We start from the raw sequence: 57,671 nt of genomic DNA on the forward strand, positions 1-57,671 counted from the left end.
CCTGACCTTTGTAAATCAATTGGTGTAATCCACCTGAAGATTTGACGAAAACGGCTTCAAATGTTGTCCCCGTAATGCGGTACCCCATATCATCCTCCGCTACGTCCAAGGGTTTTCCCACAGATTTCAAGGGTTTCATCACGTTACCCAAGTCCCGCCATCGCACCTGCGATGAGGAGATTACAAAGCCTTTAGGCGCCCAGAGCTCGTCATCCTTTAAACGGAACTGCAGATCCAATTGATATTCCTTTTCTGCCTTCGTTTTCACAGGAATATAGGAAAGCAAGTCCATTTCTGTGGAGTCGCCTGCAGCCAGATCGATATAAGGTAGTTCGACTTCGCGCACCACTTCCCCATTTTCTCTAATCAACATGACAGGTTGATAGTGATTGAGATTACGTTCCACCGCTCGATTCTTTATCCTAACCCGTGCCGTTTTTCTTTCCAACAAGGTAATCTCTGCCGCCTGATAAATCCGCTTATTGTCATACATCGCGGCCTTTGGACGGTTCCATGGATCCACAATGCCATTTAAGTTAAAGGCTCCGTTATGAATCTTTTCTCCAAAATCCCCGCCATAGGCCAAGACTTTACCGTACACGGAGTCTTGGCGTATCAGTCCCTGATCTTTATAATCCCAAATAAAACCGCCAATTAGGCGCGGATGCGTCCGGAAGACATCCCAGAAATCTTTCATGTTTCCGGTTGAATTTCCCATAGAATGAGAATATTCTACAAATAGAATTGGGCGGTTATCTCCGTTATCCTGTTTCAACAATAACTCTGGCGTAAAAATGCCCGGATAAAACCTTGACACCATATCGACGTAATACTGGTCCCGCACGTTCTGCAACCGATAAGCATGTGCATTCGATTTGGGATAACGTGGGTCGGAAGGGTCTATATAGCCCGGCAGTTGGTGACTCCCCATCGCCGGCTCATAATGCAGTGGTCGTGTGATATCGAAATCATGTACCCACGCCGCCATCGCTGCTGTCGTTGGCCCTCTACCCGATTCATTTCCTAATGACCAGATGACGACTGACGGATGATTTTTATCACGCTCGACCATTCGGGTAATACGTTCCATATGCGCCGCTAACCAAGCTGGATCGTTCATCAGCTTTCCACCTAAGCCATGCGATTCCATGTTTGCCTCATCCATAACCATGATGCCATATCGATCGCACAGCTCATAAATGTAGGGGTCGTTTGGATAGTGCGACGTGCGTATCGCATTAAAGTTAAACTGTTTAATCTGCCGAATATCGGCCTCCATATCCGCCCGTGTCAATGCTTTTCCGCGTTCGGGATGGTGATCATGCCGGTTAACGCCATAGAGCTTCGTCAATTTGCCGTTGACTAAAAAGGCACCCGTTTCCCTGGAAATTTCGATACTTCGAAAGCCTACGTTACAGCTCTTCGCTTCCAACAATTGACCTTGTTTATCATATAAAGTAATAACTAATCGATATAAGTTGGGATCTTCTGCCGACCATTTTTTTGGATTGGGGATATGAGTCTCTAACAGTCCGAATTTTACATTGTCCAATCGAGGGTAAATCTCATCAAAGATCTCTCCTGCATCTCGTTGCATCTCTTTCGACAGGATGGGATTATTACGCTCGTCATATAATTGTGCCTTTACAATGAACCCGTTGATGCTATCTCCTGAAAAGTTGTCGATCTTTGGTCTCAACGAGAACTTAGCATCTTGATAAGCGGAGTCAAGCGTGGCTTGCCAATGGAAATCTGCAAGACGTACCGTTGGTTCGGCCATTAAGAACACATCGCGATGTATGCCACTCAGTCGCCAGTGATCCTGATCCTCTAGGTAGGATGCATCGCTCCAACGAATGACCTGTACCGAAATACGGTTCTTGCCAGGCTGTAAATAAGGTGTTGCGTTAAACTCTGAGGGTAAATGAGAATCTTCCGCATATCCCACGTATTGGTCATTTATCCAGAGGTGATAAGCTGACGAAACTGCACCAAAATGCAAAGTGACATTCATACCGTCCCAATCGGCTGGCAAGTCGAATGTTCGCTGATAAGAACCGACGGCATTATAGTCCTTCGGGATACGTGGCGGGTCAATCGGTAGAAACGGATATACAGCGGAACGATAAATGGGGATATCATATCCCTTCATCTCCCAGTTAGACGGTACTTCTATCTTGTCCCAGCCTGTTACTTCCTTTAAATGAAAATCCTTAGGCGCATCAGCCGGCTTTATAGCAAACTTAAAATTCCACTCACCATTTAGGAATAAAAGGCGGTCATTTGTCTCGCGATCGTTTTTAAGCGCTTCTTCTACGGATGAATAGGAATAAGCCGTGGCTCTGGCAGGTTCTCGATTGATCGATGTTATGGCTGGATCTTCCCATGCGGAGGCGATCTTACCATCCGGGATCGGCGGAATGACGGCAGGCTTCCCATCTACTGTCTGCCCCTGTACCGACAAAGAAGACAGCAATAACAACACACCAAAAACAGACCTGCATTTTTTCACCATCATATTTTCCTTACCCTGCATATTCCACTTCATAGTCGATTCCCTTTTCCAATTCCAGTGTGTAGGTATCTTCAGACACCTTCTTTACTTTACCATGGTTTGTACGCGGCAAAGATTTACTGGTTATCGTTAACGTTCCTTTTCCGATCGGAGACTTTACGTTAATTCTATTTTTAGACACGAAAAGTTCAATTTCTCCTCCTGGCGTCGGAACTTTCCCTTCCATCCACTTTTGTGACGCCAAATAAGGCTCGATAGTGTATGTTTCATATCCCGCAGACGTCGGTTCTACACCTAAATAATATTTACCTAACAAATAGATCGGACTAGCGCCCCAAGAGTGACAAAGGCTCTTACCAAATTCTCGCCCATACATGGTGTAGTGCTCTGCACCTTCTTTTTCCGGATTATATTCTTCCCAGAATGTTGTTGCTCCTAGGTCGAGCATCCCACCCCAATAGCTTTTTATCTCGTCCATCACATAATCTTTCTCCCCTAATGCACAAAGCGCTTCCAATTCGTAATAACGCATGTAGGGCGTCACGATCTTTTTAATATTATCGTTCAACAAAACGTTCTTTTTGACTCCATGTTGTTGCTCGGCTGATAAGTAGTCGAAAAAGATCGCAAACATATTCGTGTAGCGCGTTACCTCTTCCGTCTGTTTTCCGTCCACACGGCTATGGACAAATGCGGTTTTCTGGTCATTCCAATAATAGTCGAAAAATTTACCCTTGAGTGCAGCGGCTTCTTTTGCATAGAAATTTTTATCTTCTTCTATTTGTAGCAAATCCGCGCACAACGCCATCGTTTCCAAACTACGGCACAACAACAACTGCTCAAAACTAACTTCTCCTTTTTTGCTCAAGCCTTCCGCCCAATCGATAAATACCCAATCCCCAGACAAACCCTCCATCAAACCATCTTGATTCCTTCTACTTAGACAAAACTCCAGCAGGGTTTGCATTCTCGGATATACAGATTCAATAAATTCTTTGTCACCGGTATAATGGTAGTAATCGTAGATACTCAGAAACCAGTAGAACGTGTAGTCCATAATGGTATTTATATGCGTGATGGTGGGCTCTTTACCACGCAACGCCAAGATGGTGCGCTTTACCGTTTCGGAGTCAAAACCGAGATAATAATTCATCGCGTATGACTGATAAGCGTCACCGCTCCATATCCAACGGTCGCGCTTGATACCATCAATATAAAACTCTCGGGATGTCAATTCCATTGTATATTTCGCGACTTCCCATATTTTATTCAATTCTTCGTCAGAGCTCCGGAATGTACCTCTGTCTTCCACAGGCAAGTACTCGTACTGCATAGAAACCTGATCAAACTGTACATTTCCTTGCGGTTCGATATAGACGTACCGGAATGCTTTAGAAAGATCTAATGTGCTATCTTGGGCCGTCGACAGTGCTACGTCTAATATATCAAGCGTTTCGCAGGTCGTTGTCGCCAAGGCTTCCTCTTTCGATTCACCATAATAAATGACTACATTTCCTTCTCCCTGGAGCTTGTGCAGCGTTAGGAAACCAAACGTATTTTTGCCGAAATCTATCAAGAAACCGTTATCATGGGCAGTTTTACTCACCGCTTGCTCGGGTCGCGTAGGCAGTTTAAATTGAGATGGCTTTTCCGCGGGATCGTCCATATTCCAATAGCCTGCTTTGACATAAGTTGTCCCGGATTGGTCAGATGCCTTTCCTGTTTCATCAATCCACTCCTTGTCTTCAAATGTCACCAGCCATTCTTTGTCCGTACGGACATGCTTACCAGCAACATACAGTGCAGGTACATGGGCCTGATTGTATACTTTGATATTAATCTGTTGCTTTCCTTTTTCCAACTTTACTTTGGAAGGCATTCCGGGCAACATCTTGCCGTTCACTTTTACATTGTATTTTCCTTCTGTATAAATCGATATCTCATCTGCCTCCGGCAAATCAAACTCTTTATTAAACTCAACCAATACATAATGACTGTCCATCTTCCAAAAGGGTGGAAAGAACGTACCCCGCTCTGTTCGGCGGTTTTGCATATCATTACTGAGCCAAACCTCAAAATCTCCTGGGTACCAAATCCAGGTACTTGCATGTTGCGCAAACGATGCGGTTGCGAACGCTAAGCACCCCAGGAATAAAATAATTTTTTTCATCCGTACATAATTATAGTTGCCTGCATATCGCAGGCAGACACTCCATTAAACTTAAAAGGGTTCGAGTTAAAAAACACCAATTACAAACATACTTTAAAAGTAAGTGGCGACTTTATGATATTTTCTCCAGCTATTATATTATGTTGCCCACCCCGCTATAGACGCACAGGTTTATATCCTTTTTGTGCAAACCATAGAATAATGAGGTAGCAGACGAAAGGTACAACATACCCAAATTGCGTATTGTCACCAGCGATATCAATAATGCCTCCTGTAATGTAAGGAAAGATCGCTCCTCCGACAATCGCCATTATCAACCAAGAGGAAGCCTGCTTGGTATCTTTACCTAATCCTACAATTCCTAGCGAAAAAATAGTAGGAAACATGATAGACATAAAGAATCCTAAGCCTCCCAGTGCATATAGCACAACCATACCAGAGCCCAAAACCGCGACCCCAGCCAATACGGCACATACGAAGGCGTACAATGCTAACAAGCGATTCGCCGTCGTATAACGCAGCAGGAATGTCCCTACGAATCTTCCCGCCATAAAGAGCAATCCGTATACACCTAGATAATAGCCTGCAGTTTTCTCATCGACGCCTGCGCCTTGTTGCGCCATACGAATAAAAAAACTGGTCACACAAACTTGCGCACCAACATAAAAAAATTGCGCGATGACCGCAAAAGCCAAATGTTTATGCCTCAATACAGAGAAAAGACCGATTTTAGTTACTTCTTCGGAATTTGTTTCTTCCTCCTTAATCTCCGGCAGTTTCACAAAAATAAACACCACCGCTACAAGTAACAGAATCAGTCCTAATACCAGATAAGGTGCTTTCACGGTGGATGCCTCCTCCATAAGATATGCCGTCCGCTCCACCTCAGCCATGGCGTTCAGTTCTGACTCGGAAAAGCTTTTGCCGGACAGAATAAATGTCGTTCCAAGGATCGGAGCAACCATTGCCGCCAGTCCATTAAATGACGCTGCAAGGTTAAGCCGATGTGTCGCCGCTTCCGGTTTCCCCAAGATGGCGGCATAAGGATTAGCCGCAGTCTCCAGCACCGCCAGACCACATCCGATGATAAACAGTGCCAACAGAAATAGCTCGTACATGCGGTGGTCTGCTGCAGGTATAAATAAGAATGCTCCTATAGAAAAAGCAATCAACCCTAAGATGATAGACAATTTATATCCCCACCGTCGAAGCAGATACCCAGCTGGCAATGCCATGATAAAATAGGCTAGAAAAATAGAAGTATCTACTAATGCAGATTGACTATTGTCCAACTGACAGGCTTTTTTCAAATGCGGGATCAACACGCCATTTAAATTATGCGCCATCCCCCATAAAAAAAACAAACTGACAATCAGAATAAAAGGGAACAGATAGCCTTTAGATCCGTTGGCTAACGTTATATTTTTTTTTGTACCGAGTTCCATGAAGTGAATAAGTTAGGTAGTGGTTTCTTTACGTTTAGCAAGTAAAATATGGTCTGCTACCAAAACCACTTCACCGTGTTGGTTGATGATCTCTACATGCTCTACGACCGTTCCAAATTCCGGCTTTTTGGCATCGGATTTTTCGGAAATCGTTACTTCTGCATGTATTGTATCGCCAATAAAGACAGGTTTCACAAAACGTAGGCGGTCGTACCCCTTGGAAAACGCCTCCGGGTTAATAACGGAAGCCGTAAGACCGATTCCGATAGCGAAAATCATGGTGCCATGAGCAATGCGCTGGCCGAACGGCTGTGTCTTGCACCACTCGGCATCCATATGGTGCGGAAAGAAATCTCCGGTGTGTCCGGCATGTACGACAAAATCCGTTTCTGTGATCGTACGACCCAATGTCGTTCGTTTATCTTCTAATGTATAATCTTCGAAAAAAATAGATTCAAAATGCATATCTTAAGAAATGAGTGATGAGTTATGAGTTATTTATCCTTGTTTCCTGTAATCGATGGGTTGTCCTCCGGCTTCGCTACTCTGATAAGCTGCTTCAACCACGCCCATGGTGTCGATAACATCCTCCACAGCGGCAGGCAAAATATCTATCTCGCCCAGCTTATACCGCATGAGGCTGCCCATACTGCCGATGAACGCATCGGGGAACCAGGTGCCTTCAATTGGGTATTTAACCCACTCTGGCGTGCGGCCATCTTCCGGTTTAATACAGTATTCAAATACATCGGGCACGCCATGTGGGTAATCCTGTAACAATCCCATGGTCGCCTTTATTGCGCCTTTGGTTCCTTCCCATTTAATATAGCTTTCCTGATGCCTCGGGCCAAAATCGTGGTCATGATTCGTGTTCACAACCGCATGTAACGTATCGCCATAATCAAATAAGAGTGTCGTCCTACTCGATGACAAGTCCTTCGTCGGATGTTTCAATGTTTTGGCATATACTGATTGTGGGTTTCCCAAAAACGAGCGGATCAAATCAATATAATGTACACTATGATAAAGGATCTCCAAGCGAGGATGTACCATCACATGGGGAAACAGCTGCCAAGGCGTATGCACGTTCACACGCACTTCCATATCATAAAGCTCACCCATATGCCCCTGTTCGATTAGCCAACGCGCTGCGTTCACAAAAGGTGCCTGCCTAAGCTGGCAATTGATCGCTGCGACTAAACCCTTACGTTGGCAAACTTCCAAAATGGCTTTACTTTCGGGATAATAATCCCCCATGGGCTTCTGAATCAATACCGCAGCGCCATCAGGCAACGCTTCCAATGTTTCGATGAACTTATTGGGCATAATGGTGATATCGTATATCGTTTCTGCAGGCGCGTTCAACACCGCATCCTCAACCGTATCGTACACATGAGGGATATCAAACTCCTGAGCCAGCATTTCTGCTTTGGACTTCGTACGGTTCACAATGCCATGTACGTTAAAGCCCGCCTTGCGGTATGCCGGCAGGTGTGCATCTTTCACAATGCCCCCCGCGCCAATGATAACGATGGGCAAAGAGGTTTTGGGCAATATGGTTTTATATTGAATGTCTATCATATCCATGCATTTATTTTTTGTTGCGCCTTTGCAAGCAGCGATAAACTATCTTCTTCCGTTTTAATCGCTGTCGAGACCGCTTCATCTATAATATGGGCAATTTGCGTCCAATTAGCTAACCTGGGGAGTGTACGAGCTGTTTCATGCAGTTCGCCAAGCTTACTATAAAATGGTATAGAGGCATTAATGTCTGCGTCGTGCCAAGTCGAATACCGACACCCTACCCCGCCTTCTAATGTCAGCCTTTTATCGTTTATCTTGTTCACGGCGAAACGGATAAAATCGTAAGCCAATGCTTTATGGCGGCTACCTTCCGGGATAGCGTATAACCAGTACACGTTCAGTGAGGGAGAGAACTCCTCCTTGGATGACGGGATTGCCGCAATATCCACTTTTCCCTGTACAGCAGAAGCATCGTCGATTTGTGCCCAAGAGGCGAATCCAAACCAATTGACCATCATCGCCACCTCGCCACGGGCAAACGCCGCACCGGCCTGAACGGACTCATAGGCGGTCGATTTTGGATGTAAGCCCGTAGGCTCTTGAAACAAACGCCGATAAAAATCCAAGGCCTCTACAGCAAGTGGCTGATCGAGCTGGACTGGACACCCATCTTGGGATAGGTCCCCTCCCCGGGACCAAAGCTGAATGCAGAAATCAAACACGGCGTTGTGTCCATCGGGGTAGCCGGCAAACACCGTGCCGTACAAATTATCATCCGGTCGGGTAAAAAATGCAGCAATGTCCAAAAAGTCGTCCCAAGTTTTCGGTGGTGCCAGGACCTTACCATAACGCTCTCTAAAGCGCGTCTGCTCGTCTTTATCTTCGAACAAATCTTTCCGCACCACCAAACATTCTGGCCCGTCGTGAAAAGGGAGTCCATAGGTACGTCCATCAAAAAGTTGCAAATTTCTCAAGCTGTCCGGCCAAGCGTCTACAGCATTTTCAGGTGGATTTCGGGCGAGCAAATCATCCAGCGCAAACAAGCCCTTCGTTTCATAAGCGCGTGTCATCCAATCAGTATTAATATGCACAATATCCCAATCACCGTTATAAAGCCCTTTATTGTCAAAAAAAGCCTCCGTCAACTCTTCCAAATCCAGCGGCACAAATTCTATCGCCATCTCCGAAGGATACTGAGTTTGATAGGCTGTCCAACATTGTTCCATCGCCCGCTCAAAAGGGTCAAATTTTCGAACGGCAAAACGTAACTTAGCCATATAACTCCTCCAATATTTTTTTCGTATGCTCTCCTAATTTCGGTGAGCCTTTTGTAGATGTTAATAATTCCCCGTCTATGCGGATAGGACAGCGTGTAGTTTCGTAGCGGAAGTCATCTCCCATGGACACTTCCTGCATCATATTTAATACCTTAAAACCATCGTGCTCCGTGAGGCGACGCCAGTCTAACACATCAGCGCACCATATATCGGCTGCTTCGAGAATCGCCAACCAGTGCGCCGTTGACCTAGCGGCCAGGTGTTTCGCTAAAATGGCTTTAATGGTATCTCGCTCTAGGAACGCCTGTTCGCCATCCGTAAAAAATTCCAGTTCGGCACAATCCAACAACTTCCCCAAGAAGGGGATCGACCCCATTGCCAAAGCCAAAAAGCCATCGTCTGTACGATACACACCGTAGGGTGCCGCCAAATAAGCATGCGCGTTGTTCACTGCACTCCGCTGCGGCAATAACTTTCCGTCTCTAAAATAGGTGGTTACTGTTTCGAACTGTATATCTACAGCCGAATCAAGCATGCTTACGTGTACGTGCGCGCCAATCTCTTGTACAGCACGACGGTATAAACAAGCTAGTATTCCACTACAAAGATTTGATCCAGCAAACATGTCTACAATAGAAAGTCCCATCGGGACCGGTCCATTCTGGGCATTCCCATTAAGCCATGTCATCCCCGTAAGGGATTGTAACAGCAAATCCTGTCCCGGTTTCGTCACCCAAGGCCCTGTTTTTCCGTAACCTGAAATCTCACCGTAAATAACCGTCGGATTGATTTCACGAACTGCTGCATAATCGAAGCCTAGACGCTCCATTACCCCCGGACGAAAATTATGCATTACCACGTCTGCTCTGCTCAACAAGTCCCATATCACCTGTCTATCAGCATCCTTTTTGATATCCAACACCACACTTTCCTTATTTCGGTTGATCGCATGAAAGACGGTGGACGTACCATTTAAAACGGTATCCGAAGTATACAACTGTCGGCAGATATCGCCCGTCTCGGGCTTTTCTATTTTGATTACCCGCGCCCCAAGATCGGCTAAGCGAAGACTGGCTAACGGTCCTGAAAGAAATTGGCTAAAATCTATAACGGTATAACCTGCTAATGGTAACATATTTAATCTACTAAGTAATCGTTCACAATTTTTTCATTATCCTGCCCTACTTTGGGTGCCGGTCTATCGGCATATAACGGCGCTCCATCGATATAATAAACGCTACGAGTAGTTTTTAACTTCGTTCCATCTTGCAAAGCAACCTCCTGCGTCATACCTGCGCGCAGAAAACCCTCTTCTTGAAAAAAGCGGTGATAATCGTTTACTGGTCCGCACCAGATCCCGGCTGCTTCCAGAATTCCCGTCCATTCGTTGGTTGTTTTCTGAAGCAAGGCGTCGTTAAATTCCTGTAGTATTTGATCACGCTTTGAAAACCAAGCGGATGCATCGCGATATCGTTCGCTTGGTAACCCTACAATCTCTGCTATTTTTTGGACGTTCCCCATGGCCAACGCCAAATAGCCGTCTGAGGTTTTATATACGCCATAAGGGGCACTTAAATAGGCATGTGCACCACCACGAACGGCGGATCGTTTCGGTAATTTTCGACCATCATTGAAATGCGTGGTCAGCACTTCGAATTGCATATCCAGTACCGACTCCAAAAGACTTACTTCCACCAATACACTTTGCTTCGTACGCGAACGCTTCAACAAGGCGGCTAAGATGCCTTGTGTCAGATGCGTTGCGCAATACATATCTACAACAGCCAAACCAAACGGTACCGGTCCGTCTTGATCGCTTCCCGAAAGCCAGGCAAGGCCGGATAAAGACTGTACTAACAAGTCTTGCCCAGGCTTTTTGGCCCAAGGTCCTTCGTTTCCGTAGCCGGTTACCGTCGCATAGATAATCTTTGAATTAAGCGATTTTACACTTTCGTAATCCAATCCGATTTTTTCCATCACGCCGGGACGGAAATTATGCGTAATGACATCGGCCTGCTTTATCAACCGCTTGATAGCGGCCAAATCGCTATCATCCTTTAGGTTAGCAGCATACGACTCCTTATTCCGGTTAATCGTATGGAAGACCAGACTACTATCGTCAACAAAAATATTTTTAATAGCGATCTGGCGTCCTCCCTCGCCCATGCCAGGGCGCTCAATTTTCACGACACGCGCGCCCAAATCCGCTAAACGCAAACCAGCTGTGGGGCCTGCCATAAACTGGGAAAACTCCAGTACCAACAATCCCTCTAACGGTTTCTTATCCATGTGTCCTTTCCTCTACTAATGATTCTCGATACATGCGATTTAATTCATCCAAAACGATCTTTTCACTGCCTCCATGCTTTAAATAATTCACCACGACATCGCCTGCATGATCTTGAAAATGCAGGTGTCCGTCATAACGGGGACGCAGGTAAGCGCGCTGCAGTGTAGGCAACGTATTGGTGAAGTAATCAGCCGTGGCCGCATTTACCCGTTCACTTTCCCAAGCACGCAAGTGACCAGGTTGTCCACCGTTTTCTACGTAAACTGTCTCCTGTATCTCTGGCGACGCGACGAACTGCGCGTACGCCATCGCTACGTCTATGTGCTTTCCTTGCGAAGACACGGCTAACCCGGCTCCGCCCAACGTGCTGACCATTGGTCCATCCTGTTCATTTAACGAAACTAAATCGTGAAAATGCAAAAGCTTCCGGGCATATCCTTGCCTGGAATAATTGGAGTACCCGTAAGCAAAAGGGCAATAAGCGATCTCGTCCTGCTGCGTCATATCTTCAAACACCTTGAATGGGTTCTTTGTATAAAAACGGGTATCAAGATGGTCGGATAGGGATTTGAAAAGTTTCAAAACCATGCTGCCCGTTTCTTCGCTGACGACCCGCTCGTCGTATTGGCAAGGAGCTTCTCCCATAGAACAACAGAAGCCATAGAAACTCATTAATACATCAATCGGTAATAATGAAAATCCAACACGGCCCTTTTTCGCAAGCGCGAGAAGGTCGTCAAAGGTACGCGGAAGTGCTAGGCCCATCTGTTGTAAAAGGTCAGGGCGACTTGCCGCCACCGGCGTTGCCGCATCTGTGGGAAGCGCCCATTGTTTTCCCTCAAAATTATAGCTGGCATACGATTGCCCTACACTATTATCTCGCTGGTCTGCCAAGAAATCCGCTGGCAAAAAATCATCAAAAGCCGCGAGCATACCTTTTGCGGCAGCATGTCCGGTCCATGGATGGTCAATGACCATCAGGTCGTATTCCTTCGCTAAATCCGTAACCGACTTATCCGCAAACTCTTGTAATGTACGCTTCTTCCAAACGATTTCGACTTCTGGGTGTAACTCTTCAAAACGTTGCGCAGTAGCAACCATCGGCACAAATCCTCTCGTATGCCCCCATGTAATCCCTTTCAGTTGGATTTTCTCTTTCATCATGTATTAAAATTATTGTTTTTTTCTCGTATTACAACGGGATACTATCTGTATCCCTCATTTTGCTCTAGTTGTGGATTATTATCCAATTCTGTAATGCTGAACGGCAATCGATAATTGTGTTCTTTAAACACGTACGACACACCAGACGGATTTTTCAATGTTGGCAACAACATATGTGCTATTTTCCAACGCTTTAAATCGTTATATCGGTGTCCCTCCAACGCAAATTCTATGCGTCGTTCATGTCGGATATAATCGCGTAACTTATCTTTCGAATTATATTTTGCTCTATCCACCTCAGGCAGGTCTACGCCGCTTCGCCCCCGAACTCGATTAAGTTGGTTATACACCGCATCCAAAGGTCCGTCCAGCTCATTAACAGCCTCAGCATACATCAATATAATATCGGCATAACGAAGATGGATATAGTCTTGATCTGACTGACGGGCCGTCTCGTTTACGAACGGTAAACGACGCAAATCTACCCATTTTTTTGTATGAAATCCGGTATACGTATTGTAAATCTCACCGGTTTCCCCAGTAACCGGGTTTACCCACTCATCACCCGGTAACTTGACAGTAGCATAAAGTCGCGGATCTCTATTTCGGTAGGGGTTTTCGGCATCATAATATGCAGATTCCTCGGGGAGCTTACCGTCTTTCATTTCATATGCGTCAACTAAGTTCTTGTAGGGTTGCATCAGCGCAAACCAACCCAGTTCGATATCCAATCCACCTGCCCCCGGACGGAGGCGGTGTACACTATTCGGTGCCAAGTATTGTGTAGCAAACATAATCTCCCGGCTTACGGAAGCTTTCGCCTGGCCATCTGTCGTGAACAGATCTTCATAGCTGTCCGCCAATGAAAATGTATTATCAGCAATAATTTCTTCCAGTAGGGTACGCGCCGCTTGCCAATTTTGTTGTGTCATATACACCCGTGCTTTGATGCCTTGCGCACTCGCTTTAACTGCATGTCCTTTATAAAGCCCTGTTGGTAAATGTGCTATCGCAAAATCCAAATCTTCATGAATAAATGCATAGACTTCTTCCTCTGTAGATTTTTGAATGCGTATGTCCTCCAACTTCGTTAGAAAATTACGGTACACGACTACACCACCAAAAGACTGTACCAAATCAAAATATGCTAACGCACGTAAAAACCGCGCCTCCGCTTTATACACATTGACAATCTGTTCTGAGAGCAGTGCTCTATCCACATTATCGAGGAAATAATTGGCACTAGAGATTAATTTGTAAGGCGTGCTATATATATTAGGCAACGCACCACCCAGTCCCGGTGAAATACCACCGGTAGTCATGACATTTAGATTCGACTGTGTGTTGTTGCCAGGATCTGCGAAAGCGTTGTCCGTGAGGGCATCAAGATACACTCGCTCATAGCCCAGAAAATTTTCCTGCAAACGATAATACACTCCCGCCAATGCCGTTTCTACATCTTTTTGGCTCGTCCAAAAAACCTCATTTGAGACACTATTTTTAGGATTCTTATCCAAAAAATCCTTATTACAGCTTCCTCCGAACATCATAATGGAAGCGACCATTGCTAATATTAATATTTTAAAACCTTTCATGGTTAAATTCATTTGAGTAAGTACTTTTTTACTAAAACCTGATGTTAGCCCCGATATTAAAAATCCGAGCCTGTGGATATTGGGCAAAATTACCTGAAGTAGAGGAACGTTCGGGATCCGCACCCTTATAGTCGGTGATGGTAAAGACATTATCTGCCGAAACATAAATCTGTGCACCTTTCAATTTTGCAGATTCCAGCCAGTTCGATGGTACGTCATAAGACAGCATCAGATTTTTTAACCGCAGATAAGAGGCATCGCGTAAATAATAGGTAGAACCCTTATAAGCTGCCACACCATTATATCCAGCTACATAAACCGCGGGTAATTCGTTGCTTCTATTCTCAGGCGTCCACGCATTCCGCCATTCGGTCGTCGGCGATGTTCCTTGCATAAACGGATCAATACCCCAATTCTCTACTCTATTTTTTAACCCATCAACACCCTGAAAAAATGCGCTCAGGTTAAAGCTTTTATAACCTACATTTAGCCCAAATGAATACATGTAGTTCGGATAAGCGCCACCTACCACGACACGATCATTGGCATCGACTACCCCATCACCGTTAATATCTTTCATCTTCAGATCCCCCGCTTGCGGATTAGGGTTTAGCTCGTGTGCTGGAACGTTGGCGCCGGGCAAAACATCTTCTTCTTGAAAGATACCATCCCATACATACAGGTAATGTGCATCATACGCGTGACCAACCTCACGAATACGGGTTCCATAATTGGGCACACGAATATGCAACAATTCATTACGTGCCGTCGAGATCATACCGTTCACACTATAGGATACGTCTCCGATACGATTATGATGCGCTAACGCAAGTTCGACGCCTCTGTTTCGCATTTTTCCGTCATTGGTTACGGGGCTCTCTAACCCAAGACTTGCTGGTACTGGTTGTCGAGCCAAAATATCATAAGCAGTTTTGTTAAACCAATCAAAGTTTATCTCCAATAAGCGGTTTTTTGTTGCAAAATCAAACCCGACGTTAAATACATTTGTCGATTCCCACTTTAGGCTTTCGTCATTAAATACGTTAACTACAGCACCAGAACTTAGTTGTTCATTATCGAACGAATAATAAATATCCCTTAGCGTGAGGTTATTGTGATAAGCGTAAGCTCCGATATCTTGATTCCCAAGAATTCCATACGAAGCCCGCAGTTTCAACTGTGACACCCACGGCAAAGCTTCTTGGACAAAGTCTTCGCGAGAAGCCATCCATGCACCCGAGAAAGACGGAAAAACACCCCAGCGATATCCAGGTGACACTTTGGAAGTCCCATCATAGCGTAAATTAGATTCGAAAAAATACTTTTCATTGTAATTGTAACCTACGCGTCCAAAAACAGACTGCAGGGCCCACTCGGATGGTGTAATCACGCCCGGCAAGCGCGGGTGGTTAAAGTATAAGGTCTCACCAGACGGCAGATAGCCTGTCAAATCATCTAAGTCAGGATAAACGCCCGAAGTCCTCCGTCCCCTCAAGCTCTGCGTTCGATACGAAATCTGCTCATAGCCCGCTAAGGCTGAAAAATTGTGGTCACTCCCAAATGTCGTATTGTAATTTAAAACCGAATAAATGGTGGGAGTCAATGTTTTTGTATATTGATCGGTCACGCCTAATATATCGGGACCAAAAGTTGACCGTCTGTAGTCTCCTGTCTGCGGGTCGCGTTCCTGCAGCAGGAACGCATCATAGGGAACTTGGTGCATCTTGTAAAACTGGTCTTCATAATTTAGCGCAAATTTTGTTGTCCATACCAAGTCTTTAAAAGGTGTTACATCGATAAAGGCTTGAGCATTCACGTTATAATCTCTTGTAAGCTGATTGCCCATCGCGTAATATTCTTGTGGGTTACGGTTTCTACCTTCACGTTCATATGCTCTGGAAACTACCCGACCACTGCCGTCTGGTAAAAAAGGGCCGTATAGGGGTCCTGAAGCATAAATAGCCAGTGCCATATTTTCTCCCGTGAATGGAGGCTCCCGTCTGTCACGATACGTGGCGTTTACGATGGTTCCAACTTTAACGTAGTCCGAAAGTTCATTCGTATAATTCAACAGGGCATTGTAGCGTTTAAAGTCATACCCTTTAATCATCGCTTTCTGGTCAAGATAGCCCAAAGAAAGATTAAACGAATTCTTTTCGCCCCCGCCATTTATGGATAAATTATGATTATGTGTTGTGGACGGATTAATATAATGATCTACGGCGTCAAAGTTTGGATATTGCCCCCTATCTGTCGCATTTCGGTATGCATCTATCTGTACTGGATCAAACTTGAACTCTATGCCCGAACGTGCGGCAGCTGCATTATACATTTCCATGTATTCCGCCGAATTGGTAATAAAGTCTGGCAATGCCGTGGGGGTATGTCGTGCTACATTCACGCGATAACTCACCGAAGTCGCTCCTTTTTTTCCGGTTTTGGTGGTGACCAGGATGACACCATTTGCGGCTCTCGATCCATAGATCGCTGCTGACGATGCATCTTTTAGTACCGTAATATTTTCAATATCGTCGGGCGATAGCGTATTTAGGGATCCAGCGACACCATCGATTAAAACCAACGGGGCTGTACTTCCCCCAAACGATCCCCGTCCGCGTATCAATAAATTGGGATTATCCCGACCTGGTTCCCCTGAAGGCTGGGTTACCTGTAAACCTGGGATCCTACCCTGTAGCATATTGGCAGCATTAGGTACAGGCCGCTCTGTAAGCGTTTTTCCGTCGACGGTCGCAAGCGCACCAGAGACGTGGGATCGGCGTTGCACACCATAGCCGACGACGACGACTTCATCTAACGTCGCTCCATCCTCCTCTAGCACCACCGTCAATTCCGTATCTGCCGTTACGGACACCGTCTTGGGCGTGTGTCCAATAGCCGAAAACACAACATTCCCTGGCGCCGTCAAACGAACGTTGAATCGTCCGTCCTGACCAGCCGATGTTTCTGCACCTCCATACTGAACGGTTGCTCCCGCGATCGCGCCCCCCGAGGAAGACAGTACCTGCCCCCTGACATTAATAAAATCTTGTGTTTGCTCTATGACTCCGTTAGCCATACTGAGTACAGGGATAGCAACGCTCCATGCCATAGCGCATGTCGCATACAAAAGCCATCTTTTTGTTGATGTTACCATAATTAAACGTGTTTATAATTTTACTCCCCTTGTTTTCGAAATGTGAAACACACCGGAAAACATTGATTTATAATATTCAAATATAAATATAACATTTGAATATGAAAATAATCTACCTTTTCTTTCTAATAAGAAATCACTTCTTCGGTCTCTCCTCTTTTGACGTCGATGACAAGTTCATTGATAAATCAGTTTTCCCATTTTTATATTTAGGATATCATAGGGGTTTTGTTCGGACTTTGTTCGGACTTTGTTCGGACCTCGTTCGGATAAAAACGACTAAAGTGCATATTAATTACGAAGTACATTTGTTTAAAACACATTTGATTAGTAAGTTTGATAAAACTGTTGTCATTTGATAGAAGAAGCTTACCACACTTTTTTTATCTTTAGCGTCATTAGTGGTTAATTAATATCTCATGTCGTCAAACAGTTCCGATAAATACAAAGCACCGGCACTCGAAAAGGGTCTGGCCATCATCGAATACCTCGCGTTACAACCATCGGCTCAATCGCAGTCAGAGATTGCTACCGGGTTGCAAAGAAGCCCAAATGAGATCTATCGTATGCTCGCGTCTTTAGAAGCACGGGGATATATACATCGTGACGCCATTTCGTCTAAATATTCCCTGACACTCAAACTTTACTATCTATCCCATCGCCATTCCTTCGTAGAAAAATTGCGTTCGGCAGCATTGCAACCGATGAGACAGGCCTCGGCTACTATACAGCAGCCTGGCCATCTTTCAATATTGTTCAATGACAAAGTACTAGTAGTAGCCTACAGCAAAAGTCCACGGCCAATAGCCGTGATGATTGAGGAAGGGAATTTATACAACATGTTGACCACAGCTTCGGGCAAGACTTTACTTAGCTTTTTGGATGATAATAATAGAGAACAGATATTGCATCAAAATTCGAGTTATCAAAAACTATCCAAAACTCAAAAAAGAGATTTCCAAAAAGAACTCATACACATCAAGAAACAGGGCTACACCGAAATGCCCAGTTCATATGCGCAAGGAATCGTTGATTTTTCTGTACCTATCGGTCACGCACCGTCCGGCATTACCGCTTGCCTTACTGTTTCGAAGCTGCTCACGCTAGCGGATGAAAATGAACCTTCGCACGATGACATTATTCAAGCATTACGCACCTGTAAAAAAGAAATTGAAAGCAATCTGGGGCTGGTGTCCCTGCCTTAACGATCGCTATCATGCAACCGTTCATGTTCAAGAGAAGCCAAGATAAATGTTCCTATCGCCTTTCCCTCATTTTCCACAATAGTGACATCCTTGCCGACTAGGTAATAGTTAATCGTCCCTGTTCGGGATGGATCTTTGGCAGGACCTAATCCGGCAGAAGCACAACTCTGTATAATATCAATTTTTGAACTACGCTGCTCTTCTCTTATAAATGCTTTCAGTATGCCTTGATAGGCTTTCTCGGCGACAGGAAGATACGTTGCTCTGTCCAGTATTCCCAGTCGAATACCTTTGAGATAGGCATAAGTAAAAATACTGGAGGCGGATGATTCGAGATAATTCGCCGCATGCCCTATATTATAAACTTCTCCAGCAATAGTATCCCCTTTACCATCTGCAGTCATACTGGCGTCGTATTGTAGCAACTGATACCAAAGCCCAGACTCGTCGTCCTGCCAACGATTTAGTCCGGCAGCTACCTGATTAGCTATATCTACAATTTCTGAATAGGAGGCATGACTTTTCGGCATAAATTCGAGCACATCGATCAGCGCAGCAAAGTACCAGCCCATACCGCGCGCCCAAAATTCCTGGCTACAACCGAAGAAAGGATCTTGTTGATTCGCCCAGAAAGAATTCGAGTCTGCAGGGGTAGCTGACCATGCATGGTAATTCAGTTGCTTATCTGCATTATACGTTTTCTGATGAATGGTTTTAAATTGCAGAGCAATATCATCCCAGCTTGCATTGTATTCTACAGAATCGGCTATTCCAAACGTACTTTCCCACTGCGCATATATCGGCGAGCCCATATACAGTCCGTCAAGCCACATCTGATTGGGATAAATAGCCTTATGGAAGAAACCTCCTGCGCCCGGTAGTCCGTCTGCAATCCGCGAATGGTCGTATTTTAATGTGTTTCGAATCAGATCCACAGCGTTACGATATCGATTGGCATCCTTCGTATTGCCTTTTCGCAATTCTTCTTCGTACAAGGTAAAGTAGATGCGGCCCGCCGGAAGATCATCAATATTACTGGGACGAAGTGCTGATCCACCTTTGCTATTGATGATCATGGTACCGTCTTCATTTAGATTCAAATCAGCAAAAGCCTTTACAGATTGGTAATACTCCTTTTTCTCGGGATACTGCTTCCACGTTTCCAGCACAGCGCCAGCCACTAGCCCCGATACATAATCCCACCCTGTCGAATCCAATTTGGACTGATAATGCCTATTGCAGTAAAAATCACCCAAGCCATGTGAATCGACCATTTTATGCGACCACAACGCGGCTTTACTATCCTGATGTTGACGACAAGCAGTGAAAAGCAAAGGTAGTAAAGCAAATATTATATATTTTTTCATCATCTATTTTCCAAGCAAGCTACTACAATACATTAACTAAAAACCAAATATAACAATACCATCACCGCAAACAATATACCCCACGCCCATTTTACTTTAGCGGTTGGCTTTTCCATCTGAAAGCGGAAAGCCATTTCATTTTCTTTTTCATACACCGATTTTGGAACCACCAAGGATAGGATGATACCCAGTATCAGTAAAGCTAAGAATAGATAAAAAGAAAGCATAAGGTAGTGCGGCCAAAAGGTATATACATCTTTAGGAAAAATCCAGAGATAGGCAACACCCGTTCCTAGGCTTAACACAGCGCCAAAAGTCAGAAGGGTGTTTACGGCCATCTTATTCGTTCTCTTCCAGAGAACGGCCATCAAAAAAATGACGGCAAGCGGCGGAGCGATAAATCCTAAGATAGACTGGAACACATCAAAGAGATTCAAACCCTTTATCTGGTCAATAGCCACTGCAACTAAAACAGAAATAAAGCAGCCTACAATAATCGTATAACGACCGACTTGTGTTACCCGGCGGCTATCTGCATCAGGATTGATGTGTTTCAAATAGATATCCATCGTATAAACAGTACTCAGGGAATTGAGGGAGGAACCAATCGTACCAACTAACACAGCTATTAGCACCACAATCACTAATCCGTTCAGACCTGTCGGAAAAAGATTCGTTACCATCGTCATATAAGCGAGCGACGGATCATCCAATCCGGGAAAAAGGATATAACAAATAATACCAGTCAGAATGAAGAGTGGTAAAGACAGAATTTTCAACCAAGCTATAAAATTCACCCCGAGCTGCCCTTGCTCCAAGTTTTTAGCGCCTAAAACGGATTGTACCATGGCTTGATCTGTACAAAAAAACGCAATGGCAGCGACAGGATATCCCAGTGCAATAGCATACCAGGGGTAATCTGGATCGTTTGCAGGCTTAATCAGCGACCAATAGCCATCCGGCGTCCTATCCGCCAATGCTTGTAGCCCGCCTATCTCCGATAGCCCCAAGAACGTCAGTAAAGCAGAGACGGCTATTAACAATATCATCTGAAAAATATTGATCTTCGCTACCGTGCGTAATCCTCCCGTATAGGCAAACACACCGGCCAAAGCGACTAATACAATGACGGATTGCCACATGGGGATTCCCAATATCTGTCGAACGAGAAAACCGCCCGCAAATAAGCTTAGCGACAGCCACGATATCATCATTTTGACCAAAGAATACCATGCCAAAATAGTTTGCGTCCCCGACCCGTATCGTTTTCCCATAAATTCCGGAAGCGTGCGCACGCCTGATGCCAGATACCGTGGAGCAAAGACTACGGCTAACAGAAAGAGGTACACAAAGGCATACCAATCGAAATTAACGGCAACAATCCCTGTGGTATAACCAACCGTGGCAAACGCCAACAGCATCGACGGACCGACATTTGTAGCCCACATATTGAAACCTATGCTGTACCAACTTAACGATTTCCCCGCTAAAAAATGTGCAGCCCCCTGTTCTTTTGTACGAGATGAAAGCAGACCGATAACAATTAAAGCAACGAGGTATACGACTACGATTGCATAATCGTATATCGTCAATTTGTCCATGAGGTTGTTCATGTGGCTATTACAAGTTTACGCTATAGGTTGTTAATAAATCGTTTGGACGAATCGGTTTGCCTGTGGTTAGTGACTCATCCATGGCCTGCAATAGCGCAATCGTACCAATTCCTTCTTTCATATCCGGATATGCCGGCGTATCCTCGCGAATCGCTTTGGCAAAATGCTCCAGATAGTTTTGATACTCGCCAGCATGATGGCTCTTGCCTTCGAAACGAAAATAATGCTTCAGTTTATGCTCCCAAGTTAACATTCTTTCCTCCCCGGTACGATCAGTAATAGCATACCGCAAATCCATATAATCTGCCTGACTACATCCTTCGGTACCCCGAAGGATGCAACTCATCTCGCTATCCCGGGTAACCGGCTGAACAGGCCCGGTATAGGCGCCACTTACACGCGCTACCCTACCGTCAGTAGCTTTGAATATAAAGTGCATCGTATCGGCATTTTGCAAACCGCCCTTTCGGCCGTTAGCGCTCAACATGCCGTACCCCATCACCTCCTCTATATTAGGAAGATACCAACGTATAAAATCCACCGGATGACTCAACCCACCGTACAGCCATTTAAATGATGACTGCAATGACCACGGTTTTTCTAAAAACCAACGATGGTCGGCATGATAATAGCCTTCGATGGTAATTAGATCCCCAATCAGGCCTGCCTCGAAATCTGCGCGCTGCTTTTTCATCGGTTCGAAAAAGCGGGAACTCTGACCAACGAAAACCCGTTTTCCGGTCTGTGAAGCTAAAGCCAGCAGTTCGTTCGCGTCCGCTAGGTTGTCAATAAAGGGTTTTGTGCAGATGACATGTTTACCATGCTCCAACGCCTGTTTGATGTGTGTAGCATGCAGATGATCTGGCGTATAGATAGCGACGGCCTCTAGCTCAGGGTTTTCTAATAAATCTTCATAACGTTTAGTATACGCATGGAAATCGAACTCCTTCATGCGCTTGCGTCCGAGTTCTTCATTCAAATCGCAAACTTGCATCAATTCTATATGTTCACTTTGTAAAGCCGCAGACATGGTGCTTCTTCCTTCACCAAGGCCTAGAATACCTAATCTTAATTTCTCCATTTTTGTATCTTATCTCTTATAAAAAATCCACGTTTCGTTTGCGGCTGTGCCCGGAACACCTTCCTGATAAGTACTCATCAGTTGGTTCCACTTCGCTACTCTAGGATTATCTTTGGTCGTTAGTGTATCAATCTCGGCAAAGTCTTTTCCTTTGGGAAAAGAAATATACAGTAACAGTTGCCTGCCGCTTCGGTATAACAATACCTCCTGAAAGTCTGCCTGGCAAAAACCCGCTGCTACTTCCGGCCATTCTTCGAACTGTTTTTCGTGATATCGGAAGTATTCCTTTTGTTTGCTTTCATCCGCCACCAATTGCGCTGTCAAAAGTACAAAATCCACCTCATCCGCCCCCGCCCCTTCTTGATTTTCACAATGCTGCCGGTCAAATGTATAGAATACATCGTTGAACATGTTAACCGTTAGTTGGGGATAATTCGCCAACATGGCACTTGTCAGCTTTTTTGCGTGTTCGTCGTCGGTCTTTAACAGCATATAATCGCCCCAAGAATAGATTTGTGGATGTGCTATCCCCTGTGTCTTAGCAAACGATGCTAATCCATCTTTTGATAGTGACCGCTGGGTATCCCGTACTTGTACGAAAACAGGTTTTGTAAACGGTATATATTGATTAAATGTATAGCCATCTTTGACCGGCTCTTTATGTTTAAGCAGGTCGCGGAATGGTTCTTCCAAACCTGTATTAAATGCTGTTCTATCGGCTTCAGGGCCGTTATTTTCCCAAATGACACCGGGTCCATTTGCATTTTTTAGAATCTTATTTTCAGGGAACCAATTGTTGGAGACATCCATGTAAGCAGACCCTTCGTCGGTATATAAATAAAACCAATGGTCTGGGATATGCGCGTAGGGTGATACATATATACTATCTATTTCGTTCTCCCTTATTTTGGTGCCTGGCTGTGCTGAAAGTGTATAGATTCCTGCCACATCATACATAAATTTGCCATAGCGTGTTATCTTATTCCGCTCGACAGTATTGTTCTTCATCACATTTACGGTTGGCGTCCATCCCCAACCCAAACTGATTCCCGAATAAGCGATATCGCTGATATCATTATGAGAAATGTCCACGCCCTGCACAAATCCCGCTCCTATGCCCACGGCACCCCAGTCTTCATTTGCCGTGTTATGGATAAGGTTATTGCGAACAACAACTTCTCGTGTCAGCTCTCGTTCATCTTGCGGATCATAGGGTAGATGCGCTTCGAATTGATCGTCCGAAAATTTCCCGATAAGTATTGCATTCCCGCCAACGTCATAAAAAACATTTCCCTCCAATCGATCTCGAAAATTACCTGCATAAAAATCGAATCCCGTGGATGCCAAATAACTAAATGTACAGTGTTGAAACTGGACATGACTCGTGTTTTTAAGTACGACGGCACTTGCAGGCCGTCCCACCCATGCCTGATTTTCAAGTCCCGCTTTATCGGGTGTGCCGGGTTTATCTAATTTGTACGCTTCATGAAAATACATCCCAGCTTGCAACGCGACATGACCATGTGTATTGGGTCGGAACCATGCGGCATGGGCAAAAGACACACCCTCAACCTGTATATGAGAAACCGGATCCTCTAATGTACCCTCTAATTGCACGATAGTCTCTAGATAGGGGAAGATCACCCGTGCCTGTTCCATATCCTCGCCATCGCGCTTGTAATAATATACTTTCCCTTCGTCTTCATCCAAAAACCACTCTCCTGGTTTGTCCAAAAATTGTAGTGCATTGACCAATCGAAAGGCTGAGTTTCCTGATTCTTTCGATAGCCATGGTTTAGGCCAAGGATGTTCACTTTGGATTTTGCTCTCCGGTTGGTGAAAATACACTTCAATACTATCCTTATGCACTACAGCATTTTTTATGCGAAGCTGCGCAATAGCCCACCACTGATGAATAAAGAATTCCATTCCTTCAGCAAAAGCGAACTTGCTAAACACGTTCGGAATAATGGCAGTTTGTTTATCAAAGTTCCAATTCAAAATACGAGGGAGCTCCAAATCACCGTGACTTTCTGCACGAACAGCTTTTTTGTCGTTCACCCATAACTGACGGAAGCTTACGCGCTTCCCCCCGACTTTAGGTGCGTCTGCTACATAAATATGCCGGGCAACTGCTAATGGGATGTCTCGGTGCTTACCCAGCTTCGTCCAACCCAATATTTGCCTTCCGCCAGAGAACACCACCTTGTCCCCTGTTATTGAGCGTATCCGTGTAGGACTTTCCGGTGTGCCACTGTCTTCGGGACGAAGTCGAATTGTTTGTTCAGGAAAATAAACTCCTTTGTTAATCCAGATATTGATTCCCTCGGAGATGCTAGGGTCATTCAATCGGCGAAGCTCCCTAGCGTGGCGTATAGCATCTTCCAATGCGTTATAAGGACGCGCCATAGAGCCGTCGCCAGCAATATTTTCGCCACTTTGCGCCACGTATATATCTGCAGCATGCAAGGAAACAGCAACACAGAGCATACATATTAACCAAATGATCTTCTTGCTTATATTCATATTTTCAATATCCTGTATTTTGATTAAATCACGTAGAATAGCGATAAAGACCGCTTGAAAACCTACTTAATCACTATTTCTTTTTTGATTGTATTGGCTTTTACGATTATTTTTGCTCCCTTTTCCATGCTATTTTTTTGAATCATTGCTACGGCAAAACCTTTATACGTGTTCCGTTTAGGGCTAGCTAGCGAATTCAAGTCAGCTTGATAACCATTGTCAGTACCTCTGATTGTTAGATTTTCTTGAGGCAAAAAAGACACCTCCACATCATTATCCGGAACAATAGTACCATTTTTGTCTACTAAGGACACCGTCAGAAAATATAAATCTGTCAATCCATCTACCGCATAACGATCATGCTCCACGTCAACGACGATATCGACAGGTTTACCTGCTGTTTTTTTCACGGTCTCCTGCACTACTGTTCCATCTTTGATTTTCACCACTTTCAATTCACCTGCTTCATATGGTACTTTCCAGCTGGCATGTAGCCGTTCATCGGTTTTTGACCGACGCCCAAGACTTTGTCCGTTCAAAAATAACTCGACCTCGTCGGCATTATTATAGTAACACCATACATCGACTTGTTCACCCTCTTTCCAGTTCCAGTGCGGCAAAAGATGCAGCACTTCCGTATCTGTCCACTCCGATTGGTACATATAATACACGTCCTTCGGCAGTCCGGCTAAATCGACGATTCCGTAATAAGAGCTACGCGCAGGATACGGATAAGGCACCGGTTCGCCAAGATAGTCAAAACCCGTCCATACGAAAATACCACCTAAGAAATCGCGTTTCTTCACCTCCAGCCAAGCACGCTCATGGCTCGTTCCCCAATATGCGGCCACGTTATCATAGGCAGAAACGGTAAAATCAGGATTGCCGTTCGTCACGAACTTATCCGCGGACGAAGCCGGCCATAACTGGATGGTATCGTGTAAGGCATCATACACCCCTCTAGTTTGCAGGGCAGAAGTTGTTTCGGAAGCAATCAACGGAACTCCTTTAAATTCCGTCGGCAATTTATCATAATCGAAATATTTATAATTAAATCCTAGCACATCCAATACTCCTGCTTGCGCGATAAAATTCTTTTCGTAATTAGTCTCGGTTAATGCAGCAGTTACCGGACGCGTCGGGTCCAGTTTCTTCACCACTTCCGTCATTCCTTTTGTGAGTGCAACCCCTGTATCGTCAAATTGTTCGCGGATCTCGTTCCCGATACTCCACATAAAAACAGAAGGATGATTACGGTCACGCTTCACCAAAGTGATGAGGTCAACTATATGATGTTCCTTAAAATCGATGTGATAATCAAATTTGTTCTTACGTTTTGCCCACATATCGTAAGCTTCATTTTGCACTAAAAATCCCAATTCGTCACACAGGTCCAAAAATTCTTCCGCAAATGGATTATGGGCGGTTCGGATAGCGTTTACGCCCATATCTTTCATGATCAACAACTGTCTTTTAGCCGCAGATTTGTTGAATGCCGCGCCCAACGCACCTAAGTCGTGGTGAAGACACACGCCTAACAACTTAAATGGCTCGCCGTTCAAAGCAAATCCATTTTCGTCAAACTGAAAATACCGGAACCCCACTTTATACCTTAACTCATCCAATATCTTATTTGTATTATCCAGCACAGTAATGTCCAGATCGTATAAGGTCGGGCTATCTGGAGACCACAACGAAACCCCATCTACTTGCAATTCACCTTCAATTTGGCTACTGGAAAACAACACTGTCTTTTCGGCGATAGTCTTCTTGTTTTTATCCCGCAATTTCAGCACTACCCGTCCTGCTTTTCCAGACCCGGCCTGGCTGAGTACCGACTGCACACGTACTGAGCTTTTCTCAGTTGATACCTTAGGCGTTGTTATGAAAGTTTCTGCGGGCAGCAAATGAACTGGGGCGCGTTTCTCCAGCCGAACGTCTCGATATATACCCGAGCCAGTATACCAGCGGGAATTGGGCTGGAGGCTATTATCTACACGAACAGCGATGACATTTTGCTCATTTCCATACCGTAAATAGGGTGTCAAATCGCGTTCAAACGAAAGGTACCCATTGATATTTTTCCCTAGATACTGATCATTCAACCAAACTTCTGCATACCGATACACACCACCAAAATATAAGGTATAATGGCTGCCCTTGTCATTTTCTGATAACTGAAAGGCTTTTCGATACCAGCCGATACCCCCGGGAAGAGCACCACCCGCGTTGCCAGCCGGATATTCTTCGCCAAAGTCGAAACCTATACTCCAATCATGTGGCAATGAAACCTTTTTCCAATTTACAGGAGAAAAACTGGCTCGTCTGAACTGTAAATCATCTTCTAATGTAAAAGACCAACCTCCATTAAAATCAATTGTTTCCCGCGGCTGTGCCATGCTGGGCAGGACCGTAACAAACAAAACTAGAAAACACACGAACTTACTAAACATGGGTATTATGATAAGATGTTATTTATTTCTATTCAAACGTCACTTTACTTTTTCCTTTATCACGAGACGTTGCCAACGCAATGCCTCGATTTCCGTCTTTATCAACTGCACAATAATAGTGATAAACAACCCCTTTATGCTTAATGACAAAGGATTTATGGGCATATTGACTGTCGAAATCTTCGGAAGATTCAATGAGGTTATCACCCTGCCAATCGGTCCAGTGAATCAGGTCTTTAGAGGCGGCAAACCGATTGAATGCGCCTTTCCGATCTTTCCAAAAAGCTCCAAAATAAAACATTACCCAGGTGTTATTGATCCGCTGAATCATGGGGTCGCCGGTTATTCCCATGGGATGATGTACAACAGGTTCTTCTAGATAGCGTTTCCAATTTTTCATATCATCAGAGACGGCCATACCGATACGTTCATACCAACGTGTCGGTTTATTGTTCTCCAAAGAGTCGCCCACGGCATTATAATACATGATAAAACGGTGTCCCGTATTTCTTTTCTTATCCTCCATCACGTAGCTTTTAAAAAGCTTGTGCCGGTTCTCCCACCAACGCACATCCTCATCCTCACTAGTTAATACAGGTTTATCCAATCGCAACCATTCCGTAGGCTTCGTCGGTTTCGCTGTGGTATAGGCCATTCCAATCGCCAGCGGCTCCGGCTCATACCCTACAGAAGATCCTCCGAAATAGGACATCCAGTACTTACCGTCGTACTTGTGAAGCTTGTAACCCCCTCCCCATTTGGTGTCAATCAGCGCATTATATCCCGCCCGTTGCTTGCTATCCCATTTGTCTCCTGGTTCTTTTGACATTTGCTTCCCGAGAGGCGTCCACACTAGTAAATCCGAACTTTCTGCCAACCAGGTTTCATATCCTTCTCCATCAAAGACAAGATACGTCATATACCATTTTTTTCCTATGCGGTATACGCTTGGACAATCCATCAAGTCCCCTTTTTGGTTAGGCGTCAAGACCAAGCCATATTTGTAAGGCGTCTTCACTTCCTGATAAATCTTTTCCATTTCCGTTTCGGAAATTGTTCCGGGCTGTGCCGCCCCCATCTTTGCGACCCATACTAGACACAGCAATAGCCATATTCTTCTCATTACCGTATTATTTTATATTATATTGTCCTGAACCCAACTGAATTTCAAGCCCAGCATCTGTCAACCTGTATTCATAGGCGTCTAATTTTTCTCCATTGATGCGATAGTCGGCAGATTCCGGGAGCACCAAAGTACATCTACTGTTTGCCGGGATGTCAACATGAAAACGTTCCCCATCATGCTCAAACATCACCGGTCCGTATGGACTTTCGTATGTTACTGTCCGCTGTTTAACAACGTCGAGCATTTTAGGCGCTATACGTATATGTTTATAAGCAATGGATCCCTCCTCCTGTCCGAGGCCTCCTAGGCGGGTATGGAACCATTCCATCAGATGTCCGAGCATAAAATGATTATTCGATACCGTTGGCAAAGCTGCCCAGGATTCCGTCAACGCCGTCGCACCCTTACGTATCTGGTAGCCGTACCCTGGACGGGTATCATCCTTATGCATCGCGTAGATCAGATCGTCTCGTCCCGCTTGCTGCAAAGCCTGCAACAGGTATCGGTGACCAATATCCCCAGCTGTGAAGCTTGTATCCCTATCTGCAATATCTTTTATGAGATTCGCCAACACCTTATCCTCATTTGCCTCATCTACTAATCCCACGTACAAAGGCATAGCTAACGCCGTCTGGCTTCCGGAGCCATACACCGCATCGCGCTCGTCATAAAACTTTTCATTAAACGCCTGATAAACTTTATTCTGCAGCGAATCAGCATAGCTTTTATATTCATTGTCCTCCAGCAACGCAGCAATTTGACTCAAAATCTTCAAATTATAATAGTAGATAGCGGTTGCGGTAATACCCGGAGTGGTTAGCTGAGAAAAACCGGGGCGCTCAGGTCCGAGATCGTACCAATCGCCTAAACCATGATAAAGGACATTATCTTTCGCTTTTCCCTTGAGATAATGCATATACTTTTTCATCATATCATAGTTATCCGTCAGGAAGGCTTTATTTCCGTACCATTTATATGCATACCATGCCAATATAATCGAACTCGACCCCCACTCTGGCGAATCGCGGAACACATCGCCGCCCCAATCGAAATGAACATACTCCGGTGCCGTCTCGGGTACCAGCCCTTCTTCCGTCTGCGACTGTCGCATATCGCTCAATGATTTAGCAAATAAACGCTCGACGTCAAAATTGTATTGTACAGAAGGTCCCATGAGGTGCAATTGTTCCAGCCAACCTAGTTTTTCACGATGTGGGCAATCCGTAAAGACACTGACCATATTGCTTTTGATACCCCAATTAATCAAAGTGTGTATTTGGTTAAACAGGGTATCAGACGACTGAAAGCTGCCGACCTGTTGTGCCCCGTTCCGAATATGTTCAGCGGTGATCTTCTGTATTTCTATTTCTTCGTTTCCAGCAGGCAGCAACCTAACCTCGGCATATCGGAACCCGTAATAGGTGAAACGGGGACGCCAACTGATTTCACCGTCTTGCGCAAATATATATTGGTAGTAATAAGGGCTTCCGGAATGTTTTTGATTTGCACGTCCTTCGTCATTCAGGAGCTCTGCGGGATAGATCCGTACGGTATCTCCCTGATGACCTTTCATTTCCACATGTACGATACCTGATGCGTTCTGTCCAAAATCATATACCCGTGTGCGTTCGTCGATACGGTTTACAGCTTGCGATCCAAATCGCTCCATAATACGAACTGGTTCCGTCTCCTGCGCACGCAGGGGTGGACCATCCACCAACAACACGTTATCCCAAGCTGTATCATCATATTCTGGCTTACTCCATGATGTTGACAAAACACGCTCATCATAGTCTTCGCCACCATACATACTCGAAAATGTTATTGGCGATTGATGTACTTTCCAGGTACTGTCACTATCGATTGTTTCTTTACTGCCATCGTCGTAGGTATTGACGACTTTCATTTTTAACTTCGGTAGCCCAAAGGCCACCTTGTGTTTTTGGTAACGTCCCTTAATGGGGGGGATATAATAGAACCCGTTTCCGAGTAATACACCGATCGTGTTCTTTCCTTGCTGCCAGCGGTCTGCCAGATCGTAGACAACATAGTAAGCCTCTTTATCATACTTTGTCCAGCCCGCCTGCAGTACTGCGCTATCTACTGGTTGACCATTGATGAGCAGCTCGTAATGCCCCAACCCCGAAATATAGGCTATAGACGAGGTCACTTTTTTATCGACGTTTACATTCTTCCGAAATACAGGTAACTCGTAACTTTTATCGATGCGTAATTTGCTCGAGCTTAACGGCAAAGGGTTTACCAAAGAATCTGGCAATTTCTCATTGGTTATCCATTGTGCCTCGCCCCAATCCGCTTCCGAGAGTAGTCCGGTATGAAAACTTTGTACGGCGCTCTCCGCAACGTTTCCGTGGTTATCTTTTACCGCTACGCGAGCGTAATAGGTCGTCCCTCCGTCGAGATCTTGTCCATTATAAATATTATATAAGGATTGGTCTGTCGTCACCCAGTCCGAATCCCACACGATCGCTTCCTGTGTTAAGAAATCCCCATCTGTACTGACCAGGATTCTATAATCGGTCTGCATTACGTTATGCCCGTCGCTCCGGAGCTGCCAACTAAATGACGGTGTCAGTGTATTAATGCCCAATGGGTTCGCCCGTCCTTCTATTAACACGTTTTCAACGTGTAATTTCTTTGACGCAGAACAGCCTGACAGCCCCGTCAAAATAAAGGTGACAAATATGTAAAAAAATACGCTTCGATAATTTTTAAGCCCCTTCATTCTATATAAAATTTTCATTTATCTATATCATCTTATCACGCTTTCCAGAGTCTAGGAAAATAAACGTCAGATTCCGGTGAAAGTATCAAAAGGCATGTATATCGCCATCCTGTAGCGTCCTGTTTGTTACAAACGAGGCGTTCAGTCTATTTTACGATCTTATAGATCAAAATGCAGGGTTTTGTTTCAGATTGTCGTTTGCTAACACATCCGCAGGCGGAATAGGATATAGCAAATACTGCAAAGCGCTTTTTGGTTTTAGATGCCATTCTTCCAAGAATTTTCCAAACCGAATTAAGTCTTGTCGTCGATGTCCCTCCCAGAACAGCTCTCTTCCTCTTTCCTCCAAAAGATTGGTCAAATTTAATGAATTTAACGTGGACGCCTGACGATTTTCCCGGATATCGTTGACAATTTCCAGTGCTTCCGCTTCTCGCCCCAATCTTAATAATGCTTCTGCTTTCATCAATAACACATCGGCATACCTTATCAGCACCACATCATTGTCGGCATTGGCATTCATATTCCCATAATCGGGAATGTATTTCACCGGGCGGTAACCATCAAAGGAGCCCGCACCTACTAAAGTAGGCACTTCTTTCCTAAAGATAACACCATTTAAAGGTTCTCCGTTAGGTCCATATTGCTGGCCGATCAAAAAACCAGCGTTATATCTTCTGGACACCAGAAGCGGGTGTTCATAATATCGTCTGATATCGTCCTCCTCAAATAAATCGTATAAATCTCCGGTGGCTGCAAATCCATTCCATCCTCCACCGGTTGGCAAGTTCATTTCTATCGGGAAAATAGCGTGTAACCATACCCATAAAGAATGTGAACGAACCCCTCCCCGACCTTCGATCGTAAAAAGAAGCTCGGAGGATATTTCATTGTTGTTTGGCGTGAAGTTATCCCAATAAAAATCGAGTTCCTTTCCTGAAATCTCCTCACTGTATTCAATAACTTTTTCCAGATCCGCGGTGACAAACTGAGGATTTTTTCGGTCAGCATAAACGCCCCGGTTCAGGTAGAGCCGGGCCAGAAAGCCGCGTGCGCCATTTTTCGACGCGCGATATGCCGGATTATCGTCTGGCAGGTCCTGCAATGCAGCTTCGACTTCCTGGATAATGAAATCAACAGCGTCCTTTCCTACGAATACCATAGGCGGTTCCAACAAATTGTCGCCTGGATTGCGAAACGGCACTTGATTGTATAAATCCAAAATCGTAAACATAAAATAGGCTCTTAGGAATCTAGCCTCGGCAGCGATATGTGCTGGTGGATTAAATCCCAAGACATTCGTCGAATTGAAAACACCACGATTCAATGTTCTCCACACCGATTGGATATAGTTATTTTCGGGGACCCACCGGTGCGCATGAAGCTGTCGGTATAGCCCCCCGTTGTCCCATCCCGAAGGCCGAGAAGGAACAATAGCTCCGTCCGCACTCACTTCCTGAAGCAACCATACACTCCCTTCGTGTTGCAAAAACACATTGTCGAAATCACGGTAGGCGCGCTCCAACAACGTCGAAACGTCCGTATTCTCATCTAAGAATTCTTGTGCCTGCTCTTTCGTCAGATCTGATTTAAGGTCTTCATGGAGATCGGTACAAGACACCCCAAGTACTCCCATAGCAAGCAGATTGATAATATATTTGATTTTCATCTGTATAAATTTATGCGGTTAGAAAGATGCCGTTAACCCGAGCATAAATGTTCTCGAGGTAGGATAAGGTATGTACTCTATACCTAAAGACGGTACGCCATTCACACCTTTGTTCGTATTCACTTCTGGATCGAAACCACTATAATCAGTAATGACAAACAAGTTTTGGCCGGTAAGGGATAACCTGACATTATTGACCCAGTCTCTGTAGGACCCCAGGTTATACGATAAGGACATATTTTGGAGACGGAGGTAATTGCCATTTTCCAAAAAACGAGTAGACATGACGTTACCATTCGCGACACTTTCCTTCCCCTGTCCTATTTCTGGCGAAGTATTTCGCCCCAACCCAAGGTTAGCCGCCGTGATAACGGCATTGGCGGTGTTGTTGTATAGCTGGTGACCGAATACGCCATTCAAGCTTGCCGAAAGTGAGAATTTCTTATAATCTAGAGACGTAGAAAGCCCCATCAAGAAATTCGGGTTGGGATCACCTACGACTTCGGAAGTTTCACTATGGCGAGACAGTCCATTTTCGTCGAGTCCCTCAAATCGAGGCATATAAAAAACAAATAGTGGTTGGTTATTGAGCAGCTGCTGCGAATAATTACCAGGTAATCCACTACCATGGATCTGTCCGGTTAAAATGGGGGCACCAGAATAACCGCTGAAGCGGTTTTGTAATATCGTAGCATTGGCCCCGATATCCCATACCACATTTTCATTTCGAATGGCCGTATAATTTAACGTGAGCTCTGCGCCATTGTTTCGTATGGTTGCTGGTAAATTCGTCCAGAATTGTGCGGCAGGAGCTGGTTGTAATGCAGGGAGCTGGAACAATAGATCATGGGTACGCTTATCGAAATATTCTATAGAACCATTTAGACGGCTTTCAAATAAAGCGAAATCAAGCCCGATATTGTAGGTTTCCGTAGTTTCCCATCTCAAATCGGGGTTTGCAACATTGTTTAAAGAGATTTGTTGTAACCCGAAGGAGTAGCGTTCCTGCGAAGCTCCCGCCGGAAATTCTTGGTTTCCCGTGCGACCCCAGCCTAAACGGAGTTTCAAGTGATTTAGTCCCCTGACTTCGTTAAATAGTGATTCTTCCGACAGGACCCATGCCGCTGCCAACGAAGGAAAATAGCCATACTTGTTATTTGCACCGAACTTGGTGGAACCATCAGCGCGCATGGTCGCTGTTAGGAGGTATTTATCGGAAAAGGCCATATTTAAACGTCCGAAATACGATTGCAACTGGTTGGTCGGGTCTTTGAAGGAACTAACTCTGATATTGTCACGAGAAGGGTTTTGGAGAATATCAGATCCTTTGATTTCAAAGGATGAGAATCCCGTCGCCTCAATATTGGTATACCGATTTTTATAATCTTGGAATTCATAACCAACCAACGCATTCAGTCGCACACCATTAAATTCTTTTTCGTAATTCAACGTATGTGTTAGGGTCCGGCTGTCGAGCTGACTATTACTGACGACGGTCTGCCCGAGATCTGTCACCAGGTTTAAAAATAAGTCGCCAGAAATATCAACAGCGCGATCACCTTTGGCATGATTGATACCTAAGCCGAATTTATAGTTTAAACCATCCATAATACGGAATGTGACGCCCATGCTCCCCAGGATATTGGTTATGTTTGCCCTGTCACTGTAATAGTTAATTAACGCTAAGGGATTAGTCGGCAAACCGGGTACGTTTTTGTATTGCCGCTGTACATAGTTACCCTCCGCATCTTGTAACGGGACGGTCGGGTTCCACTCCAGCGCGTTACTCACCAAGCTACCATAAACGTTCGAGGTCTCTGCAATAGGAGCGCCCGATTCGGCTGTATTGGAAGCCATTAAATTAACATCTAATGTGAGTCGATCCTCTGGCAAAAACTTATAACTAGACGTATAATTGCCTGTATACTTACGTAACCCAGAGTTCTGGATAATTCCGTCCTGATCGTGATAACCAGCGGATAAGCGATAATTCCCCTTATCATTCCCACCTCCTACGGACATATTGACGATATTGGTTTTGGCTACACGCGTTACCGCTTTCAACGCGTCCACATTTGCCCCTCCGTCGTATTCCGAAAGCTGCCGATTTGCTAGCGCACTCCTGAAGGTAGCGGCATCCATCATCTCTGGAACACGAAATAGGCTGCTGATACCGGTTTGTGCATCCACTGTCAGGCTTGGTGCGCCCGATTTTCCTTTTTTCGTGGTAATAATCACCACGCCGTTAGCTCCCCGAGAGCCATAGATGGCCGTGGCAGAAGCATCTTTCAAGACATCGATACTGGCGATATCATTCGGATTAATAAAATTTAAAGGGTTAGATGTCTCTGCATCCCCTAAGCTCTCTGTAAACGCACCTGGTTTGGTCGATCGACCATCAATAGGCACACCGTCGACAACAAAAAGTGGCTGGTTTCCAGAACGAACGGAAGAGCTCCCTCGAATTCGGAATGTTACACCCCCGCCCGGCGAACCGCTATTGTTTACGATATCGACACCCGCCGCCTTTCCTTGAATCAGCTGGTCTGGGGATGTCATCACGCCACGGTTGAAATCATCCTCTCCAACGCGGGTAACAGACCCTGTTAAATCGCGCACACGACTTGTACCATAACCGACCACGACGACGGCATCCAACTGCCCTACGTCTTTAACCAAGGCGATGTCTATTTGCGATCGCTGCTGCACGTCTACATCAAAAGCCTGGTAACCCACATAGCTGAACCGAAGTGCCTGTCCACTTTCTTCAAGCTTCACGGTAAATTGTCCGTTCCCATCGGTATAGGTTTGGTGATCGCTGCCAATTACGGAAACGCTCACGCCGACAAGCGACGTCCCCGTTTCCGAATCCGTTACCTTCCCCGTCACCGTTCCACTTTGCGCATGCGAGGGCGTGCAAAAAAATGCCAAAAACACCAATGGCATAAAAAAACGAATAATATGCATAATTAAGATCTATATATGTTTATAACTATCTTGGTTATTCTCGTTAGGATGTTCCCCGTTCTAACTGAAGAAAATAATCCAGATTCCCAACTTGTCCACCTTTAAAATTAATGGTGATACCCTTTATGTATTCTTTTTTAGCGTGTATACGGCAAAGTGGGGCGCCAGGTACAATTGGTGACACCATTTCTACAGCATCGATACCCAGATGACGGGCAAATAAGCTGGATGTATCGCCTCCTGCAACGACCAGTCGTTCGAGTGTAAAAGATTGCGCTATATGATCGGCAACCTGCGCCAGTGCTTTACCATATAAGGCGGCAGTATAACTGTTAATCTGCTGCGCGCTAAACCCCCGTTGCACAAGGATATCACGTGTCCGTGCTATCCGAGGGTCGTCCGGCCCGATACTGGTATGCACTACCACACTTCTCCCCTGTTTCATTTCGTGCAACACTTGTTTGATTATGGTCTCCATATGTATACTAGCGGCTTCCGACAAGAGCTGCTCGCCGTCTACGGCGACATCCGCAAAACCGTGTTCCAGCGCATGGGTAATCTGCCTACCGGATACTAGCGCGCCACTTCCAGAAAGGACCAATAAAGGCTTTGCTTGTTTAATTGCCGGCCAGTCCGCGCGTGGTGTGAGCACACCATTTTTCCTCCACTCGGCACACAGCGCCTTGGACACCGCCGAAGAGCCAACGGAAAACAAGGGCTGCTGATTTCTGGATAAGCCCTCCAAGACGGCACCTATCTTTTCCAAATGCCGCTCCGTCATCACGTCAAATAGCACGACCGCTTTAGCGTTATCTCGGTTTTCTTCAATCCAATCGACTATATCGTCTACCGATTGTTCCAGCTGTGTTACATCGACGAGTATACTCTTTTGGTCTGTCTGCCGCGCCAAATGTAGGCGTAGATCACTTTCTTCCGCAGGCGTAACCGGATGCTTAGACATACTAGGGTGTCTGTCTAGGCGGAAGACCTCACCCGTTTTACCCGTCCCCATACGCGCAAACAAATTGCCAAAAACACAGAACCTTCCCAGATAGGGCGCGCCCACGACCAACGGAACCACCTCGCTGGAAAATGCTGCTGCCCCAAGATCGATGGCCTTACCGATACTTCCTACTTCTGGGGATGAGTCGAACGTGGAACATACTTTATAGTGGAAATGCCGTACATCCATTTCCGAAAATCGGGCAAACACCTGTTGGAGTTGCGTTTCTACTTCTGCCGTCGCCATAGTCCTGGTCATTCCGGCGACGCCGATGGCTTGCTTGTCGCCAAACATCGCCAGTTGCTCAGGAGTCGGCACTTCGGTAAACAGCACCGTCCGAAGCCCCATTTCTTCGAGTGTTTCCAAGGCATCGGTCGATCCGGTAAAATCATCTCCATAAAAAGCTATTTTATACGCCATATGCTTATTATTACTTGGATTTATCTTCGATGAGCTCACTTCGCTCGGTTTCCAAATTTCTCCACTGCCTGTTGCACGGCCGGATATTTCTGGGCTGCTTCTTCTAACGTCAACCCTGTTATCGCGGCTTCCCAAGCCTGTTTAATAGCCGTCACACCGCCGCTAATACCTCCGGGGTGTGCCATAATCCCCCCTCCGGCCAAGTAGAGATAATCCGTAGCTTGGGTAAACTTGTAAGTATCTATCGCTTGGCCTCCCCATTGCCCCGAAGAAAGAACGGGCAAAGCCGGCAATATGCCTTTCATAGGTTTCAAACATGCTTTTATGGAGTTTATGACCGATTCATCGGATTCCCAGAATTTATTGCGGATGCCATTAACGTGCAATTGGTCCACGCCCGCCAGTCGCCATAGCTTCTGATACGCCGAAAACGTCACCCCTAACAACGGATGCCGATTCAACATTCCCCATCCATTGCGATGTCCATGGATAGTCAGTTGTCCAATATCCGCAACACGTTTTACGGCGGTTAATCCGACACTATACAAACTGACCATTGCACAACTCCCGCCTGCATTGACTATCGTGTCATAGTTTCGGAGCATATTATCCATTTCATCGCTGATGTTGAATGCGTACATCACTTTTTTTCCGGTTTTGTCCTGATGCTTATTCAGCACATCCATAACAGCCTGAACCCGGTCCTTAAACGGCGAATTGGCTGCAGAGCCCATGAGCTCGTCATCCTTAATGAAATCAATGCCCGCTTCGGCAAGTTTCCTGACAATCTCCGCTGTATCGGCAATTGATAAACCCACACTCGGTTTAATAATCGTACCTATCAACGGGGGTTTAGCTTCCGGCGAGATTAGAGCAGCCGTTCCGCTGATACCAAACTTAGGTCCGCGGAACTGCTGTGTATAAGTATCCGGCAATTGAATATCGACCAGCTTAATACCCGTAAACTGACGTAGCTCGTATAAATTGCCCATGAGCGTCGAGCACAACACTGGTAGATTGGTCCCAAAATTGGAAAACGACCAGGAAAGCGTAATCTTCCCTCGGTAATACTTTTCAAAAGGTAACTGCTCGGCGTATAACGATGGTACTGTCACGGTATCTAATTCCTCAACATGCTCCACTCGCGCCGCATATCGCAATTTTAATTCTTCGGTTTCGCCCGGTATAGCCACAAATGTACCCGACGATTGTTCGCCCGCCATCACCGCGGCGGCATCCGCCAGCGGGTAGGGAGTTTCTACGTAATAAGTTGCTTCAATCCTATCCATTATCTTCTTTTAATTCTATTCGTTTATAGTCGCTTTTTATTTCTTTATCTGATTGCTCCGTTTGCATAGCTATCCGCTCCTGCTTTTTTCTCCAATAATTAGCCAATATGGACCCCGAGATGTTCATCCAAGGACTAAATACAGCAGCAGCTAAGCCAAGTGTTCCTAACTTGCCCATACTCCCTGCTAATCCGCTGGCCATGCCACCATTTTGCAAACCGACCTCCAGCGCCATAGCACGCGCCGAATAGGCATTCAACCCAAATAGCCTACTGAACCAATATCCAAAGAAGTAGCCTGCAGCATTATGGACAACGGCAGCCAAAAACAATAAAAAACCTATTTGCATCAAATATTGCTGCCCGGCAGCGGTCGTCACCGCTGTAAAATAAACAATCCCAAACATAGAAAAATAAGGCATTTTCTTGTCCATAGAAGGCCATTTGCGAGCAAGCACGTGATATCCAAAACCGACTGGTATGGCGCCCAATAAAAAGTGCAGCCCCTCTATAATGGCTACACCGGTAGACGTAAAGCCGTTGATAAAAAATGGCCAAAGGTAACCGATGTTAACGAACAGCAGCAACACGATAAATACAGACGTGATCCCTATAGCACGATACCTAGACCGAGGTGCTGTTTTCAGGTAATCGTGTAATAATCCCGCCCCAATGGGCACGATCATAATCTTTATAATTTCCATTGCCATACTCAAGACGCTGACTTCTACCATCGTCCCAGCGTAAACCTTCATCATCAGCGGCGTCATCAGTGGTGCGGCCAGTGTTGTCAAGGCCGTTACGGTCACCGACAACACCAGATTGGCTTTCGCAATGTAAACCATTACGTTCGACGCTAGCCCACTAGAACAGCAACCTATCAGGATAACCCCCGCGGCAATTTCAGGTTCAAAGCCAAACCCTCTTGTCAAGAGAAATCCGATCAGGGGCATGATCGTAAATTGCGTAACCAAACCGATAGCAACCCCCTTTCCAGACGCTCCAATGCGTGTAAAATCACGTAATCTCATCTGTATCCCCATGCCAAACATCACGAGCTGGACGACCACGAGAATCATCCACTTGTTGCGCATATCAAATTCACCCACATGCAGTATACGATCAGGGAAAGTCATGCCCGCTACGACAGCAACCACGATCCACATCGTGTATTGGTAGCCTTTGGTCGCGCTAAACGCGCCCATTCCAATGGCACCCAACATGGCAGCCAAGAGCAGTGCATGGCGGAAGTAGGAAAAACCCGCTACAAAGAAACCAATAGCGGCAACCATCAACATAACGCCCGACGCCACCAAGCCCCATAACCTCACTTTATATATCATATGACGATTAGGATTGATCGCATAAACCCGCTAAGTGATCTACCGCGATACCCGGACTACTGAAGATGGGCACCTTCCGTTCATGTGCTGGCATTTGATCCACGACGCGCGCCATGGAAGCCTGTGCCAATAGAATCACATCAACCTGATCGGATAGTTCGCGAAGCGCTTGCATTACCATTCGGTCATGTTTGGGAGCGTCTCCACTCATCAGAGCCTCAAAAGCACCTTCACATAATCTACTCACAAGCTCCACATCTTTCCCCGCTTTTTCCGCCCTGCGCAGCACCAAATCGCTTGTAGGTTCTAAGGTGGTGGGCAATGTTGCCACGACACCTATCCGCTTCCCTTCAGCAACGGCACGGTCCGCCATCGGCTGATCCACACGGATAACGGGCACACCAGCCTTCAATGCTGCTTGCTCTACTGCTCTGCCTATAGAAGAGCAAGTCACCATAATCAGCTCGGCTCCCGCATCTTCGGCTGATGCCACGTAATTCATGACGCGCTCCGCGGTCTTGTCTTCCAACCGTCCTTTAGCAATAACGTCCTTGATCAAACTGTCATCGACAATGTTAAAAATCTCTGCGTGAACTGCTTTTTCATCAAACAACTGTTGAAATACCGGCACTAGTGTTGCCGACGTATGAACTAATCCTATCTTCTTCATATCTATTTATTATTTTATTGTGTGTTTCTGGACGCTATGTCAGGTTAACGAAATGATTGACATGGTCCAGCCAGTTCTTATAATTTTTCTCTACAGTCTCCCTCGAAGAGCTAGGGTAGTACACGTTTGTGTTGGCATCATCCTGTGGCAAAATGGCGTTTACCTGCTTATCCCATACACTTATAGCAGCTAAGCGTGCACATCCTAACGCCGAAGCATCTGGCATAGTGCTGCACAGCACAGGTTTGTCCAGCACGTCCGCTAAAAACTGTACTACGAAAGCGTTCTCCGACATCCCACCATTGACCACTAACTGGGATAAGCTGAGTTGGTGTTCGCTCTCCGTTGCCGTAATGACATCCTTTATTTGGAAGCACACCGATTCCAAGGCGGCACGTATCAGATGAGACCGATTGCTAGCAAATGTCAAGCCTAGAATGGCGGCCTTTGCGTCTTTTTTCCAATAAGGCGTCCCCATACCGCTAAAGGCAGGTATCACGGTGACCCCGTGGTCCGCTGGCACCTCCCGTGCGATCTGCTCCAATTCGCGCTCATCTGCAAATAACCCCAACTGTTCTTTCATCCAAGTTATCGTTGCCCCGCAGGAAACGATAATGCCCTCCGCGGCATACACCACGCCCTTTTCCGTACTGTAATAGATGGCATCAACGGTGTTTTCGCCCTTATACCTCAACTCTTCCCCCACAGCCATCATGATGGAGCTCCCCGTACCTAATGTTGCTTTTGCTTCTCCTCTTTGAAAGCATCCTGCCCCCAATGCGGCCGCCTGCGAATCACCGACGACAGCAGAAATGGATAATGGCTCGGAAAACAATCCTTCAAAGCTAGACCTCGCGTATTCATAGGCCGAAGGATGTACCTCTGGAAGCTTTAACCCCCGCAGTCCGAATTGTTCCAATAGTACATCATCCCATGCCAATTCATAAATATTGAACAACATGGTTCGGGAGGCATTGGTATGATCGGTCCTATAGCATTTGCCACCGGTCAATCGGTATAATATCCAGGTATCTATGGTTCCGAAAAAGACATTTCCCTGCGCTAATTCAGCTGCAATGGCCGGCACATTTTCAACTAGCCACATCAGCTTGGTTGCCGAAAAATAGGGATCAATAAGCAGTCCGGTTTTCGCCTTTACCAAGGCTTCTTTCCCTTCTTCTTTTAAGCGATCGCAAATAGCTGATGAACGCTTACATTGCCAGGAAACCGCGTCGTACAATACTTTTCCCTCACTATCCCAGAGCACAAATGTTTCTCGTTGATTAGTTAAGCCAACCGCCACAACCTGGCTCGGCGATATGCCTAGTTGTTGCAAATCATCGCGACAGGCCGCGACGGATTGCAACACGCTGCGGTAGAGCTCCTCCGGGCATTGTTCTACAAAGTTATCTTTATAATGGATATCAAGCTTAGCGCTACCCCGGGCAACCACACGCCCACCTTCATCAAATGCCAGCGTCTTAGTACTACTCGTGCCTTGATCGATCGCCAGTATATATTGTTTGCCGTCCATCTTATTTCTTGTCTTTATGTTGTGAACGGTCAATAATGACCGCAACCAAAATTACCGTCCCTTTCACCACTTGCTGCCAAAAAGGCGAAACCCCGAGTAGCACCAAACCGTTATTCAGTACACCAATGATAACGGCCCCCAAAACAGTCCCCATAATGAGCCCGCGTCCACCCGATAAAGATGTTCCGCCGATCACTACTGCTGCGATCGCATCTAATTCATATCCTTCGCCAGCATTAGGTTGTGCCGAATCTAAACGGGAGGTAACCAATATACCACCGACTGCAGCCAACATGCCCGATAACACATACACAAGGGTCTTTACCCGATTGACTTTTATACCCGACAGGCGTGCTGCGCGCTCGTTTCCGCCAATAGCGTAGATATATCGACCAAACCGTGTCTTCTTCATGACAAAGACCGCTAAAGCGGTCACGGCCGCGGCGATCCAAACGGGGATAGGGACTCCTAGAAACCATCCGGTACCCAGGCCCGCGAAATCGTCGCCCAGCGAGCTAATAGGATAACCCTGTGTCCATAGCATTGTCAGGCCGCGCGCAATAGTAAGCATAGCCAATGTCGCGACAAAAGGCTGTACCCTAAAATAGGTGATTACCCATCCATTAATCCAACCTAAGGCACCTCCCATCAGTATTCCCATCAATATCGCACCCACAGGTGTAACACTTAGATACACTCCGAAAACGGGAATCTCAGCCCCCATACTCAAAAACGAAGCTGTGACTGCGCCTGCAAAAGCCAAAATAGAACCTACGGAAAGATCTATGCCTGCGGAGATGATAACTAAAGTCATCCCGACGGAAATACAGATATTGACTGATATCTGGCGCATGACATTCCAAAGGTTAGTCATAGACAGAAAGCGATCGGAAAAAATAGCGATGACCAAGCACAATAAAAATAATGCGATCAAGGGTTGCAGCTGCTGTAAACGCTTCTTATATGCTGATACGGTGATGTTCATCTAATTATCTTTTTTTATTTTATGATTTATATCTCGGTTTCATATGTAAATGATCTATTTTCATACACAATATTATTTATCGGGCAATGCCGCTTGTAGTATAGCTTCTTCTGTAGCTTCCTCTGTTTTAAATCCTTGGGTGATACGACCGTCACACATGACAAGAAGACGATCTGCAATGGCAAATAACTCGGGTAGTTCGGACGACACCACAATGACGCCCAATCCCGCCGTGGCCTGCTCCCGGATTAAATCATAGATTTCGCCTTTGGCATACACGTCGATTCCGCGAGTTGGCTCATCCAACATCAGCACTTTCGGATGCGTCGCCAGATATTTGGCCAATACGACCTTTTGTTGGTTTCCACCGCTCAAACTACCGACCTGCTGTTGGTCATTTGCAGCCTTGATACGCAGCCTATCCACATATTGTTGGCAGAGCTCCTTCTCCTGTACGTCCGCCAACACACCCAATGTTTCCAAACTCGACAGTACCGACAGGCTTAGGTTCGAGCGTACATCCATACCCAACACCAAACCGTCCGACTTCCTATCTTCTGGCACGAGCGCTAAACCATACCGGAGTGCTTCGTTAGGTGAACTGAAAAACGGGGCGTCTTCCCCATCGAACGTAAAATCGCCCGAAGCCGGTTTACCGCGCAAGCCAAACAAGGTTTCCAACAATTCCGTTCTACCCGCTCCCATAAGTCCGAAGATGCCCAATATCTCACCTTTGCAGAGTTCGAACGACACCTGATCGAGCAACATGGCGTCTTTTCCAGGATGTATCAGCGATAGGTTATGCACTTGCAGCACTTTCTCTTCTGTCGTGCGGCATGGAGATTTCGTCCGTTCGCCCAGGGCTCTTCCCACCATCATGTTTACGAGTTGCTGTTCATCAACTTCTGCTATTTGCCCTTGCCGAACCAGCTGGCCGTCTCGCAACACCACATATTCATCCGCCAGCGTAAAAATTTCCTTCATTTTATGCGAAATGTAGATAACCGTGGTACCTGACGCTTTTAGGTCGCGTATGATATCGTACAGAGCGTAGACCTCGGACTCGCTAATAGCCGAAGTGGGTTCATCCATGATCACCACATCACTTTCCACCAGTAACGCCTTCGCAATCTCGATCAGCTGACATTCGCCAACTTTCAGTTGCGAAACAGGCATGTCTAGATTCAACGTTAACTTCAAGCGGGCGAGTAACCTTTTAGCTATGGCTTTCATCTCCGTCCTGTCCAACGCCCCCCAAGTCGTAACCAACTCTCTTCCTAAGAAAATATTCTCCACTACACTGAGGTGCGGGATAAGATTTAACTCCTGATGGATAATAGCGATACCTTGATCCTGCGCGTCGCGTGGTCTTTGAAAACGAACCGAATCGCCTCTATATAGGAGTTGTCCCTCATAGTCAGGATAGACGCCGCTTAATATATTCATCAGCGTGGACTTCCCCGCACCGTTTTCCCCAATCAAAGCAATCACTTTCCCTGCTGGAAAATCGATACTAACGTCGCGGAGGGCGTATACACCATTAAACGTTTTTGATATATTTTTTAATGAGACCACCATATTAATCTTTAAACTGTAATTGTATAGGTTTAATTTCCACATCGGGATCCCACCCTAATCGTCTATTCAGCGCAAAAGCGCCTTGCACCTGTATAGTCTTACCCTCTTTTACGCTCTTCAAGAAAGGTGCCACCACTTGCTTGCGCACACGTTCGTTGATCGACTCCGATAGGCTATTAAACGTAGGTAAGCTACCAACCTCCTTGAGTTGTAATTTTCCGGACGCATCCCGGATTTCATTACCGAAGATATAAACCGTCGAAATACGGAATGTACATTGCGCTTCTCCCGTTCCGAATGTCACGGTGATAAAGTCGTCTTCTACCGTATTTACCTGACCCTGACCGCTGATCAGAAAATAGTATCTGTTCCCGATTGCGGTCTGCTGCCCATATTTCTCCCAGCCGTTGCTATCCTCTGTTTCCAGCGTCTTCAGCAAGCCGCAGGGCTGAGGTGCATCCAACATAACCGCCGGCAGGGTTTCTTCAAAGTAGACCGCTACCATTTCGGCGACATCCTCGCCCGCTGTCGTTTCTGCTCGTTCGTCCAACGGCACGATATCGAAAGACAAATACAATAACACCAAGCCAATCAATGCGGATATCCCGTACACGAGTGACCTTCTTTTCTGAGGCGACCTATATGTTTCATTCTTTACCATAGCTCGTATATCTATCTACGTTGGTGGGTGTCACGAGTTCAACATCGACCAATGTTTTTTGTTGAAACTCGGTCTTTCCCTTAAAATATTCGTCCGAAAATGCGACCGCGGTCTCGGCAATCTTCTGTGGAAACTGCATGACCGTCGCATCCAACCCGCCGGCCTGCACCGAACGTACCGCATCTTCCGACCCATCGAAGCCGTAAACACGGATCGCTTTGTCTTTTCCGGCAGCGACCAATGCTTGCTGAGCTCCCATAGCCATCGCATCGTTTCCGCAGAACACGGCGTCGACATCGGGATGTGCCTGCAAGATCGATTCCAATACTTCCATCGCTTTGTTCCGATCAAAGTCCGCACTTTGCTGCGCCACCATCTCCATCTCGGGAAACTGATCAACAACGGCATGGAAGCCTTTCGATCGGTTCCAGGTATTATTATCACCCACCAATCCAAGCAATTCGACATACTTTCCCTTTCGCTTCAGGGAACGAACGAATAAACCGCCCAGTTCGACACAGCCAGAATAACTATCCGAAACAATCTGCGAAGTCGCAGCATCGGGATTATTCAGTTCCCTATCCATGCAAAATACAGGAATACCGGCTTCCATCGCTTTTTTTGCATTAGCCACTGATCCATCGGAATCTGTGGCATTCAGTAGTATAGCATCGTATCCTAGCGCCACGGCATTTTCAAAGTGATTCGACTCCAATGAAGTATTGTTTTGTGAATCGAAAATACGAGCAACATACCCTCGGTTTGCTGCCTCTTCTTTAGCCGTTTCGGCCAGAAATACAAACCAGGGATTATTGAGGGTAGACACAATAATCGCAATCTGCTTGGCATTATCCTTCTCCGACTCGTTGGAGCCGCAGGAAAAGCATAGCAACAGGGCCAAGCATACGCATAAACATCTGCCAATGATATACATCATCTATTTGGTTTATTTTTTGTTTATAATGGCGCACTAAAGCGCGCGTATTTTACGCTTTTTCGGCGGTATGCAAGAGCTCCAAGGCTGCTGTCGCGATTCCCGCGCCGTTGATACCGTAGTGATCGAAGATATACTGCTGCGAACCGGTGACGGTATATTCATCCGGAATCCCCATGATATGGAAGGCATTGTGATGGCGTCCCTGTAGTAAGAACGCCGCACAGGCTTCGCCCAAACCACCGTTCACACTATGCTCTTCTACGGTAAGGATAGGCATGCCTTTTTCTCGCAGCTCAGTGAGCAATGTCGTATCCAGCGGCTTCACCGTGTGCATACTGACAACCATGGCTTCCAAGCCCTCCGACGCCTGGAGCATTGCTGCAGCATCCATCGCCGGGTGAACTGTTTCACCGGTAGCCAAAATAACCATATCCTTGCCTTCGCGCAGTACGCGACCTTTACCAAACGTAAACGGCACATCCTCTCGAAGTATGGGCATCGGTCGCTTGCCAAAACGTATATACACCGGGTGGTCGGACACTGCGGCTTGTTGCACCGCTTCTCGGGTCTCAAAATTATCCGCAGGCGCGCAAACCACTATATTGTGAATTGCTCGCAGTGCAGCATAATCGTGTAGACTATGATGTGTCGATCCTAATGCGCCGTAGCTGACCCCCGCGCTGATGCCCACCAACGTAACCGGATTGTCCGAATACGCTACATCGTTCTTGATCTGTTCCAACGATCTTGCTGTCAGAAAACACGCTGGCGACACGGCAAAAACCTGTTTTCCTGTAGATGCCAGCCCGGCGGATATTCCCACCAGATTCTGCTCTGCAATGCCCACCTCGACCAGCTGGCGTGGAAAGCGTTGCGCAAAGGGCACCAGTTTTCCCGATCCTCTGGAGTCGCTTGTAACCACCAACAGCCCCTTATTTGTTTCTGCAATCTGTTGCAACGTCTCCGAAAACACCTCCAGATTCGCTTTTCCCATTTTAATTTCCTTGTTCATATCCAAGCCCGTTTTTAATTAAAGCGCCAAAAGAGCGTCATCCAATTCCTTTTGTGCCTGTTCATACTCCTGTTCACTTGGCACACCGTGGTGCCATTTCAGTACATTTTCCATGTAACTGATACCTTTACCTTTGATCGTATGCGCGATGACCAAGCTAGGTTTCTCCGTAGTTAGCGGGAGTGAGCGAAACGTTTCCTCCAATTCATCAACATCATGTCCATCCACTTCGATCACCTCCCAGCCGAAACTTTTAAACTTATCAGCTACTGGATCTGTATTACACACCTCTCGAGTAGGGGCCGAAATCTGCAACTGATTATAATCGATGATCGCACAAAGGTTATCCAATTTATAATGCGCAGCGGTCAGCGCGGCCTCCCAGTTCGATCCTTCTGCCAATTCGCCATCACCCATCAGGGTAAATACTTTGTAATCTTTCGCGTCGAGCTTTCCGGCAATTGCCATGCCGACACTCAAGGAAAGACCATGCCCTAGGGCTCCTGTATTCTGCTCTACACCCGGCACCTTTCGGGTGGGATGCCCGATGAAATGCGAACCTCCTTGGCAAAGATTTTCCAGTTCGACTTCGGGGAAAAAACCCTGATCGGCCAATACAACAAAGAGCGCCTCCACACAATGCCCTTTACTCTGGATGTAACGGTCCCGATCGGGACTATCAAAGTTTGAAGGTCCTACGTGCATAACCCTATTATAGAGCACATTCAATATGTCTACGCAGGATAGACTACCTCCAGTATGCCCCGCTTTTGCTTTATAGATATATTTTAGAATACGCTTTCGGTATTCAATTGATTTTTTTGCTAACGATTCCATTCCCTTATCCTTTATCATGGTTGTAGACTTCCCAATCGAAGTAATTCCCTAGTGCTTCTTCCAATATCTTCGCTGTTCGAGAGGCATTCATGACGACATGATGTTCGAAGCCATTACGGCATACGTACTGCATCAGCCCCTGCAAATCCGGGATGCGTGCCACTGCACGGTTACCGAACGTATTTAATTCATCGTCCGTAAGCTCTCCTTCACCTATATACACTTTGATCTTGCCTTGCATATCATCCGTACTGATCCGTCCATACGTCAATGGCGATGCCGGCGTCCGTCCGTCCAACGCCCCCCAAGTATTTTCTACACCCAGAGACGATCCTAAGATGGGTGCGTTGCTGATTTCTATATCCGGTAAGAATGCCTTTGCCCAATTCCCACAGTGAAACAACACGGTTTTATTCGGGTCGTCGGCATAGTTATTATTCCAATCCACCAACGCACTTGGCGAACCGGAGGCCAATTGCATAGCGTACATGGTCAAGGTGCCCGTAACATCCACTTCACAGGCGCTTGGGAGCATATTTTCACTCATCATGCTCATGGAAGTACACACGTTACAACCAAAATTCTGTTGCAACGAGGTCCAACATTGCAATGCCGTGGCATCCAAGGCATGTTCTTCGACAAACTCCTGCAACACAAAATCCAGCTTGGCCATCTGCACCAACGATTCATCCGGCGTCAGTCCGCGTTTAGCATAATTGGTTATAGCTTCTATCCGTTGCTTCACAATCGTATCATCATCTTTGATTCGGTTTGCACGCCCCAATATCTCGGAGAGATCGGCCGTTACAACGGTGATACCGTTGCGCTGCAATATCTTTTCGCTGTAGCGTACAGTGTTGAAGCCCCCTGGCCGAGCGCCGATCGCTCCAATCCGCATGCCTTTTATTCCGCTAACGACACGGCATACAGCGGCGAAATCACCTATTTCCTGTTTGAAATCTGCATTATCCGGACGGATGACATGTTGCTCCGTTAAACTATATTTTATGCCGTATTGGTATAGGTTATTGCAAACGGAAATCTTTCCACACCATGCGTCGCGCCGACGGGCAACATCCAGTTTGTCAAGGTCGTCCGGATATGCTTGCACGAGCACGGGCACATCTAAGCCCGACAGCCGAATGGTTTCGGCCATTCCGCGTTCGTCGCCAAAATTGGGCAATATCACTAATATCCCCATAATCTCCTCACGATGGGCTTTAAAAAGGTTAGCACATTTCTGGGCGTCAGCAAAGGTTTCCACGCCGCCTAATTTCGTATCAGACTCCGCTAACATAACATAGTCCAAACCCAGCTCATCCAACACCGCTTTCACCTCTTTTCGCGCAGTTCCCACCAAGTGATCCGGAAAAAAATCACGATTTCCAAAAATGACACCAAAAACTCCTGTATTCATTTGCTCTCTCTATTTGAATTTACAATGTATAGCCAGCTACACCTAACCGCCGGCAATAATAATATCAATCTCGTGGTCCCGAAACATATTTTTATGTATCTCATCAATTTCGGAATCCGTTACCAAAAAATTAACAAGGGACATCGCGCCTAAACTGGCAAACGATGTCTTGCCGATTTTAGTTGAATCCGCAACCAAGTAGGTGGTTTGCGCTGCGTCTACCATCGCCTTTTTTACAATGATATCACTGATACTCGGGTAGGTGAGGCCGGCTTTCAGCGATACACCTGCCGTAGCTAAAAAAAGCTTCTGCACATTAATTCCCTTAAAAAAATCGGAGGCCTTCTGGCCAGTTAGCGACAAGGTAGGAGGTTTGAACTCTCCCCCCGTCATGATGACTTCAATACCCGGCTCGGCACCAAGCATCAGGGCAATGTTAAGGGCATTGGTAATGACGGTCAGATTTTTTACTCCCTTGATCTTGCGGGCAATCTCTGTGGTAGTAGAACCGGAATCCAAAATAATCGTATCCCCATCTTCGATAAGTTCTACGCATTTTAATGCAATCTGTTCTTTTTTAGCGATGTTTTCGTATTGATTGGCAAGCGAAAAATTTCGTACCTGATCTTCGATATTGCGTAAATAAGCCCCACCATGATCCCGGGATATGAGTCCTTCTTTCTCCAGCTTCTCTAAATCTTGGCGGATGGTTGCTTCGGTCACCTTAAAAAGTGCTGCTAAATCGATTACTTTAGCTGCCCCATCCTCTTTTAGCAAAGCCAATATTTTTTCTCGTCGTTGTATTGGAAGCATAATAACTTAGTATTATAACATTTTAGCTTCGTTAAATATCGAAAATAAAACGCAATAAACAAAGAAAAAAGAAAATAAATGAAAATCGACTGCTGTTAGAAACCACGCATTGCCACCCAACATGAACATGTTGGGTGTGTATCAAAGACAGATGTATTATGTTAACGGGATGATATTACCGTTGTATTACCCGCACTCGCTCCGTTTTAAAGCCCGAGACATGAACGCTATCGACAGCACATTCTTCGCAATATACTTCACTATCTTTTAGCACGAAATTATCGACGTCATTTAACGTGAGGTAATTTTTGCCAGTTGCGTGGAGATTGGTTATTTCCACATTCTTTAACGTTGATTCGGGGATGCCCTCCACGTTGATGCAGTTTTCCGATGATTCGATTAAGACATCGTTGATCTTAACGTTGGAAAATTCCGGCGTCAGGTCATTGATAGCAACCTCAAAATCCCGACTTGCTTGGGCTCCAACATGCGTGGCGCTTCCCAGCATATCCCAGCGCAAGGCCGAATGGACAACGTGCATGCGGATATTCTCAAAAGTAATATCGTGTCCACCGCCTCCACGCGGGCGACGTGTCTTAAAGCGGATGCCTACGTCTGTGCCGTCGAAAGCACAGTCGTGCACATATAAGTTCTTGATCATGCCCGCCGTTTCACTGCCTAGGGTAATGCCTCCATGCCCTGTTCCTGCCAAACAATACCGTACCACGATATTTTCGGACGGCTTGTTTACCCGCAGTCCGTCGTGTCCCCGGCCGGCCTTAATAGCGATACAATCGTCACCAGTATAGAGGCTACAGTATTCCACCAGTACATTTTTAGACGATTCGATGTCAATTCCGTCACCCCGCTGTATGCCTTCTGAATACACTTTAATTCCGCGAATGACGACATCTTCGCAATAAGTCGGCACCACATTCCAAAAGGCCGAACGCTCCAGCGTAACGCCCTCTATATACACTTTTTTACAGTTGATCGGTGCAATCAAGGCCGGTGGAAATATAAAAGATGCGGTTTCCCCGTCGTAGATACGCTCGTTGACCGGAAGGTCTAAGTTGACCACCTTTTCGATGACCTCATGTGTCATGGTCCGTTCGCGCACCGACCCTTCACCGGGGCCTACTAATTTTCCTTTTCCCGTCACTGCGATATTTTCGGCATCACGCGCATAGATACAGGCGCCCAGAGAATAAAGCTCAATTCCTTCGTTTCGCGTAAACACTACCGGCAGGAAATCCGATATTTCGCTTTTAAACGTAAGTACCGCGCCTTCTTCCAGATGCAGGTTGATATTCGATCGGAGTTCAATTCTTGCAGAAGTATACTCGCCCGCTGTTAACAACACGGTGCCACCTCCCACCGCAGCAAGCAGATCAATACGTTTCTGGATATCCGACGCGCCAGGGAGCAGCGAATCGACTCGTTCGGGAAAAACAGGACGCTTAAAATCGTAGTCAAAATAAGGTGATTGAATGGGCGCAATCGTATCAGGCATCACATCTGCTCCTACCTCGTCATATTGCGGTAATGCCGCGTCTAATCGTTCTTGTAGCGAGGTCGACGCGCACGCGCAGCATAAAAGCCCAACCAAGCTGATCCATATTGTTTTCATCAAATTATTATCTTTTAAACGACAGTGAAGCCATTATCCTTGAAAAATAGATTTCACATATCTGGTATTAGCACCGAAGTTTTCTTTCACCATGCGTGGCGACAAGTTTGCATCTCTGGAACGTTCAATAACTAACCAACCCCTCCAGCCCATTTTATCTAATGCTTCTTTTACTTTCGGCATGTCTAGACGCGTGTTGTTTTCTAACCAGACACCGTCTTCGTCCGTACAATGAATTTGGCAAATCCGCTTTTTGCCTAAGACTTTCAATTCTTCTATCAAATCCCGGCCTTCCTTCAAAGGATTAGAAAAGTTGAAATAAATCTGAATATTTTTAGAACCGATGTCTCTTAATAGTTCTACTTCTCCTCGGGCATCCAATGCCGTTTCTATTCCCACGATAACACCGGCTTTTTTCGCCATCTTACCGACTTCCCGCAGGCGTTCCACAATCGCAGGGCGCAACTCGGGGTTCTTCACCAAATCTCCTTGCACGCCTAACGGCAGAAAGGCAATCTTAGCACCCAATAGATTACAGGTCTTTAAACAGTCATCGACCATTTGCTTATACGTTGGCCGCGTTGCGAACGACTGTGCATAGAAGCCGGTCATCGCCACTGAAGCCACCTCGATTCGGTGTTCCCTCAAAGCGTTAATATAATTTGTCCGGAATTCCTCGTCGAAAAACTTATTATCGAATGTATCCCGGTTACCTAGTCCCCCCATATCGATTTCCAGGCCGTCGGCACCGATTTCACTGGTCAATTTAACTGCACTTAGCTTCTGTCTTTTCAAGATCATCAAATCAATGACCGCCACTTTATAGCGCTGATCTTTCCCTGCGCGTGCCCAAGTTGATTCCGGCAACATCAAGCTCGTTGCGCCAAGTACAGCTGTCGTGATAAATGCTCTTCTGTCTATTACCTTCATGCTATTCGTCTTTAAATAATAGTTTTTCTAAATTTTCATAACCGTGTATCGCGTTAGATGGCAAATTTTCCCCATTCGCCCCAAAAGCGTATAACGCGTTTTCTTCTTCTATGATACAGTCTGACTCGTCATAATCACCGGCTGCATTTTTAACCCGCTGCGTATTCAGACCAAAATGCTTGCTGATAAAATCGTAAACAGGTTTACGTTTGGAATAACCGAAATCATGGCCATCCTCGGGGAGATGTACATTTTCCACCAATTCGGTTTCTCCGTAATAGCCATATATTTTTTGGAGATAAGGGAAATCATGTTGGCGCATGTGTGCTGTCCAATCTTTGCCGTCCGAGATTACTAACTGTGGTCTGGGCGCCGCCATAGCCGCCAATTCAACATTATTTGTTCCACCGGCACTCGCATGTATAGGCATCCCACTCTCGCAAGGGCATCCCCCATAGAAATAGGAAGACAACGAAACGACCGGAACGCTCAACGTAATACGGTCATCCAGCGCGGTCATCAGTACCGTCTGACTGCCACCCCCAGAACCTCCGCAGATACCCACGCGTGTCGTATCGATCTGACTATCTTGTAACATCCAATCTAGTATACGTATAGCTCCCAATGTTTGAACGGTCAACGACAAGCTCTTGCGGTGGTCGCTATACTGAAATTGTAGGCCGGACTCTCCCCAGCCAAAAAGATCGTAACTCACGGCAACCGCACCCATTTGTGCGGTCATCGCGCAGCGAATCTGCGCGTCCTTCCGGAAACGATGACCAGCCCAATGTCCATCTGGACTCAACATCAGCGGCACCTTACCTTTTGATTTCAAAGGTCTATATATCGAACCGTTAACATATAAGCCGGGCATGATCTCCAAAGCAAAATTTTCCACGGTATAGTTCTTAAACTTCCGTTTTTTTGTAACCAAGGGTACTGACTGCGGTCGTGGAGGCAAAGGCGACAGCTTCAAGGCTTTGTACAAATCCGGCCGAATCTGTTGTTTCCGTTGTTCCCAGCTGTCCCTATCCTGATACCGCGAGGCCAATTGATCGAGATAATCCCATCCGTCCTGCGGCTCCCATCGGTAATATTCATATTCTTTTAGCTTATATTTACCTTTCCCTTCTTTATTCGCCTTTAGATCCAACGGAGCTAATAAATTTCGAAGGGTCTCATCCACATCTGCACGGAAACGCCACGCGGCGTAATTCAACGATTTGCCCGCTACGAGCTTTTGATCATACTTGATATCGATATTGTATCGCTCTTCCACGATATGGATAACATCCTCAAGCGGCATACGGTATCTATCATCCGAATTTTGTGCCCTACTAAAATGGATAAAACAGCACAAGTATACCAAAGTGGTAATGACGACTTTTCTCATGATTCTATTCCCCTTTCGCGGTCAAGCCGGCGGTTTCTTTTCCATCCCCTATAGTACAGATTAGAATCTAATACAGGTTTTGGAAAAAATAAACTAGCCAAATAGCCGACAACAACAACGACCAAGTGGCTATATACCCCCAGCATCATCTTATGATGCGTAAAATTATATTCACCCAAATCCAACAGAAGAAACGTGTTTCCTCCAAATTCAATCTCGGTGCTGGTTAAAAATGCGTAAGCAGTAAACAGCACACACACCGCAATCGCAATATTTATTCCTTGGCTATTCGCGCGTTCGGTGAAAATACCCAATAAGAAAATACCGACTATACCGCCCGAAAATATCGCGTATAGTGTAAAGATAATACCCAGGATACTTTCGCTCCCTAGTTCCACGTAGATAAAGCCAATAATCATGGAAATGGCTCCCGCAATGGCGACCATCCAACGACTAGCACGGAGATATTCGTTATCCACACGCTCGGGACGCAGTTTTTTGTAATAATCTTCGATGCCTACGGCCGCTAGCGAGTTGAGGTCAGCACTAAGGCTACAAATAGCCGCAGAAATCATCGCCGCCAGGATAAATCCGACCACGCCCACAGGCAATTGTGTCATGATGAAATACGGAAACACGCTATTGGGACCTATATTATCGGGTAATGGTTGTTGCATATAGTACACGAAAAGCGCTGTACCAATAAACATAAAAAGCGACCATACCGGAACCGTTAGTAAAATCCCCATTAACGACGCACGGATCGCCGATTTATCTGAACGTGCGGTTAGATACCGTTGGATGACGGTTTGGTCTGTCCCATACTTTTGGATCGCATAAAACATTCCGTTGATGGCCATCACCACAAAAGTCAACCGCGTAAAATCCAGATCATACGGCCCGAATCCTGTCCTCCCGCTTTCGGAGGCCACCCGCCACACTTCCGGAAAGCCACCATTCACGGAGAAGATAATAACGAGCAAACATAAAATTCCGCTGGCGAAGAGCATGAATCCCTGAAATACATCGAGCCAGATGACCGCCTCAATACCACCAAGCAAGTTCACAATAACAATGATGCTTCCCACCACGAGAATAATCCAATACGTGTTGATGTTCGTCATGCTCGATAGCGCCACCGCGAGAAGATACAGCACTGTTCCCATTCCAGAGAACTGACGCAATACAAACGCAATGGAACTATAATAGCGCGCAAAATTGCCAAAACGCTTCTCAAAATACTCATAGGTACTCAGGCCAATTACCTTTCGGTACAACGGTACAATAAACCATACGGTGCCCATCAGCACAATAGGCACCATCAGCCCTTGAACCAGTAGTATCCAATTATTAGCGTACCCTTCGGCGGGATACCCTAGAAAAGTGACACTACTAATCAGAGTTGCCAACAACGACATACCTATCGCCCAAGACGGCACACGCCCTTTGGCAGAAAAATAGGCTTCAGTAGACTTCTGATTTTTTGCATATCGAAGTCCAAAGTATAAGGTAATCAATAAAACGGCTATAATTATTCCGTAATCAAATATGCTCAACATAAGGTTTATCTATCATTATTCGACATTACATCGATTGGGCTAAAATACCCATAATTCTTCTGTCCACGGATAACTTCCTGGCTTCAATGTTACCGTCAATGCTACTTCGGGCACATGATTCCGAATAACACCCTGCCCATACTCCCATGTGGGCACGAGCGTGTCGATACCAAGCACTTCCAATATTGCCCGAGCTGTTGCACCTCCCTCAATGACCAACTCATGCAGTGTATACTCCTGATAAAGAATAGCGAGCACTTGTGCAATATGCTCCCGGACGATTGCTGCATCGCAACGCACCGTGGGAGCAACGGCTAGTATCACTTTGCCATATTTATCCATCTTGCGACAAATAGTTTTTGCCACTTCTTCTTCTTCACCAATATCCGCCCAATATACCACTTTATTGGTATTAACCGTCGCAATACGTTCGATACTGCTTTCATGACGGGACCCACACACATATAATACAGGCGTTTGAGGCAGGGGATCCAAATTATTCGATACCGGACGCTGCTCTGTCTGCTGACGAAGCAAAGCATCAAAAAACGCAGCACCTCCCGCGCAGATCCCAAAAGATATTCCTACAGAAGCCCAACTATCCAAGCCTGCTTCGTCTTTGACTGCGGCAACGGTGTATGGCGGCTTTACTGTCGATAATGTTTTTACATCGTCCGTCAGATGCCAAGATTTGGCACCAAGGGTCTCCAATATACGACTTTTTGTTACCGGGAACTCGGGATCCTGCGCGAAGTCGGTTTCCGCAATAGGCTTGCCACTAACCCAATACACGCCATCTTTAATGACACGCCCCAATGCCGGATTAACGGGACAAAAGACTACATTATCCTTTTGGAAAAAAGTCCGATAGAAGGATATCTCTTCTTTGATATGCCCACGGAGTGCTGAATCAAACTTGAGGTATATCCAGTCCCATTTGAGGCCTTTGTCCAGCAAAAATGTCGTTTGCAGGTGAAGAAGCACTTCATCCGCTTTTAGCGACCGTGTATTTGTATTCAGAATCCGAACATCTTTACTTATTGGCGATGCTAATGTATGCACGATCTCTACCGATAATCCGTGACGCAAGACCATCCCGCCTATTTCGGCAGCACCAGTCAAATCATCCGCAATTACCAATATCGCCATCAGATTTTATTTATTTAAAGCCAATTGTACAGCCGATTCAATGGCCAACACCATAGCATCGGGACTAGCCACGCCTTTGCCCGCAATTTCAAAAGCTGTTCCGTGATCTACGGAGGTTCGAATAATGGGCAGCCCCATCGTAATGTTCACGCCTTTCACACTATCCATTTGTTTCTTCTCCGCATTCCATTTAAAACCGGTGAGCTTAAATGGAATATGTCCCTGATCGTGATACATCGCGACAATACCGCCATAGTAACCCGTAGCTGCTTTCGAAAAAAGCGTATCCGCAGGTACAGGCCCTTCTACGTCATATCCCCTTTTACGTGCTTCTTCTACCGCCGGCACAATTTCCTCATCGTCTTCCGTACCGAATAGCCCTGAATCTCCAGCGTGTGGATTAAGCCCAGCTATACCGATTTTAAGGTTGGTTTCTCCCAGACTAGCTAGCCCTTGATGCAGTAATTCCGTGACCTCCACGATACGGTCTTTTTTCACCAAATCACAAGCTTCGCGCAATGGTACATGGGTGGACACGTGAATAACTTTCATGTTTTCCTCCACGAGAAGCATGGCATATTTCTTTGTCTGGGTGTAATGTGCATAGATCTCTGTATGACCTGCA

At 45.9% G+C, this 57,671-nt stretch carries 40 protein-coding genes (2 of these 40 only partly in view); 1 reads left to right on the plus strand and 39 read right to left on the minus strand.

The genetic code is table 11. The annotated features are described in order from the left end of the window. The 11 genes from C5745_RS01015 to C5745_RS01065 all read right to left on the minus strand — a co-directional run. Positions 1-2,548, minus strand: the 5' portion of a protein-coding gene (locus C5745_RS01015; protein ID WP_243403206.1) for a glycoside hydrolase family 2 TIM barrel-domain containing protein. Its footprint begins 770 nt before the window's first position; 2,548 of the gene's 3,318 nt are visible here — the first part of the coding sequence; its start codon is at positions 2,546-2,548; its stop codon lies beyond the left edge, outside the window. Beyond that, a complete protein-coding gene (locus C5745_RS01020) occupies positions 2,526-4,685 on the minus strand; it encodes an alpha-L-rhamnosidase-related protein (RefSeq protein WP_105715082.1) in 2,160 nt (719 codons plus the stop codon). Before C5745_RS01020 ends, C5745_RS01015 begins: the two co-directional genes overlap by 23 nt. 155 nt (positions 4,686-4,840) lie before the next feature. Continuing rightward, positions 4,841-6,130 carry an L-fucose:H+ symporter permease gene (gene fucP / locus C5745_RS01025; protein ID WP_105715083.1) on the minus strand — a complete coding sequence of 430 codons (1,290 nt, stop codon included), beginning with the start codon at positions 6,128-6,130 and terminating at the stop codon, positions 4,841-4,843. A gap of 12 nt (positions 6,131-6,142) precedes the next feature. Then, a complete protein-coding gene (locus C5745_RS01030; RefSeq protein WP_105715084.1) occupies positions 6,143-6,595 on the minus strand; it encodes a MaoC/PaaZ C-terminal domain-containing protein in 453 nt (150 codons plus the stop codon). A 33-nt stretch (positions 6,596-6,628) separates the two neighbouring features. Then, positions 6,629-7,717 (minus strand): Gfo/Idh/MocA family protein, encoded by a 1,089-nt coding sequence (locus tag C5745_RS01035; protein WP_243403207.1) that lies wholly within the window; start codon positions 7,715-7,717, stop codon positions 6,629-6,631. Then, positions 7,708-8,931, minus strand: a complete 1,224-nt coding sequence (locus tag C5745_RS01040) for an extracellular solute-binding protein (protein ID WP_105715085.1) — start codon at positions 8,929-8,931, stop codon at positions 7,708-7,710. Before C5745_RS01040 ends, C5745_RS01035 begins: the two co-directional genes overlap by 10 nt. Further along, on the minus strand, positions 8,924-10,066 hold the full coding sequence (locus tag C5745_RS01045; RefSeq protein WP_105715086.1) for a CaiB/BaiF CoA transferase family protein: 1,143 nt from the start codon (positions 10,064-10,066) through the stop codon (positions 8,924-8,926). Before C5745_RS01045 ends, C5745_RS01040 begins: the two co-directional genes overlap by 8 nt. 2 nt (positions 10,067-10,068) lie before the next feature. Beyond that, a complete protein-coding gene (locus C5745_RS01050) occupies positions 10,069-11,220 on the minus strand; it encodes a CaiB/BaiF CoA transferase family protein (protein WP_105715087.1) in 1,152 nt (383 codons plus the stop codon). Beyond that, positions 11,213-12,385 (minus strand): ABC transporter substrate-binding protein, encoded by a 1,173-nt coding sequence (locus C5745_RS01055; protein WP_243403208.1) that lies wholly within the window; start codon positions 12,383-12,385, stop codon positions 11,213-11,215. Before C5745_RS01055 ends, C5745_RS01050 begins: the two co-directional genes overlap by 8 nt. Before the next feature lie 41 nt (positions 12,386-12,426). Next, on the minus strand, positions 12,427-13,980 hold the full coding sequence (locus tag C5745_RS01060; protein ID WP_165792982.1) for a RagB/SusD family nutrient uptake outer membrane protein: 1,554 nt from the start codon (positions 13,978-13,980) through the stop codon (positions 12,427-12,429). Between the two features lie 31 nt (positions 13,981-14,011). Continuing rightward, positions 14,012-17,134 carry a SusC/RagA family TonB-linked outer membrane protein gene (locus C5745_RS01065; protein ID WP_105715090.1) on the minus strand — a complete coding sequence of 1,041 codons (3,123 nt, stop codon included), beginning with the start codon at positions 17,132-17,134 and terminating at the stop codon, positions 14,012-14,014. Positions 17,135-17,553: 419 nt separating this feature from the next. Between C5745_RS01065 and C5745_RS01075 the strand changes: the two genes are divergently transcribed. After that, positions 17,554-18,339, plus strand: coding sequence for an IclR family transcriptional regulator (locus C5745_RS01075; RefSeq protein WP_105715092.1), 786 nt, complete (start codon positions 17,554-17,556; stop codon positions 18,337-18,339). Here the strand turns inward: C5745_RS01075 and C5745_RS01080 are convergent. The 28 genes from C5745_RS01080 to pdxA form a co-directional block, all read right to left on the minus strand. Continuing rightward, positions 18,336-19,709 (minus strand): glycoside hydrolase family 88/105 protein, encoded by a 1,374-nt coding sequence (locus C5745_RS01080; RefSeq protein ID WP_207795677.1) that lies wholly within the window; start codon positions 19,707-19,709, stop codon positions 18,336-18,338. The genes C5745_RS01075 and C5745_RS01080 overlap by 4 nt on opposite strands. Positions 19,710-19,738: 29 nt before the next feature. Beyond that, positions 19,739-21,319 carry a sodium:solute symporter family transporter gene (locus C5745_RS01085; RefSeq protein WP_105715093.1) on the minus strand — a complete coding sequence of 527 codons (1,581 nt, stop codon included), beginning with the start codon at positions 21,317-21,319 and terminating at the stop codon, positions 19,739-19,741. A 7-nt stretch (positions 21,320-21,326) separates the two neighbouring features. Further along, positions 21,327-22,400, minus strand: a complete 1,074-nt coding sequence (locus C5745_RS01090; protein WP_105715094.1) for a Gfo/Idh/MocA family protein — start codon at positions 22,398-22,400, stop codon at positions 21,327-21,329. 9 nt (positions 22,401-22,409) lie between these two features. Then, positions 22,410-24,926, minus strand: a complete 2,517-nt coding sequence (locus C5745_RS01095; RefSeq protein WP_105715095.1) for an L-rhamnose mutarotase — start codon at positions 24,924-24,926, stop codon at positions 22,410-22,412. Positions 24,927-24,988: 62 nt separating this feature from the next. Then, the gene (locus C5745_RS01100; protein WP_207795678.1) at positions 24,989-27,325 is read right to left on the minus strand and encodes a glycoside hydrolase family 2 TIM barrel-domain containing protein; all 2,337 of its coding nucleotides are present in this window, start codon (positions 27,323-27,325) and stop codon (positions 24,989-24,991) included. Positions 27,326-27,407: 82 nt separating this feature from the next. Further along, positions 27,408-28,502, minus strand: coding sequence for a glycoside hydrolase family protein (locus C5745_RS01105; protein ID WP_105715097.1), 1,095 nt, complete (start codon positions 28,500-28,502; stop codon positions 27,408-27,410). 7 nt (positions 28,503-28,509) lie between these two features. Beyond that, positions 28,510-31,143, minus strand: a complete 2,634-nt coding sequence (locus C5745_RS01110; RefSeq protein WP_165792983.1) for an alpha-L-rhamnosidase — start codon at positions 31,141-31,143, stop codon at positions 28,510-28,512. Between the two features lie 274 nt (positions 31,144-31,417). Further along, a complete protein-coding gene (locus C5745_RS01115) occupies positions 31,418-32,920 on the minus strand; it encodes a RagB/SusD family nutrient uptake outer membrane protein (RefSeq protein ID WP_105715099.1) in 1,503 nt (500 codons plus the stop codon). A gap of 18 nt (positions 32,921-32,938) precedes the next feature. Further along, the gene (locus C5745_RS01120; protein ID WP_105715100.1) at positions 32,939-35,887 is read right to left on the minus strand and encodes a SusC/RagA family TonB-linked outer membrane protein; all 2,949 of its coding nucleotides are present in this window, start codon (positions 35,885-35,887) and stop codon (positions 32,939-32,941) included. Positions 35,888-35,930: 43 nt separating this feature from the next. Further along, the gene (locus C5745_RS01125) at positions 35,931-37,310 is read right to left on the minus strand and encodes a four-carbon acid sugar kinase family protein (RefSeq protein ID WP_105715101.1); all 1,380 of its coding nucleotides are present in this window, start codon (positions 37,308-37,310) and stop codon (positions 35,931-35,933) included. 35 nt (positions 37,311-37,345) lie between these two features. Beyond that, the gene (locus tag C5745_RS01130) at positions 37,346-38,599 is read right to left on the minus strand and encodes a ribulose-bisphosphate carboxylase large subunit family protein (RefSeq protein ID WP_105715102.1); all 1,254 of its coding nucleotides are present in this window, start codon (positions 38,597-38,599) and stop codon (positions 37,346-37,348) included. Next, a complete protein-coding gene (locus C5745_RS01135) occupies positions 38,592-39,941 on the minus strand; it encodes a bile acid:sodium symporter family protein (RefSeq protein WP_207795679.1) in 1,350 nt (449 codons plus the stop codon). Before C5745_RS01135 ends, C5745_RS01130 begins: the two co-directional genes overlap by 8 nt. Before the next feature lie 7 nt (positions 39,942-39,948). After that, positions 39,949-40,611, minus strand: coding sequence for an aspartate/glutamate racemase family protein (locus C5745_RS01140; protein WP_105715103.1), 663 nt, complete (start codon positions 40,609-40,611; stop codon positions 39,949-39,951). Positions 40,612-40,645: 34 nt separating this feature from the next. After that, positions 40,646-42,145 carry an FGGY family carbohydrate kinase gene (locus C5745_RS01145; RefSeq protein ID WP_105715104.1) on the minus strand — a complete coding sequence of 500 codons (1,500 nt, stop codon included), beginning with the start codon at positions 42,143-42,145 and terminating at the stop codon, positions 40,646-40,648. A gap of 1 nt (position 42,146) precedes the next feature. Next, positions 42,147-43,130, minus strand: coding sequence for an ABC transporter permease (locus C5745_RS01150; protein ID WP_105715105.1), 984 nt, complete (start codon positions 43,128-43,130; stop codon positions 42,147-42,149). A gap of 72 nt (positions 43,131-43,202) precedes the next feature. Further along, on the minus strand, positions 43,203-44,750 hold the full coding sequence (locus C5745_RS01155; protein ID WP_243403209.1) for a sugar ABC transporter ATP-binding protein: 1,548 nt from the start codon (positions 44,748-44,750) through the stop codon (positions 43,203-43,205). Further along, positions 44,710-45,369, minus strand: a complete 660-nt coding sequence (locus tag C5745_RS01160) for a DUF2291 family protein (protein WP_105715106.1) — start codon at positions 45,367-45,369, stop codon at positions 44,710-44,712. Before C5745_RS01160 ends, C5745_RS01155 begins: the two co-directional genes overlap by 41 nt. Next, positions 45,356-46,306: a D-ribose ABC transporter substrate-binding protein gene (locus C5745_RS01165; RefSeq protein ID WP_105715107.1), complete on the minus strand. Its 951-nt coding sequence runs from the start codon at positions 46,304-46,306 to the stop codon at positions 45,356-45,358. Before C5745_RS01165 ends, C5745_RS01160 begins: the two co-directional genes overlap by 14 nt. A 49-nt stretch (positions 46,307-46,355) precedes the next feature. Continuing rightward, entirely contained in the window at positions 46,356-47,318 is a 963-nt protein-coding gene (locus C5745_RS01170) for a transketolase family protein (RefSeq protein ID WP_105715108.1), read from the minus strand. Between the two features lie 18 nt (positions 47,319-47,336). Next, on the minus strand, positions 47,337-48,173 hold the full coding sequence (locus tag C5745_RS01175) for a transketolase (RefSeq protein WP_243403210.1): 837 nt from the start codon (positions 48,171-48,173) through the stop codon (positions 47,337-47,339). Continuing rightward, the gene (locus C5745_RS01180) at positions 48,160-49,572 is read right to left on the minus strand and encodes an L-fucose/L-arabinose isomerase family protein (RefSeq protein WP_105715109.1); all 1,413 of its coding nucleotides are present in this window, start codon (positions 49,570-49,572) and stop codon (positions 48,160-48,162) included. Before C5745_RS01180 ends, C5745_RS01175 begins: the two co-directional genes overlap by 14 nt. Before the next feature lie 42 nt (positions 49,573-49,614). Next, on the minus strand, positions 49,615-50,385 hold the full coding sequence (locus tag C5745_RS01185; RefSeq protein WP_105715110.1) for a DeoR/GlpR family DNA-binding transcription regulator: 771 nt from the start codon (positions 50,383-50,385) through the stop codon (positions 49,615-49,617). A 175-nt stretch (positions 50,386-50,560) separates the two neighbouring features. Next, positions 50,561-52,015: a glycoside hydrolase family 28 protein gene (locus C5745_RS01190; RefSeq protein WP_105715111.1), complete on the minus strand. Its 1,455-nt coding sequence runs from the start codon at positions 52,013-52,015 to the stop codon at positions 50,561-50,563. 33 nt (positions 52,016-52,048) lie between these two features. Continuing rightward, positions 52,049-52,945, minus strand: a complete 897-nt coding sequence (locus tag C5745_RS01195) for a sugar phosphate isomerase/epimerase family protein (protein WP_105715112.1) — start codon at positions 52,943-52,945, stop codon at positions 52,049-52,051. Position 52,946: 1 nt separating this feature from the next. Next, on the minus strand, positions 52,947-54,338 hold the full coding sequence (locus tag C5745_RS01200) for an alpha/beta hydrolase family protein (RefSeq protein WP_105715113.1): 1,392 nt from the start codon (positions 54,336-54,338) through the stop codon (positions 52,947-52,949). Beyond that, positions 54,335-55,897: a sodium:solute symporter gene (locus C5745_RS01205; RefSeq protein WP_105715114.1), complete on the minus strand. Its 1,563-nt coding sequence runs from the start codon at positions 55,895-55,897 to the stop codon at positions 54,335-54,337. Before C5745_RS01205 ends, C5745_RS01200 begins: the two co-directional genes overlap by 4 nt. Before the next feature lie 39 nt (positions 55,898-55,936). Next, complete coding sequence (locus tag C5745_RS01210) at positions 55,937-57,046, minus strand: four-carbon acid sugar kinase family protein (protein ID WP_105715115.1); 1,110 nt, start codon at positions 57,044-57,046, stop codon at positions 55,937-55,939. Positions 57,047-57,052: 6 nt separating this feature from the next. Next, positions 57,053-57,671, minus strand: the 3' portion of a protein-coding gene (gene pdxA, locus C5745_RS01215) for a 4-hydroxythreonine-4-phosphate dehydrogenase PdxA (protein WP_105715116.1). 407 nt of this gene lie beyond the right edge of the window; only the last 619 of its 1,026 coding nucleotides appear in the window; the start codon falls outside the window, past its right edge; it ends in the stop codon at positions 57,053-57,055.

The sequence above is a fragment of the Sphingobacterium haloxyli genome (genome assembly GCF_002980525.1).
GTDB lineage: Bacteria > Bacteroidota > Bacteroidia > Sphingobacteriales > Sphingobacteriaceae > Sphingobacterium > Sphingobacterium haloxyli.

Coding starts and splice junctions, on each gene's coding strand:
- C5745_RS01020 (WP_105715082.1), bottom strand. CDS start 4,685: ATGAAAAAAATTATTTTATTCCTGGGGTGCTTAGCGTTCGCAACCGCA.
- fucP (WP_105715083.1), bottom strand. CDS start 6,130: ATGGAACTCGGTACAAAAAAAAATATAACGTTAGCCAACGGATCTAAA.
- C5745_RS01030 (WP_105715084.1), bottom strand. CDS start 6,595: ATGCATTTTGAATCTATTTTTTTCGAAGATTATACATTAGAAGATAAA.
- C5745_RS01035 (WP_243403207.1), bottom strand. CDS start 7,717: ATGGATATGATAGACATTCAATATAAAACCATATTGCCCAAAACCTCT.
- C5745_RS01040 (WP_105715085.1), bottom strand. CDS start 8,931: ATGGCTAAGTTACGTTTTGCCGTTCGAAAATTTGACCCTTTTGAGCGG.
- C5745_RS01045 (WP_105715086.1), bottom strand. CDS start 10,066: ATGTTACCATTAGCAGGTTATACCGTTATAGATTTTAGCCAATTTCTT.
- C5745_RS01050 (WP_105715087.1), bottom strand. CDS start 11,220: ATGGATAAGAAACCGTTAGAGGGATTGTTGGTACTGGAGTTTTCCCAG.
- C5745_RS01055 (WP_243403208.1), bottom strand. CDS start 12,385: ATGATGAAAGAGAAAATCCAACTGAAAGGGATTACATGGGGGCATACG.
- C5745_RS01060 (WP_165792982.1), bottom strand. CDS start 13,980: ATGAAAGGTTTTAAAATATTAATATTAGCAATGGTCGCTTCCATTATG.
- C5745_RS01065 (WP_105715090.1), bottom strand. CDS start 17,134: ATGGTAACATCAACAAAAAGATGGCTTTTGTATGCGACATGCGCTATG.
- C5745_RS01075 (WP_105715092.1), top strand. CDS start 17,554: ATGTCGTCAAACAGTTCCGATAAATACAAAGCACCGGCACTCGAAAAG.
- C5745_RS01080 (WP_207795677.1), bottom strand. CDS start 19,709: ATGATGAAAAAATATATAATATTTGCTTTACTACCTTTGCTTTTCACT.
- C5745_RS01085 (WP_105715093.1), bottom strand. CDS start 21,319: ATGAACAACCTCATGGACAAATTGACGATATACGATTATGCAATCGTA.
- C5745_RS01090 (WP_105715094.1), bottom strand. CDS start 22,400: ATGGAGAAATTAAGATTAGGTATTCTAGGCCTTGGTGAAGGAAGAAGC.
- C5745_RS01095 (WP_105715095.1), bottom strand. CDS start 24,926: ATGAATATAAGCAAGAAGATCATTTGGTTAATATGTATGCTCTGTGTT.
- C5745_RS01100 (WP_207795678.1), bottom strand. CDS start 27,325: ATGGCACAGCCGCGGGAAACAATTGATTTTAATGGAGGTTGGTCTTTT.
- C5745_RS01105 (WP_105715097.1), bottom strand. CDS start 28,502: ATGAGAAGAATATGGCTATTGCTGTGTCTAGTATGGGTCGCAAAGATG.
- C5745_RS01115 (WP_105715099.1), bottom strand. CDS start 32,920: ATGAAAATCAAATATATTATCAATCTGCTTGCTATGGGAGTACTTGGG.
- C5745_RS01120 (WP_105715100.1), bottom strand. CDS start 35,887: ATGCATATTATTCGTTTTTTTATGCCATTGGTGTTTTTGGCATTTTTT.
- C5745_RS01125 (WP_105715101.1), bottom strand. CDS start 37,310: ATGGCGTATAAAATAGCTTTTTATGGAGATGATTTTACCGGATCGACC.
- C5745_RS01130 (WP_105715102.1), bottom strand. CDS start 38,599: ATGGATAGGATTGAAGCAACTTATTACGTAGAAACTCCCTACCCGCTG.
- C5745_RS01135 (WP_207795679.1), bottom strand. CDS start 39,941: ATGATATATAAAGTGAGGTTATGGGGCTTGGTGGCGTCGGGCGTTATG.
- C5745_RS01140 (WP_105715103.1), bottom strand. CDS start 40,611: ATGAAGAAGATAGGATTAGTTCATACGTCGGCAACACTAGTGCCGGTA.
- C5745_RS01145 (WP_105715104.1), bottom strand. CDS start 42,145: ATGGACGGCAAACAATATATACTGGCGATCGATCAAGGCACGAGTAGT.
- C5745_RS01150 (WP_105715105.1), bottom strand. CDS start 43,130: ATGAACATCACCGTATCAGCATATAAGAAGCGTTTACAGCAGCTGCAA.
- C5745_RS01155 (WP_243403209.1), bottom strand. CDS start 44,750: ATGTGGAAATTAAACCTATACAATTACAGTTTAAAGATTAATATGGTG.
- C5745_RS01160 (WP_105715106.1), bottom strand. CDS start 45,369: ATGGTAAAGAATGAAACATATAGGTCGCCTCAGAAAAGAAGGTCACTC.
- C5745_RS01165 (WP_105715107.1), bottom strand. CDS start 46,306: ATGATGTATATCATTGGCAGATGTTTATGCGTATGCTTGGCCCTGTTG.
- C5745_RS01170 (WP_105715108.1), bottom strand. CDS start 47,318: ATGAACAAGGAAATTAAAATGGGAAAAGCGAATCTGGAGGTGTTTTCG.
- C5745_RS01175 (WP_243403210.1), bottom strand. CDS start 48,173: ATGATAAAGGATAAGGGAATGGAATCGTTAGCAAAAAAATCAATTGAA.
- C5745_RS01180 (WP_105715109.1), bottom strand. CDS start 49,572: ATGAATACAGGAGTTTTTGGTGTCATTTTTGGAAATCGTGATTTTTTT.
- C5745_RS01185 (WP_105715110.1), bottom strand. CDS start 50,385: ATGCTTCCAATACAACGACGAGAAAAAATATTGGCTTTGCTAAAAGAG.
- C5745_RS01190 (WP_105715111.1), bottom strand. CDS start 52,015: ATGAAAACAATATGGATCAGCTTGGTTGGGCTTTTATGCTGCGCGTGC.
- C5745_RS01195 (WP_105715112.1), bottom strand. CDS start 52,945: ATGAAGGTAATAGACAGAAGAGCATTTATCACGACAGCTGTACTTGGC.
- C5745_RS01200 (WP_105715113.1), bottom strand. CDS start 54,338: ATGAGAAAAGTCGTCATTACCACTTTGGTATACTTGTGCTGTTTTATC.
- C5745_RS01205 (WP_105715114.1), bottom strand. CDS start 55,897: ATGTTGAGCATATTTGATTACGGAATAATTATAGCCGTTTTATTGATT.
- C5745_RS01210 (WP_105715115.1), bottom strand. CDS start 57,046: ATGGCGATATTGGTAATTGCGGATGATTTGACTGGTGCTGCCGAAATA.